This is a genomic window from Lysobacter enzymogenes, assembly GCF_900106525.1.
GTDB classification, from domain to species: Bacteria; Pseudomonadota; Gammaproteobacteria; order Xanthomonadales; family Xanthomonadaceae; genus Lysobacter; species Lysobacter enzymogenes.
In genome coordinates this window covers 285,105-341,886 of the sequence record NZ_FNOG01000002.1, presented here as the reverse complement: position 1 = coordinate 341,886, position 56,782 = coordinate 285,105, and the positions used below count along the sequence as shown (strand labels likewise).

Annotated in this window: 51 protein-coding genes and 1 pseudogene; 33 read left to right on the top strand and 19 right to left on the bottom strand. The window is 69.7% G+C overall.

Annotated elements, in window-relative coordinates:
* The first annotated feature begins 317 nt into the window (after nt 1-317).
* The 7 genes from BLU84_RS05780 (at nt 318) to BLU84_RS05755 (ending at nt 4,816) form a co-directional block, all read left to right on the top strand.
* Nucleotides 318-842, top strand: coding sequence for a hypothetical protein (locus tag BLU84_RS05780; protein WP_074863910.1), 525 nt, complete (start codon nt 318-320; stop codon nt 840-842).
* 86 nt (nt 843-928) lie between these two features.
* Complete coding sequence (locus BLU84_RS28295) at nt 929-1,132, top strand: DUF6053 domain-containing protein (protein WP_425479328.1); 204 nt, start codon at nt 929-931, stop codon at nt 1,130-1,132.
* 78 nt (nt 1,133-1,210) lie between these two features.
* Nucleotides 1,211-1,963: a pseudouridine synthase gene (locus tag BLU84_RS05775; RefSeq protein ID WP_074863907.1), complete on the top strand. Its 753-nt coding sequence runs from the start codon at nt 1,211-1,213 to the stop codon at nt 1,961-1,963.
* A gap of 443 nt (nt 1,964-2,406) precedes the next feature.
* Nucleotides 2,407-2,934 carry a hypothetical protein gene (locus BLU84_RS05770; RefSeq protein ID WP_074863903.1) on the top strand — a complete coding sequence of 176 codons (528 nt, stop codon included), beginning with the start codon at nt 2,407-2,409 and terminating at the stop codon, nt 2,932-2,934.
* Between the two features lie 78 nt (nt 2,935-3,012).
* Entirely contained in the window at nt 3,013-3,549 is a 537-nt protein-coding gene (locus tag BLU84_RS05765; RefSeq protein WP_074863900.1) for a hypothetical protein, read from the top strand.
* Between the two features lie 81 nt (nt 3,550-3,630).
* On the top strand, nt 3,631-4,164 hold the full coding sequence (locus BLU84_RS05760; RefSeq protein WP_074863897.1) for a hypothetical protein: 534 nt from the start codon (nt 3,631-3,633) through the stop codon (nt 4,162-4,164).
* Between the two features lie 121 nt (nt 4,165-4,285).
* Nucleotides 4,286-4,816: a hypothetical protein gene (locus BLU84_RS05755; protein ID WP_074863894.1), complete on the top strand. Its 531-nt coding sequence runs from the start codon at nt 4,286-4,288 to the stop codon at nt 4,814-4,816.
* A 110-nt stretch (nt 4,817-4,926) separates the two neighbouring features.
* Here the strand turns inward: BLU84_RS05755 and BLU84_RS05750 are convergent, their stop codons facing one another.
* The 3 genes from BLU84_RS05750 to tdh form a co-directional block, all read right to left on the bottom strand.
* Nucleotides 4,927-5,316, bottom strand: coding sequence for an HNH endonuclease (locus tag BLU84_RS05750; protein ID WP_074863892.1), 390 nt, complete (start codon nt 5,314-5,316; stop codon nt 4,927-4,929).
* An 81-nt stretch (nt 5,317-5,397) separates the two neighbouring features.
* A complete protein-coding gene (kbl, locus tag BLU84_RS05745) occupies nt 5,398-6,618 on the bottom strand; it encodes a glycine C-acetyltransferase (RefSeq protein ID WP_074863890.1) in 1,221 nt (406 codons plus the stop codon).
* 140 nt (nt 6,619-6,758) lie between these two features.
* Nucleotides 6,759-7,793 (bottom strand): L-threonine 3-dehydrogenase, encoded by a 1,035-nt coding sequence (tdh, locus tag BLU84_RS05740; RefSeq protein WP_170849098.1) that lies wholly within the window; start codon nt 7,791-7,793, stop codon nt 6,759-6,761.
* A gap of 149 nt (nt 7,794-7,942) precedes the next feature.
* On the opposite strand from tdh, the gene BLU84_RS05735 reads away from it, so the two are divergent.
* Nucleotides 7,943-10,099 (top strand): S46 family peptidase, encoded by a 2,157-nt coding sequence (locus BLU84_RS05735; protein ID WP_074863885.1) that lies wholly within the window; start codon nt 7,943-7,945, stop codon nt 10,097-10,099.
* A gap of 122 nt (nt 10,100-10,221) precedes the next feature.
* Nucleotides 10,222-12,399 carry a S46 family peptidase gene (locus BLU84_RS05730; RefSeq protein ID WP_074863883.1) on the top strand — a complete coding sequence of 726 codons (2,178 nt, stop codon included), beginning with the start codon at nt 10,222-10,224 and terminating at the stop codon, nt 12,397-12,399.
* Here the strand turns inward: BLU84_RS05730 and BLU84_RS28290 are convergent.
* The gene (locus BLU84_RS28290) at nt 12,365-12,565 is read right to left on the bottom strand and encodes a DUF6053 domain-containing protein (RefSeq protein WP_484502532.1); all 201 of its coding nucleotides are present in this window, start codon (nt 12,563-12,565) and stop codon (nt 12,365-12,367) included. The two genes, BLU84_RS05730 and BLU84_RS28290, sit on opposite strands and share 35 nt — an antisense overlap.
* A 260-nt stretch (nt 12,566-12,825) precedes the next feature.
* On the opposite strand from BLU84_RS28290, the gene BLU84_RS05725 reads away from it, so the two are divergent.
* Nucleotides 12,826-14,937, top strand: coding sequence for a S46 family peptidase (locus tag BLU84_RS05725; protein ID WP_170849112.1), 2,112 nt, complete (start codon nt 12,826-12,828; stop codon nt 14,935-14,937).
* A gap of 68 nt (nt 14,938-15,005) precedes the next feature.
* Here BLU84_RS05725 and BLU84_RS05720 read toward each other — a convergent pair whose 3' ends face one another.
* From BLU84_RS05720 to BLU84_RS05710, 3 genes are all read right to left on the bottom strand, one after another.
* Nucleotides 15,006-15,239 carry a DUF6289 family protein gene (locus tag BLU84_RS05720; RefSeq protein WP_139174712.1) on the bottom strand — a complete coding sequence of 78 codons (234 nt, stop codon included), beginning with the start codon at nt 15,237-15,239 and terminating at the stop codon, nt 15,006-15,008.
* Nucleotides 15,240-15,464: 225 nt separating this feature from the next.
* A complete protein-coding gene (locus tag BLU84_RS05715) occupies nt 15,465-15,692 on the bottom strand; it encodes a DUF6289 family protein (RefSeq protein ID WP_074863871.1) in 228 nt (75 codons plus the stop codon).
* A 309-nt stretch (nt 15,693-16,001) separates the two neighbouring features.
* Nucleotides 16,002-16,217: a hypothetical protein gene (locus tag BLU84_RS05710; protein WP_074863868.1), complete on the bottom strand. Its 216-nt coding sequence runs from the start codon at nt 16,215-16,217 to the stop codon at nt 16,002-16,004.
* Between the two features lie 580 nt (nt 16,218-16,797).
* On the opposite strand from BLU84_RS05710, the gene serA reads away from it, so the two are divergent.
* The 14 genes and pseudogenes from serA (at nt 16,798) to BLU84_RS05650 (ending at nt 33,907) form a co-directional block, all read left to right on the top strand.
* A complete protein-coding gene (serA, locus tag BLU84_RS05705; protein ID WP_074863863.1) occupies nt 16,798-18,360 on the top strand; it encodes a phosphoglycerate dehydrogenase in 1,563 nt (520 codons plus the stop codon).
* Nucleotides 18,361-18,364: 4 nt separating this feature from the next.
* Nucleotides 18,365-19,009 (top strand): histidine phosphatase family protein, encoded by a 645-nt coding sequence (locus BLU84_RS05700; RefSeq protein WP_074863860.1) that lies wholly within the window; start codon nt 18,365-18,367, stop codon nt 19,007-19,009.
* A gap of 221 nt (nt 19,010-19,230) precedes the next feature.
* Entirely contained in the window at nt 19,231-20,118 is an 888-nt protein-coding gene (locus tag BLU84_RS05695; RefSeq protein WP_170849097.1) for a TonB family protein, read from the top strand.
* 91 nt (nt 20,119-20,209) lie between these two features.
* Complete coding sequence (locus BLU84_RS05690) at nt 20,210-21,214, top strand: energy transducer TonB (RefSeq protein ID WP_170849096.1); 1,005 nt, start codon at nt 20,210-20,212, stop codon at nt 21,212-21,214.
* Nucleotides 21,215-21,419: 205 nt separating this feature from the next.
* Nucleotides 21,420-22,685, top strand: coding sequence for a bifunctional tetrahydrofolate synthase/dihydrofolate synthase (gene folC, locus BLU84_RS05685; RefSeq protein WP_074863854.1), 1,266 nt, complete (start codon nt 21,420-21,422; stop codon nt 22,683-22,685).
* Nucleotides 22,686-22,726: 41 nt separating this feature from the next.
* Nucleotides 22,727-22,957 (top strand): DUF6053 domain-containing protein, encoded by a 231-nt coding sequence (locus BLU84_RS28275; protein ID WP_484502531.1) that lies wholly within the window; start codon nt 22,727-22,729, stop codon nt 22,955-22,957.
* 6 nt (nt 22,958-22,963) lie between these two features.
* Nucleotides 22,964-24,025, top strand: a complete 1,062-nt coding sequence (locus BLU84_RS05680) for an SPOR domain-containing protein (protein ID WP_074863851.1) — start codon at nt 22,964-22,966, stop codon at nt 24,023-24,025.
* Between the two features lie 71 nt (nt 24,026-24,096).
* Nucleotides 24,097-24,987: a CvpA family protein gene (locus tag BLU84_RS05675; RefSeq protein ID WP_074863849.1), complete on the top strand. Its 891-nt coding sequence runs from the start codon at nt 24,097-24,099 to the stop codon at nt 24,985-24,987.
* Between the two features lie 299 nt (nt 24,988-25,286).
* On the top strand, nt 25,287-26,756 hold the full coding sequence (gene purF / locus BLU84_RS05670) for an amidophosphoribosyltransferase (protein WP_074863847.1): 1,470 nt from the start codon (nt 25,287-25,289) through the stop codon (nt 26,754-26,756).
* Between the two features lie 283 nt (nt 26,757-27,039).
* On the top strand, nt 27,040-27,864 hold the full coding sequence (locus tag BLU84_RS05665; RefSeq protein WP_074863845.1) for a ferritin-like domain-containing protein: 825 nt from the start codon (nt 27,040-27,042) through the stop codon (nt 27,862-27,864).
* A 27-nt stretch (nt 27,865-27,891) separates the two neighbouring features.
* A pseudogene (locus BLU84_RS28270) lies at nt 27,892-27,957 on the top strand (DUF6053 domain-containing protein); the annotation flags it as partial.
* Nucleotides 27,958-28,092: 135 nt separating this feature from the next.
* Entirely contained in the window at nt 28,093-30,543 is a 2,451-nt protein-coding gene (locus BLU84_RS05660; RefSeq protein ID WP_074863842.1) for a S9 family peptidase, read from the top strand.
* 139 nt (nt 30,544-30,682) lie between these two features.
* Nucleotides 30,683-31,351 carry a hypothetical protein gene (locus BLU84_RS05655; RefSeq protein WP_074863839.1) on the top strand — a complete coding sequence of 223 codons (669 nt, stop codon included), beginning with the start codon at nt 30,683-30,685 and terminating at the stop codon, nt 31,349-31,351.
* Between the two features lie 297 nt (nt 31,352-31,648).
* Entirely contained in the window at nt 31,649-33,907 is a 2,259-nt protein-coding gene (locus BLU84_RS05650) for a TonB-dependent receptor (protein ID WP_074863836.1), read from the top strand.
* Nucleotides 33,908-34,223: 316 nt separating this feature from the next.
* Here the strand turns inward: BLU84_RS05650 and lpxH are convergent, their stop codons facing one another.
* Complete coding sequence (gene lpxH / locus BLU84_RS05645; RefSeq protein ID WP_074863834.1) at nt 34,224-34,958, bottom strand: UDP-2,3-diacylglucosamine diphosphatase; 735 nt, start codon at nt 34,956-34,958, stop codon at nt 34,224-34,226.
* A gap of 142 nt (nt 34,959-35,100) precedes the next feature.
* Between lpxH and gltX the strand changes: the two genes are divergently transcribed.
* Both gltX and BLU84_RS05635 read left to right on the top strand, forming a co-directional pair.
* Nucleotides 35,101-36,498 (top strand): glutamate--tRNA ligase, encoded by a 1,398-nt coding sequence (gltX, locus tag BLU84_RS05640; RefSeq protein WP_074863832.1) that lies wholly within the window; start codon nt 35,101-35,103, stop codon nt 36,496-36,498.
* 41 nt (nt 36,499-36,539) lie between these two features.
* Complete coding sequence (locus BLU84_RS05635; RefSeq protein ID WP_074863830.1) at nt 36,540-37,037, top strand: transcriptional repressor; 498 nt, start codon at nt 36,540-36,542, stop codon at nt 37,035-37,037.
* Between the two features lie 145 nt (nt 37,038-37,182).
* On the opposite strand, the gene BLU84_RS05630 is transcribed toward BLU84_RS05635, so the two are convergent.
* From BLU84_RS05630 to BLU84_RS05620, 4 genes are all read right to left on the bottom strand, one after another.
* On the bottom strand, nt 37,183-38,439 hold the full coding sequence (locus tag BLU84_RS05630; protein ID WP_074863828.1) for an MFS transporter: 1,257 nt from the start codon (nt 38,437-38,439) through the stop codon (nt 37,183-37,185).
* Between the two features lie 266 nt (nt 38,440-38,705).
* On the bottom strand, nt 38,706-38,927 hold the full coding sequence (locus BLU84_RS28265; protein WP_425479327.1) for a DUF6053 domain-containing protein: 222 nt from the start codon (nt 38,925-38,927) through the stop codon (nt 38,706-38,708).
* On the bottom strand, nt 38,878-39,273 hold the full coding sequence (locus tag BLU84_RS05625) for a MarR family winged helix-turn-helix transcriptional regulator (protein ID WP_233431079.1): 396 nt from the start codon (nt 39,271-39,273) through the stop codon (nt 38,878-38,880). Before BLU84_RS05625 ends, BLU84_RS28265 begins: the two co-directional genes overlap by 50 nt.
* A 305-nt stretch (nt 39,274-39,578) precedes the next feature.
* Complete coding sequence (locus BLU84_RS05620; RefSeq protein WP_074863824.1) at nt 39,579-41,594, bottom strand: TonB-dependent receptor; 2,016 nt, start codon at nt 41,592-41,594, stop codon at nt 39,579-39,581.
* A gap of 84 nt (nt 41,595-41,678) precedes the next feature.
* Here BLU84_RS05620 and BLU84_RS05615 point away from each other — a divergent pair, with 84 nt between their 5' ends.
* The 3 genes from BLU84_RS05615 (at nt 41,679) to BLU84_RS05605 (ending at nt 43,422) form a co-directional block, all read left to right on the top strand.
* Nucleotides 41,679-42,095: a MerC domain-containing protein gene (locus BLU84_RS05615; RefSeq protein WP_074864669.1), complete on the top strand. Its 417-nt coding sequence runs from the start codon at nt 41,679-41,681 to the stop codon at nt 42,093-42,095.
* A gap of 223 nt (nt 42,096-42,318) precedes the next feature.
* Entirely contained in the window at nt 42,319-42,504 is a 186-nt protein-coding gene (locus tag BLU84_RS05610) for a 30S ribosomal protein THX (RefSeq protein WP_057946712.1), read from the top strand.
* 264 nt (nt 42,505-42,768) lie between these two features.
* On the top strand, nt 42,769-43,422 hold the full coding sequence (locus BLU84_RS05605) for a hypothetical protein (RefSeq protein ID WP_074863822.1): 654 nt from the start codon (nt 42,769-42,771) through the stop codon (nt 43,420-43,422).
* Nucleotides 43,423-43,500: 78 nt separating this feature from the next.
* Here the strand turns inward: BLU84_RS05605 and BLU84_RS05600 are convergent, their stop codons facing one another.
* The 3 genes from BLU84_RS05600 to hutI form a co-directional block, all read right to left on the bottom strand.
* Nucleotides 43,501-44,352 carry a DUF6348 family protein gene (locus BLU84_RS05600; protein WP_083382350.1) on the bottom strand — a complete coding sequence of 284 codons (852 nt, stop codon included), beginning with the start codon at nt 44,350-44,352 and terminating at the stop codon, nt 43,501-43,503.
* Complete coding sequence (locus tag BLU84_RS05595) at nt 44,349-45,554, bottom strand: dipeptidase (protein ID WP_074863820.1); 1,206 nt, start codon at nt 45,552-45,554, stop codon at nt 44,349-44,351. The genes BLU84_RS05600 and BLU84_RS05595 overlap by 4 nt, the downstream gene beginning before the upstream one ends.
* Nucleotides 45,555-45,919: 365 nt before the next feature.
* Nucleotides 45,920-47,176: an imidazolonepropionase gene (hutI, locus tag BLU84_RS05590; protein WP_074863818.1), complete on the bottom strand. Its 1,257-nt coding sequence runs from the start codon at nt 47,174-47,176 to the stop codon at nt 45,920-45,922.
* Nucleotides 47,177-47,318: 142 nt separating this feature from the next.
* Between hutI and BLU84_RS05585 the strand changes: the two genes are divergently transcribed.
* Nucleotides 47,319-48,605: a formimidoylglutamate deiminase gene (locus BLU84_RS05585; RefSeq protein ID WP_083382348.1), complete on the top strand. Its 1,287-nt coding sequence runs from the start codon at nt 47,319-47,321 to the stop codon at nt 48,603-48,605.
* Between the two features lie 126 nt (nt 48,606-48,731).
* Here the strand turns inward: BLU84_RS05585 and BLU84_RS05580 are convergent, their stop codons facing one another.
* The 3 genes from BLU84_RS05580 to BLU84_RS05570 form a co-directional block, all read right to left on the bottom strand.
* Nucleotides 48,732-49,274: a methylated-DNA--[protein]-cysteine S-methyltransferase gene (locus BLU84_RS05580; protein ID WP_074863815.1), complete on the bottom strand. Its 543-nt coding sequence runs from the start codon at nt 49,272-49,274 to the stop codon at nt 48,732-48,734.
* On the bottom strand, nt 49,271-50,851 hold the full coding sequence (locus BLU84_RS05575) for a DNA-3-methyladenine glycosylase 2 family protein (RefSeq protein WP_074863813.1): 1,581 nt from the start codon (nt 50,849-50,851) through the stop codon (nt 49,271-49,273). Before BLU84_RS05575 ends, BLU84_RS05580 begins: the two co-directional genes overlap by 4 nt.
* A gap of 565 nt (nt 50,852-51,416) precedes the next feature.
* Entirely contained in the window at nt 51,417-52,694 is a 1,278-nt protein-coding gene (locus BLU84_RS05570) for an alkaline phosphatase family protein (RefSeq protein WP_074864663.1), read from the bottom strand.
* Nucleotides 52,695-52,887: 193 nt separating this feature from the next.
* On the opposite strand from BLU84_RS05570, the gene BLU84_RS05565 reads away from it, so the two are divergent.
* Together BLU84_RS05565 and BLU84_RS05560 are read left to right on the top strand one after the other, a co-directional pair.
* Complete coding sequence (locus BLU84_RS05565; RefSeq protein WP_083382347.1) at nt 52,888-53,448, top strand: YybH family protein; 561 nt, start codon at nt 52,888-52,890, stop codon at nt 53,446-53,448.
* A gap of 262 nt (nt 53,449-53,710) precedes the next feature.
* A complete protein-coding gene (locus BLU84_RS05560) occupies nt 53,711-54,052 on the top strand; it encodes a hypothetical protein (RefSeq protein WP_074863811.1) in 342 nt (113 codons plus the stop codon).
* A 145-nt stretch (nt 54,053-54,197) separates the two neighbouring features.
* Here the strand turns inward: BLU84_RS05560 and BLU84_RS05555 are convergent, their stop codons facing one another.
* Complete coding sequence (locus tag BLU84_RS05555) at nt 54,198-54,779, bottom strand: TetR/AcrR family transcriptional regulator (protein WP_074863809.1); 582 nt, start codon at nt 54,777-54,779, stop codon at nt 54,198-54,200.
* Between the two features lie 145 nt (nt 54,780-54,924).
* On the opposite strand from BLU84_RS05555, the gene hutU reads away from it, so the two are divergent.
* Complete coding sequence (gene hutU / locus BLU84_RS05550) at nt 54,925-56,598, top strand: urocanate hydratase (protein ID WP_074863807.1); 1,674 nt, start codon at nt 54,925-54,927, stop codon at nt 56,596-56,598.
* Nucleotides 56,599-56,782: the final 184 nt, after the last annotated feature.

Below are 56,782 nucleotides of genomic sequence, written 5' to 3'. Positions count from 1 at the left end.
TGATTTTGTGCGGAGCTCTTGGGCTCGGATCGCGGCGATCTGAAACAAGAGCTTCGGGGCTGAAGCCCCTCCCACAAGAGCGCGCGGCTTCGTCGACGCATCGCGACGCTCACGCCGGCGACAGACGGCGATCCAAGCCGCCACACGAGCTTGCGTCCCGCAGTTCGGCCCATTCATAAGAAAAGCCGATAAATGCCTGATTTTGCGGGTTGTCCGATCCGGCACGGCCGCCTACACTGGCGCGCACCGACGACCGCGCGCGCGAGCCATCGCCTTCGCGCCGGTTCCGTCCCGCGCCGACCTGGAGAGAGTCTCTTATGCGCCGACTGCTTGCCGCCACGTCCTTGATCCTGATCGCCGCATCCGCGCAGGCGCAGACCAGCGCCGCCAACTGCGCTGCGCTGACCGCCTCGCGCGCGCAACCGGTGCAGCCGACCCTGATCGCGCCGGTGGCGCCGGAACTGGTCGCGCCCTCGCATCAGCTCGGCGCGCCGACCGGCGTGCTGTCGCAAGCGCTGGACGAAGCGCTGTCGGTCGACCAGGTGTTGCTGCGCATGAAGCTCGACGCCTGCACCGTGGCCAAGGCCACGCCGGCCTCGACCGGCATGCCCTCGGCCAACGACCCGGCCGCCTACAAGCCGCAGACCGAATTCGACAACACCCCGTGGCGCTTCGACATGAGCCAGGGCGGCAAGCGCATGACCGCCGACGAGTTCGCCGCCTGGATGAAGGCCAAGGGCGTGCGCGTGGCCAAGGGCGCGCCGGGCGCCGCCGCCGCGGCTGCCGCGCCGGTCGCCGAGGCCGAGCCGCCGAAGGCCGAGGAAGGCAAGAAAAAGAAGTAAGCCGCGCCCGCGGCGAACGACGACGGCCGCGGCTTCGCCCGCGGCCGTTTCGTTTTCTGGCTGCTGTGGGCGGGGCTTGAGCCCCGATGCTTTCGTGTCGGATCGCCGCGCATGTCGATTCGCAGCGATCCGCGAAAAAGCATCGCTGCGCCAAGCCATCGCGGTCGCGGCAGAGGCCCTGGCTTTTTGTGGGAATGGTTTCAGCCCGGGCGCTTTCCGCTCGGTTCGCGGCGTTGCGCAACAAAAGCGTCGGGACTGAAGTCCCTCCCACAACTGCGGCAGCCGCGTAGCGGGCGCGTGCACACGAACCCGGCCACCACCGCGGCGACGACTGCGATAATGCGCGAGGCCGCTGCGCCGCCCCTGGAATCCCCGGACCCGCCTTGAACAAGACCCCGCCCCGTCACGGCCTCGCCCGCGTGCTGTCCAAGCAGGGCGTGTGCTCGCGCAGCGAGGCGGCGCGCTGGATCGCGCAGGGGCGGGTGTCGGTGGACGGGCGGATCGTGCGCGATCCCGAGTTCGCGATCGTGCAAGGCCGCCAGCGCATCCGCGTCGACGGCGCCGACCTCGGCGATGCGCGCCGGTTCTATCTGATGCTCAACAAGCCGCGCGGGCTGGTCACCACCGCCGCTGATGAGCGCGGCCGCGACACCGTCTACCGCTGCCTCGACGGCGCCGAACTCGACGGCGCGCCGCTGCCGTGGCTGGCGCCGGTCGGGCGGCTGGACAAGGCCAGCGAAGGCCTGCTGCTGTTCTGCAACGACCCGCAATGGGCCGCGCGCATCACCGACCCCGAGCTTGGGCCGGACAAGACCTATCGCGTCCAGGTCGATGCGATTCCCGACGAGGCGCAGCTGCGCGCGCTGGAAGCGGGCGTGGACGACGACGGCGAGCGGCTGCGCGCCAAGTCGGTGCGGCTGCTGCGCAGCGGCGAGAAGAACGCGTGGCTGGAGATCGTGCTCGACGAGGGACGCAACCGGCAGATCCGCCGGCTGTTGGCCGCGTTCGGGCTGGAAACGCTGCGGCTGGTCCGGGTCGCCATCGGCGAGCTGCCGCTGGGCGAGCTGCCCAAGGGCCAGTGGCGCGTGCTGGACGAAGACGATCTGCGCAAGCTGCGTTGAAGCCTGAGGCTGGGGCGCCGGCATTGCGCGTCGCGCGCACGCCATTGCGAAAAATTTGACGCAGTTCGCGCTCGCGCCGCGCCATTGCGCGTGCAGCGCCTCGGAAATCCGACTCCAGTACCAGTCGCCGCGGCTTCCTGCGGCTAGAGTCGAGGCAGGGCGCCGTCAGCGCCGGCGTGTGCGATCCGCCGGCGCGAACAGGAAGACGGTGCGAAAACAAGGAGGTGCCACGCCGGCCCGGGCCTCGCCCCGCGCGCAGGCCGGATGACGACAAGCTCGCTCGACCCCTCGCGGCCCCCCGGCCGCACACACGCCTACGCCCGCGTGCTCGCTTGCGCGCGCTCGTCGCAGCGGCGCGCGCATCCGCGCGACGCGCGCTGCGGCATCGGCTCGCAGGCGAACCCATGCCCCGTTCCCCGTTCCCCGTTCAAGGAGAGAATTCCATGTCGCTGATGTCGATTGCCGTTCCCGCGCGCCAGCGCGCCGGCGCCTTCTTCGCCGCCTTGCGTGCGTTCGCGTTGACTGCGGCGCTGTTGTTCAGCGCCGGCGTTCAGGCCGATCCGGTGCGCGCCGAGCAACTTATGCAAGTGGTGCGCACCCAGCGCGCCGTGCTGGATTCGCACATGGTGTACGTGAACATGTATCTCAACGCCGGCAATGTCGAGGCGGCGCAGTTCAGTCTGTCGATGGCGTACTCGGAAGCGATCGCCATCAACGCCAAGATGGTCCAGCTCGGCAACGAACTGCGCAATTCGCGCGAAGCGGGGCAGTACACCGATCTGCAGGCGCTGGAGCGCGCGATCTCGTACTGCACCGTCGCCCGCCAGCGCATGCAGATGATCCAAAGCTATCTGCTGACGCTGCAGATGGAGCGGCCGCCGTCGCAGATCACCCGGACCCTGCTCGATATGCAGTTCCAGTTGTACGAGGCGAAGATGCGCGAACTGGAACGCGCCATGAGCGAGGCCTGATCCGTGTCCGGGCGGCGAGGCCGTGATGCGGCCTCGCCGCGGTTGCGCAATCGAGCCATCACATTCAAGGAGAACCTCATGTTCCAAATCGCCTCCGCCCTCGCCACATCCGTCCCGCGCAAGCGCGCCGGCGCCCCCCTGATCTCCAGCCTGCGCGCCGCCGCATTGGCGACGGTGCTGTTGTTCAGCGCCGGCGCCCAGGCCGACCCGGTGGTGGCCGCTCAGATCATGCAGAAGATCCACGTCGACCGTCAGGTGTTCGACGTGCACATGCAGCAAGTGAACTTGTATCTCGATATCAGCCCGAACCAGGCCGCGGTCGCCCTGATCACGGCCCGGATCGATACGGTCAAGATCAACCAGAGACTGAAGCAACTGCATCAGGAAAACCTGGCCTCGCGCGACGCCGGGCAATACAACAACCTGCAGGCGCTGGAGCGCGCGATCCAGCATGGCAATCAAGCCAGGCAGCGGATCCAGTCCGTCGAGATCTACCTGTTGACGCTGGAAATGGAGCGGCCGCCGACGGCTGTCACCCGGCAACTGCTGAACATCCATATCGAGTTGTTCAACACGAGCATGCGCGAGCTCGAACAGGCGATGGCCGAAGCCTGAGGCGCGTCCGCGCGGCGGGGCCGCATCACAGCCTCGCCGTAGCGGCCGCCGCGCCACCGTTTCCACTTCAAAGGACTGAACATGTTCGAGACGACCCTCGCCGTTCGCCGGGGCGCGTACCAGCGCGCCGGCGCCCCCATCGCCGCGTTGCGCGCGTTCGCGCTGATGGCCGCGCTGTTGTTCTGCACCGCCGCGCAGGCCGATCCGGTCGAGACCGAGCGGCTGATGCAGCAGGTCCGCGACGAGCGCTCCGCACTGGAGACGAATCTGCAGGAGGCCTATGCGTATATGGACAGCGGCCAGACCGCGGACGCGGTGGCGAGCTTCGCGCTGGCGCGCGCCAATACCACCGCGATCAGCCTGAGTCTGGCCGAGGTGCTGGTGGAGGTGCGCAAATCGCGCGAGCAGGGGCAGTACACCGACGCGCAGGCGTTGGAGCGGGCGCGGGTGAGATGCGGGCGGGTCAAGGACAGCGCCGATTTCATCGATGCTTCGCTGGTGCAGATGACGTTGCAGCCTAGCCCGATCGGGCGCGCATTGATCGACGCCCAGCGCGCCCAGTTCGACCGGCTGCTCGCGCCGTTGGAACTCGACCTGGCCTTGAGCCAAGCCTGACGCGTCCGGCGCCGGCGACTGCGGCCCGCCGGCGCCGGCTCTTTCGATCATCACGGCCGCATCGATGCCGCGCGCTGAGGCGAGCGGTGTACCCGCTCGTTCCAGACCAGGAGAACCTACGATGTCGCACACGATCGCTTTATCCGCCGCCCGCCGCCGCGCGAGCGCGCCGTTCGCCGCGCTGCGCGCCGTCGCGCTGACGCTGCTGATGCTGTTCGCCCACGGCGCCAGCGCCGACCCGGCCGCGGCCGATCAGCGGCTCGCGATCGCCAAGCAGAGCTTCGCCTCGCTCAAGCAGAACTACACCATCGCCAAGATGCAGCTGCAGATGGGGCAGAGCACGCCCGCCGCGGTGTCGTTCACGTTGGCCAAGACGCAGGCGCAGTTGATGTCCTCGCACCTGGTGATGCTGCGCAACGACAACCAGCACACGCTCGACAACGGCCTGTATCTCAACGGCGCGGCGCAGCAGCAGGCGGTGAACTACAGCGACGTGGCCAGGAGCCTGACCCTGCAACTGCAGACGCGGCTGATGATCCTGAGCATACAGCCGACCTCGCAGCTCGACCTGGTGCTCGCCGACCAGAGCCTGGGCCTGCTGACGGCCAGGATGATCCAGCTGGAACAGGAAATGATCGCGGCGCAGCAATAAGCGCCGCTGCGGTTCGGACGGATCGGGTCGATGCGATCGGCCCGGTTCGGCCGGTCCGTCGCAATCGGATGGGTTTCAGTCGGCCCCTCTCAAGGGGCTCGTGATCCGCTTCAATCGCCCGCGTCGGGCTCGCGCCAGCGCATCAGGCGCGCATCGAGCAAGGCCGCGACCACCTCGCGCGCGCGCTCGTCGCCCGGGCCGCGCGCGTCGTGGCTGCAGCCCTTGCCGTGGTTGCACGGCGCGCAGGCGAGGGCGAGGTTGCGCGGGTCGTCGGCGTCGTTGCCCACGCGTGCGGTCAGCTCCGCCGCGGCGCGGCGGCCGAACCAGGCGCTGGGCACGACGTGTTCCAGCGAGGTCGAACCCAGCGCTTCGCCGTCGGCGCGCAGCGCCAGGGCGCGGCGGCAGTGCAGGCAGCGGCTGCGCCAGGTGTCGCCGTCGAGCGCGGCCAGCGCGTCGGTGCGCGCGGCCAGCAGCAGGCGGCGGCGCAGCGCGGAGCGCAACTCAGCGCTCCGCGCCGGCGCGAACGCGGGCCGCGCGGGCCCGCGTCGCGACAGTCGGCGTCCGTGCCGTCATGCGCGCGCTCAGGCCTTGATCACGCCCAGTTCGCGGCCGATCTTGATGAAGGCGTCGATCGCCCGGTCCAGGTGTTCGCGGGTATGCGCCGCCGACATCTGGGTGCGGATGCGCGCCTGGCCCTGCGGCACCACCGGGAAGAAGAAGCCGATCGCGTAGATGCCTTCCTCGAGCAGGCGCTCGGCGAACTTCTGCGCCAGCGGCGCGTCGTACAGCATCACCGGGCTGATCGGATGCACGCCCGGCTTCACGTCGAACCCGGCCGCGGTCATGCGCTCGCGGAAGTAGGCGGTGTTCTGCGCCAACCGGTCGCGCAGCTCGCCGGCCGCCGCCAGCATCTCGAACGCCTTGATCCCCGCGGCCACCACGTGCGGCGGCAGCGAGTTGGAGAACAGGTACGGACGCGAGCGCTGGCGCAGCAGTTCGATCACTTCCTTCTTCGCCGTGGTGAAGCCGCCGAGCGCGCCGCCCATGGCCTTGCCGAGGGTGCCGGTGAAGATGTCGATTTGATCCAGCACGCCCTTCACTTCGGCCGAACCGCGGCCGGTCGCGCCGAGGAAGCCGGTGGCGTGGCATTCGTCGATGTGCACGAGCGCGCCGTACTTTTTCGCCAGGGCGACGATTTCGTCGAGCGGGGCGATGAAGCCGTCCATCGAGAACACGCCGTCGCTGGTGATCAGCTTGGTCTTGCAGCCGGCGGCGTCGGCGGCCTGCAGCTGCTTCTCCAGGTCGGCCATGTCGCAGTTGGCGTAGCGGAAGCGCTTGGCCTTGCACAGGCGCACGCCGTCGATGATCGAGGCGTGGTTGAGCGCGTCGGAGATGATCGCATCGTTCTCGCCCAGCAGCGGCTCGAACAAACCGCCGTTGGCGTCGAAGCAGGCGGCGTAGAGGATCGTATCTTCGGTGCCGAAGAAATCGGCGATGGTCTTTTCCAACTGCTTGTGCAGGTCCTGGGTGCCGCAGATGAAGCGCACCGAGGCCATGCCGAAGCCGTGGGTGTCGAGCGCGTCCTTGGCCGCCTGGATGATGTCCGGATGGTCGGCCAGGCCCAGGTAGTTGTTGGCGCAGAAGTTCAGCACCTTACGCCCGTCGGCGAGCTCGATTTGCGCCGACTGCGGGCTGGTGATGATGCGCTCGGACTTGAACAGGCCGGCGGCGCGGATTTCTTCGAGGGTGTCGGCGTAGTGGCGGGTCAGGGAGGCGTCGGACACGGTGCGGTTTCCGGACAGAGGAAAGCCGCCATTCTAGTCCATCGCGCCTGCGGGCCTGCCGTTCAGCCGGCCGCGGCGCTGGCGGCGCGAAAACGAAAGAAGCGGCCCGCAGGCCGCTTCGTTCGCGCATCGGGTTCGGCGCACGCGCGCCGCGCCGCTCAGTTCCAGCTGAGCACGACCTTGCCGGCCTTGCCCGCTTCCATCAGGTCGAAACCCTTCTGGAACTCGTCGATCGGCAACTGGTGGGTCAGCACCTTGCCGAGCGGGAAGCCCGACAGCACCAGCTGGGTCATCTTGTACCAGGTCTCGTACATCTTGCGGCCGTAGATGCCGTGCAGGGTCAGGCCCTTGAAGATGATCTTGTCCCAGTCCGCGCCGGCGCCCTTGGGCATGATGCCGAGCATGGCGATCTTGCCGCCGTGGTACATGCAGTCGAGCATGTCGTTGAACGCGCGCGGGTTGCCGCTCATCTCCAAGCCGACGTCGAAGCCTTCCATGTGCAGGTCGGCCATCACGTCCTTGAGCGACTGGTTGGCGACGTTGACCACGCGGGTCGCGCCCATGTCGGCGGCGAGCTTGAGGCGGAAGTCGTTGACGTCGGTGACCACCACGTTGCGCGCGCCGATGTGCTTGCAGATGCCGGCGGCGATGATGCCGATCGGGCCGGCGCCGGTGATCAGCACGTCCTCGCCGACCACGTCGAATTCCAGCGCGCAGTGCGCGGCGTTGCCGTAGGGGTCGAAGAACGCGGCCAGCTCGCTGGGGATCTGGTCCGGGATCGGCCACAGGTTGCTGGCCGGCATGACGATGTATTCGGCGAACGCGCCGTTGCGGTTGACGCCGATGCCGGTGGTGTTCGGGCACAGGTGCTGGCGGCCGGCGCGGCAGTTGCGGCAGTGGCCGCAGACGATGTGGCCTTCGGCCGAGACGCGCTGGCCGACCTTGTAGCCGGTCACGCCGGGGCCGAGCTCGGCGACGCGGCCGACGAATTCGTGGCCGATCACCAGGCCGGGCTTGATCGTGCGCTGGCTCCACTCGTCCCACAGGTAGATGTGCAGGTCGGTGCCGCAGATGGCGGTCTTCTCGAGCTTGACCAGCACCTCGTTCGGACCCGGGCTCGGCACCGGCACTTCTTCCATCCAGATGCCCTTGCCGGCTTCGCGCTTGACCAGTGCCTTCATCGTTTGCGTCATGGGATTTCGATACCTAGGGGCCGCGGCCGGGCCGGGCGGGAGTGAAGGCCGAATTATACGCCCCCGTCGCGGCGCGGCCGCCCGGGCGGGTTTGCCCGTGGCGGGCGGCTTGGCCTATCGTCGCGGCTTCCTCGTCGTACGGAATCACCATGCGCCCCCGTGTGTTAGCCCTGTCCCTGGCGCTGTGCGCCACCGCCGCCCAGGCCGATGAAGGCATGTGGATGCCCTCGCAATTGCCCGACATCGCCCGCCAGCTGCGCGCGGCCGGCTACAAGGGCGATCCGGCCGGGCTGGCCGACCTGACCCGGGCGCCGATGAACGCGGTGGTGAAGGTCGGCGGCGCGACCGGTTCGTTCGTGTCCGGCGAAGGCCTGGTGCTGACCAATCACCACGTCGCCTTCGGGGTGATCCAGTACAACGCCAAGCCCGAGCGCGACCTGATCCGCGACGGCTACGTCGCCGCCGACCGCGCCGCCGAGCTGCCGGCCAATCCGGATTTCCGCGTGCTGGTGACCACCGGTTTCGACAAGGTCACCGAGCGCGTGCTCAAGGACGCGCGCGGCAAGCGCGGCCGCGCCTATTACGATGCCGTAGACAGCGCGACCAAGGCGCTGGTGGCCGAATGCGAGCGCGAGCCGGGCTACCGCTGCAGCGTCGCCAACATGTACTACGGCAGCGATTTCTATCTGATCCGCCAGCTCGAACTGCGCGACATCCGCCTGGTCTACGCGCCGCCGGACAGCATCGGCAATTACGGCGAGGAGATCGACAACTTTGTGTGGCCGCGCCACAGCGGCGATTTCACCTTGCTGCGCGCGTACGTCGGTCGCGACGGCAAGCCGGCCGACTACTCGCCCGACAACGTGCCCTACCAGCCGCCGAGCCATCTGCAGATCGCCACCGCGCCCGTGCGCGAGGGCGACTACGCCATGCTCGCCGGCTATCCGGGCGTGACCTTCCGCCACCGCATGGCCTCCGAATTCGCCCAGCAGGTGCAGTGGCAGCTGCCTTCGCGGGTGGCGCTGTACGGCGATCTGATCAAGACCATCGACGCCGCCGCGGCCGGTTCGGCCGATGCGCAGGTCAGCTACGCCGCGCAGGTGAAAGGCTTCAAGAACACGCTCAAGCGCGCCCAGGGCGAGCTCGACGGCCTGCGCCGCAGCGACGCGGTGCGCGTGCGCGGCGAAGACGAGAAGGCGATGCTGGCCTGGCTGGACAAGCAGGCAGACGCGCGCGCGATCCGCGCCGACATCGACGCCGCGCAGAAGATCCTCGACGCCGGCGCGGCCACGCGCGAGCGCGACCAGCTGCTGAGCGCGATCCGCAGCCAGACCCAGTTGCTCAACGCCGCGCTGACCGTGCAGCGGCTGGCGCAGGAGCGCGCCAAGCCCGACGCCGCGCGCGAAACCGGCTATCAGCAGCGCGACGAGGCGCTGATCGAAGGCCGGCTCAAGCAAGTGCAGCGGCGCTATCGCAGCGAAGTGGAAAAAGAAGTGCTGCGCTATCTGCTGGTGCAGTACAAGCGCGCCGCGCAGGGCGCCCAGCGCGTGGCCGAGATCGAGCGCGTCTTCCCCGGCGAGGACGAGGCCGCGCTCAAGCGCAGCATCGACGCGGTCTACGCCCACACCGGTTTCGGCGAGGAAGCCGCGCGCCTGCAGGCGATGAAGGCCGACGCCAAGACCTTGCAGGCGTCCGATGATTCGCTGCTCAAGGCTGCCGCCGCATTGAGCCCGGCGTTCGCGCGGATCGAAGACGAGGGCAAGACGCGCGAAGGCGAGCTGCTGCGCCTGCGCCCGGCCTACATGCGCGCGCTGATCGGCTATCGCAAGTCGCAGGGCCGCGCGGTCTACCCGGACGCCAACTCGACCCTGCGGGTGAGCTTCGGCGCGGTCAGTTCGATGGACCCGCGCGACGGCGTGCGTTATCGCCCGCTGACCACGGTCCAGGGCATCGTGGAAAAGCACACCGGCGCCAAGCCGTTCGACGCGCCCAAGGCGCTGCGCGAGGCCATCGCCCAGGGCGATTTCGGCAGCACCGCCGACCCCGAGCTCAAGACCCAGACGGTCGACTTCCTGACCAACCTGGACACCACCGGCGGCAATTCCGGCTCGCCCGTGCTCGACGCCGACGGGCGCCTGATCGGCCTGAACTTCGACAGCAACTGGGAGGCGGTCAGCGCCAGCTGGATGTTCGACCCGCGCTACAAGCGCGCGATCCACGTCGACATGCGCTATCTGCGCTGGCTGCTGGCCAAGGTGTATCCGGCGCCGCATCTGCTCAAGGAAATGCAGTTGCCGGCAGAATGAACAGGGCAGGGCGCGGCGGCTCCGGCCCGCTGCGCCGACCGCCGCCCCGCGCCATGGCCGCGGGCGGCTTCGCCGGGCTAGACTTCCAAGCCGTTTTTTCCGTACTGAGCAGGGGTATACGCATGCGCTACACGATTTTGGCCGCCGCTGTCGCGGCAGGGACGCTGGGCATGGGGCTGTCGGCCCCGGCCGCGGCGGTGGAGGGCATGTGGGTGCCGCAGCAGTTGCCGGAAATCGCCGCGCCGCTGAAGAAGGCCGGCCTCAAGCTCGACGCCAAGCAACTGGCCAACCTCACCGGCGACCCGATGGGCGCGGTGGTCTCGCTGGGCGGCTGCACCGCCAGCTTCGTGTCGCCGCAGGGCCTGGTGGTGACCAACCACCACTGCGCTTACGGCGCGATCCAGCTCAACTCCACCGCGCAGAAGAACCTGATGCGCGAGGGTTTCAACGCGCCGACCCGCGGCGATGAAGTGTCCGCCGGCCCGTCTTCGCGCATCTTCGCGCTGGATTCGATCCAGGACGTGACCGCGCAGATCAAGGCCGCCATCGACGGCGGCGCCAGCCCGATCGAGCGCACCCAGGCCGCCGAGGCCGAGGCCAAGCGCCTGGTCGCCCAGTGCGAGGCCGAAGCGGGCTATAGCTGCGAGGTCTCCAGCTTCTTCGGCGGCATCACCTACCGCCTGTTCCGCACCGTCGAGATCAAGGACGTGCGCCTGGTCTACGCGCCGCCGAGCAGCATCGGCAACTACGGCGGCGAAGTCGACAACTGGATGTGGCCGCGCCACACCGGCGATTTCTCGTTCTACCGCGCGTATGTCGGCAAGGACGGCAAGCCGGCCGAATATTCCAAGGACAACGTGCCCTACCAGCCCCGGCATTGGCTGAAGATCGCCGACAAGCCGCTGGGCGAGGGCGATTTCGTCATGGTCGCCGGCTACCCGGGCCGCACCAACCGCTACGCGCTGGCCAGCGAGTTCGACGCCACCCGCGAGTGGAGCTATCCGGTGGTCGGTCAGCACTACAAGAACCTGGTCGCCCTGGTCGAGCGCACCGCCAAGCAGGATCCGGAAATCGGCGTGAAGTACGCCAGCACCGTGCGCAGCTGGCAGAACGCGATGAAGAACTACGACGGCCAGCTGGAAGGCTTCAAGCGCGCCGACGCCGGCGCGCGCAAGCACGCCGACGAAGCCGCCGTGCTGGCCTGGCTGCGCAAGCGCGGCGACGCCGGCAAGCCGGCGCTGGACGCGCACGCCAAGCTGGAGGAACTGCAGGCGCGCAACGTCAGCCATCGCCAGCGCGACCTGATCTACGGCCAGCTGCGCCGCGGCGGCGTCATCGGCGCGGCGACCAGCTTGTACCGCCTCGCCGCCGAGCGCGCCAAGCCCGATGCCGATCGCGAGCAGGGCTACCAGCAGCGCGATCTGCCCGAGATCAAGGCGACTCTGGAGCAGATGGAGCGCCGCTACGACCCGCGCATGGATCGCGAACTGCAGGCCTATTGGCTGCGCGAATACGTCAAGCTGCCGGCCGGCGAACGCGTCGCCGAACTCGACCGCTGGCTCGGCGGCAACGACGAGAAGGCGATCAAGCGCGCGCTCGACAAGCTGGCCAAGACCAAGCTGGGTTCGCTCAAGGAACGCATGGCGCTGTTCAACGCCGACCGCGCCAACCTGGACAAGAGCCGCGACCCGGCGATCCAGCTGGCGCAGGCGCTGCTGCCGGCCAACCTGCGCATCGAGCAGGACGCCAAGACCGCGGCGGGCGAGAGCGCGGTCGCGCGGCCGCTGTACCTGCAGGGCGTGATCGACTACCGCAAGAGCCAGAAGCAGTCGGTCTATCCGGATGCCAACTCGACGCTGCGCATCACCTTCGGCAACGTCAAGCCCTACACCAAGCTCGACGGCACCAAGCAGGCGGCGTTCACCAAGTTGGAGGAAGTTGCGGCCAAGGCCACCGGCGCCGATCCGTTCGACGCGCCCGATTCGCTGCTGGAGGCGATCGCCGACAAGCGCTACGGCGGCCTGGAGGACAAGCGCCTGAAGACGGTGCCGGTCAACTTCCTCGCCGACCTGGACATCACTGGCGGCAACTCCGGTTCGCCCGTGCTTGACGGCCAGGGCAAGCTGGTCGGCCTGGCCTTCGACGGCAACTGGGAATCGGTGAGCTCGAACTGGCTGTTCGATCCGGTCATGACCCGCATGATCGCGGTCGACCAGCGCTACATGCGCTGGATCATGCAAGAGGTCTATCCGGCGCCGCAGGTGCTCAGCGAGCTGGGCGTAGCGCCGAAGAAGAAGTAAGCGCAGCGGTTCGCCGCGGTGCGAAAAACGCCGGCCTTCGGGCCGGCGTTTTTCGTTTGCGGCCGCGGCCGAAGAAAACTCTTGTGGGAGGGGCTTCAGCCCCGATGCTTTTGTGCCCGGTCGCTGCGATCTGAAACAAAAGCATCGGGGCTGAAGCCCCTCCCACAAGAGCCTCTCCCACAAAACCGAGCTAACGAAATTTTTAGTTTTCTCGCCGGGAAAAATTAGCGCAGCGTTAATTCGCGCTTCGATCGCAGCGATGTCGCTTTTGGCAATGGCCTTCACAGTTTTCCACAGGCTAGACTCGTCGTCCCTCGAACCCGGGACGTCTTGATGCGATACGCGGTGCTGGCCAGAGCGATGGCGATGACAGGAACGTTGCTCAGCGGCCTGGCCTGGCACGGCGCGGCGCGCGCGGTGGAAGGCATGTGGATGCCCTCGCAACTGGCCGAGCTGACGCCGGCGCTCAAGCAATCGGGCCTGCGCGCGACGCCCAAGCAACTGGCGCAATGGGCCGATCCCAAGGGCGACCCGCTCGGCGCGGTGGTGCCGCTGGGCGGCTGCACCGCCAGCTTCGTCTCGTCCAAGGGCTTGCTGCTGACCAATCACCACTGCGCGCTCGGCGCGATCGCGCTCAATTCCACCGGCCAGCGCAATCTGCTGCGCGACGGCTTCAAGACCGGCACCAACAACGAGGAAGTCTCGGCCGGGCCGAACGCGCGCATCTATGTGCTCGACTCGGTCCAGGACGTGACCGCGAAGGTGCAGTCCGCGCTCGCCGCCGCCGCCGATCCGACCGCGCGCATGGCCGCGCTGGACGCGCTGGAAAAGCAGCTGGTCGGCGAATGCGAGCGCACGCCCGGCTACGGTTGCCGGCTGTACAGCTACTTCGGCGGCAATCGCTTCGAGCTGCAGCGCAGCCTGGAAATCCGCGATCTGCGCCTGGTCTACGCGCCGCCGGAAGGCATCGCCAACTTCGGCGGCGAGAACGACAACTGGATGTGGCCGCGCCACACCGGCGATTTCGCCTTCTACCGCGCCTACGTCGGCAAGGACGGACGGCCGGCGCCGTATGCGATCGACAATATTCCGTATCAGCCCAAGCGCTGGCTCAAGATCGCCGACAGGCCGCTGGGCGCGGGCGATTTCGTCGTGCTCGCCGGCTTCCCGTCGCTGACCAACCGCTACGCCATGGCCGACGATTTCCAGGCCAACGCCGAGTGGACCTATCCGACCGTGGCCGCGCACTACAAGCGCCTGGCCGCGCTGGTCGAGGCCGAGAGCCGCAAGAATCCGCAAACCCAGACCAAGTACGCGGCCACCGTGCGCGGCTGGCTCGGCGCGGCCAAGAACTACGAAAGCCAGATCGAGAGCTTCCGCCGCGCCGGCACTGCGCAGCTCAAGCGCAACGAAGAGAACGAGCTGCTGCAATGGCTGCGCGGCAAGGGCGCGGCCGGGCAGCCGGCGCTGGACGCGCATGCGCGTCTGGTCGAGTTGGGCAACCAGGCGCGCGCCGAGCGCGACCGCGACCTGATCCTCGGCCAGCTCGCCGCCACCGGCGCGTTGTGGAACGCCGCCCAGCTCTATCGCGGCGCGGTCGAGCGGGCCAAGCCCGACGCGCAGCGCGAGAGCGGTTTCCACGACAACGAGCGCACGGTATTCGAAAACGGCTTCAAGCAGTTCGACCGGCGCAGCGATGTGCGCGTGGACCGGCAGATTCTCAATTACTGGCTGCACGAATACGTCAAGCTGAGCAAGGAACACCGCGTCGCCGCGATCGACCAGTGGCTGGACGGCGACGACGAAAAGGCGATCAAGCGCGCGCTCGATCGGGTCGGCAAGTCGCGCATGCTCGGCGTGGAGCAGCGCGCCGGTTGGCTCAACGCCGATCGCGCCTCGTTCGAGAGCAAGGACGCGCTCAAGGACGGCGCACTGGCGTTCGCGGTGGCGGCGATGCCGACGCTGCTGCAGATGGAACAGGAAATCCGCACCCGCGCCGGCGAGACCTTGGCTGCGCGTCCGCTCTACCTCAAAGCGCTGGCGGATTTCCGCAAAAGCGTCGGCCGCGCCGCGTATCCCGACGCCAACGGCTCGCTGCGCCTGAGCTACGGCACGGTGACCGCGTATACCAAGGACAACGGCGCGCGCCAATTGCCGTTCACTCGGGTCGAGGAAATCGCCGCGCGCCACAGCGGCGCCGCGCCGTTCGCCGCGCCGCAGCCGCTGCTCGGCGCGATCTCGGCCAAGCGCTTCGGCGCGCTGGCCGACAAGCGCCTGGAATCGGTGCCGGTCAACTTCCTGTCCGATCTGGACATCACCGGCGGCAATTCCGGCTCGCCGGTGCTCGACGGCCAGGGCAAGCTGGCCGGCATCGCCTTCGACAGCAACTGGGAATCGGTGAGCGCCAGCTGGCTGTTCGATCCGGCCGCGACGCGCACGATCTCGGTCGATCAGCGCTATATCCGCTGGATCATGCAGGAAGCGTTCCCGGCGCCGCGGTTGCTGGCCGAGATGGGCGTGCCGGCGTCGGCCAAGTAACGGCGCGTCTGCGCCGAAAAACTCCGCGGCGCGTGGCGCTGCGCCGCGGAGGGTTCACGACAACGACATCAATCGCGCGGCGGCGGGCAGGTCATATGCCCGCTGCTGTACTTGGCGGTGCGCGCGCCCGACTCGCTGTACACGCCGGCGCAGCTCAGTTCGGCCTGGCCGACCACGTTGCCGGCGGCGTCGTAGTAGAAGTAGAACTCGCCGATTTCGTCCGGGCCCGGCGGGCGGGCGAGGGCGGCGGTAGCGACCAGGGCGGCGGTCAGGCCGAGGCCGAGGGCGAAAGACTTGCGCATGACGAACTCCTGATTGGCAGTGCGGAAGATGGACATCCGCGCGCGAGGCGCGAATGGTGGCGGGATCTTCGACGCGCGGTGCGCGGCTCGCATCGGGACGTCGCTCTCGTCGGAGCGGGTCGTGCGCTGCGTGGGTCGGTTCGATCGCGGTGCGGTGGTGCTGCGATGTGCTTCAGACGATAGCGGTCGCGACGGTTGCGGATGCGCGGTCGCGCGCCGCGACGATCACGGCTCGGGATCGCACAGGTAGTAGCCCACGCCGTAGTTCTTGGTGAACTTGCCCCAGGATTCGGGCGTGCCGTTGCAGTGGATCGACGATTGGCCGACCACCGCGCCGGCGTCGTCGTAGTAGGTGTAGATCTGGCCGGGACCGGTCGGGCCGATCGCCGCCATCGCGGCGCCGGCCACGGCGATCGCCGCCAGGCCCAGCCCCAGAGCGAAATGCTTGCGCATGGTGAGAGTCTCTCTTCGATGTGCCGGCGATGCGCCGGCGCAGCAAAGCTATGCCTCGCGAGCCGTTCGCTCACGTGACAACTAACACCAAAATTTCGGTTTGTGACGCGCATCGTGCGATGCGCGAGGGTGTCATACGGGGTAGTGCCAATTGGTCGTAGCTGCGGCGTTGTCCGATGCGGTGGCGCAGCGCTGCGCATCGACGCAGCGGTTTGTGGGGCGGCGCAATGCGAGGCCGCATCGATCCGCGGCGAAAACAGCAACGGCGGGGTCGCCCCCGCCGTTGCGCCGCCGCGATGCTCGCTGCGATCAGTTCTGGCAGAACCAGAAACCCTTTTCGTAATCGTCGGTGACCTCGCCCCACTGGCTGAGGTTGTTCTCGCAGTCGCGCGATTCCACGCCGACCATTTCGCCGTTGCGGTAGTAAACCGCGTACTCGCCGGGGCCGACGTAAGTCGCCACGGCCGCGCCGGCGAACAGACTCAGGCTCAGGCCGAGGGTCAGAACGAGTTTCTTCTTGCTCATGTGGCTCTCCTTGTCGTGATGAGATCGCCGGATCGAGTCGCGGCGTGGTGCGTCTGCGCGGACACAGGAGAGCGGGGCGATGGCGCGCGCTCGGCGCGATGTCGGACCGGGCGGAGCGTGCGAATGGTGCGCGTGAGGCCTCGCCCTGGCCGGATCGTGTCCCTGGTCTCCGGCGGTCGCGCCGGCGGCGGCGGCCGTGCTTCGGCCGATCGCCAGGCAGCTTAGGAACGCCCGTCGCGGGCGCACAAGGCACCGCGAACTGGCAAATCCGACAGGCCGTTGCGGCCGTCCGTTCGTGCGCGAGCGGCCGCGTTCGTGACCCAGTCGCCGACTGCGCACGCGCCGCTTGCAATGCGCGCGCGGCCTGCCGTAGGCTGCGCGGGCAGTCGCGGATTCCCATGCCAGCCGGCCCCGTCTCCCGACCCGTGTCAGAAAGCCGCCCACAGGCGGCGCCGCCCCAGGCGGTCCCGGTTCCCGGCCCTCGACGGCCCGCGGCCCCGGTGCACCCCAGGCGATCTTTCCCGCAGTGCCGGCTCGCAAGCGTTTCCTCGTCTGATCCCCTCACGACCTGGAGCTTGCGATGAAAGTACTGGCCTGCGATGGCATCCACGAAGACGGTTTGGCCCTGTTCCGCGAAGCGGGCTGGGACGTCGTGGTGTCCGACCCGATCAAGGATCCCGCCGCGCTCGCCGATGCGCTCAAGGGCGTCGACGCGATCCTGGTGCGCTCGGCGACCAAGGTGCCGGCCGAGGCGCTGGCCGACGCCGCGCAACTGCGCGTGATCGGCCGCGCCGGCGCCGGCGTCGACACCATCGACGTGGAAGCCGCGACCGAGCGCGGCATCGCGGTGATGAACGCGCCCGACGGCAACACGCTCGCCGCCGCGGAGCACGCGATCTCGCTGCTGTTCGCGCTGGCCCGCCACATCCCGCGCGCCGACGCCGGCATGAAGGCCGGGCAATGGCCGAAGAACGGCCTCACCGGCTTCGAACTGGAAGGCAAGAAGCTCGGCGTGATCGGCCTGGGCCGGATCGGCGGCACGGTCGCGCGCAAGGCCCAGGGCATCGGCATGGAAGTGGCCGCGCACGACCCGTTCCTGCCCGCGTCCGCCGCCGGCAAGGGCAGCGTGCCGCTGAAGACGCTGGAGGAACTGCTGGCCTGGGCCGACATCGTCACCCTGCACATCCCGCGCACCAAGGAAACCACCAACCTGCTGTCGGAAGCGAGCATGCGCTCGATGAAGAAGGGCGCCTACCTGATCAACGCCGCGCGCGGCGGCCTGGTCGACGAGGCCGCGCTGCTGGCGCTGGTCGAGGAAGGCCATATCGCCGGCGCCGCGCTGGATACCTTCGTCACCGAACCGCTGCCGGCCGATTCGCCGCTGCGCGACAACCCCAAGCTGATCCTGACCCCGCACCTGGGCGCGTCCACCAGCGAAGCGCAGCAGGCGGTGAGCACGATCCTGGCGCGGCAGATCATCGACTTCGTCGCCACCGGCGCGGTCGCCGGCTGCGTCAACCTGCCGCCGCTGACCGCCGAAGCCGCGCGCGAAGTCGGCCCGTGGATGCCGCTGATGTCGGCGCTGGGCCGCCTCGCCGCGCGCCTGGTGCCGGCGCCCACGCGTCTGGAAATCACCTACGCCGGGCGCACCGAAGCGCTCGACACGCGGCCGTTGTCGCGCTTGCTGGTAGCAGCGTTGCTCGGCACCGCGTCGGGCCGGGTCACCCCGGTCAACGCATTGCAGGAAGCCGCCGCGCGCGGGCTCATCGTGTCGGAAACCCTCGGCGGCAACGGCGATGGGTTCGACCGCCTGCTCAAGCTGCGCGTGGTCGGTGAGAACCGCACCCGCGAGATCGAGGCGACCTTGCATCGCGGCCCGCGCGTGGTCCGCCTGGACGGGGTGGAGATCGAATTCGACCCGCAGGCGCACGTGCTGCTGCTGCGCAACGAGGACCGCCCCGGCATGATCGGCGTGGTCGGCTCCACCCTCGGCGCGGCCGGCGTCAACATCGTCAATTTCGCTCTCGGTGCGGCCGGCGACGGCCAGGCGCGCGCGGCGATCACCGTCGACCGTCCGGTCAACGACGAGCAACTGGCGGCGCTGCGCGCGACCCCGGGCATCCTCTCGCTGGCGCAGGTGTAAGCGCATGCGCATCCTGCTCGCCCGTCACGGAGAAACCCCCTGGAACGCCGAAGGCCGCTACCAGGGACAGGAAGACATCGCGCTGTCGCCGGTCGGCGAAGGCCAGGCGCGCGCGTTGGCCGCGCGCCTGCGCGAAGTGCCGATCACCCGCGCGGTGGCCTCGCCGCTGTCGCGCGCGCGCCGCACCGCCGAGCTCGCGCTCGGCGAGGAGCGCGCGTCGATGCTCAAGCTCGACCCGGGCCTGATGGAAATCGCCCACGGCACCTGGGAAGGCCTGCTCGCCAGCGAAATCCGCGAGCGCGACGGCGACCGCCTGCGCGCCTGGCGCGACACCCCGCACGAGGTGCTGATGCCCGGCGGCGAATCGATCGTGCACGTGCTCGACCGCGCCTGGCCCGCGTTCGCGCGCGCCTGCGAAGGCCTGAAAGACGACGACACCTTGCTGGTGGTCGCCCACGACGCGGTCAACCGGGTGCTGCTGTGCAAGATCCTCGGCATCCCGCTGGCGAAGTTGTGGACGTTCCGGCAGGCGCCGACCACGCTCAATCTGCTCGAAGGCGATCACGTGGACCGGCTCGAAGTGGTGCGGCTCAACGATTGCAGCCATCACACCGCGTTGTTCGGCGAGGCGGTGCATCGGGCGTTGTGAACGCGCGCAGCCGCGCCGACTCGGCCGCGCGCCGCACCGCAACGACGCGCGGCGTCGCGGCCGATTCGCGCTGGGGCGTCGATATGCTCCAATAACCCCGCGCGCCGCAGGACGCGGCGCCTTCAGGGGGCAACATGATCGATCCACGCGTTCTCGCGCGCGCCACGGCTGCAGTCGTGGCGTTGGCGCTGTCTGCCGGCGTTTGCGTACAGGCGCAGCCGGTGACCCTGGTACGCGATCCCGGCACGCCGACGGCGAGCCAGCTGTCGCGGATCCAGGCCAATCCGTTTCAAGTCGGCCCGCCCGGATCGCGGCCGTCTTCGTCGCCGTCCGAGCCGTGCGCGCCGCCGCCGGCGACGCCCCGGCAGCCGCCGGTGTATCCGCCAGAGATGAAGGGCCAGCCCGCGCCGCCGGCGCTGGTGCTGGTGCTGTCGCTGGATCACTGCGGCCAGGTCACCCAGGTGCACGTCGAGCACAGCACCGGTGTGGCCGCGTTCGATCAATCCGGCATCGATGCGGCCAAGACCTGGCGGCTGAGTCCCGAAATCAAGGACGGCAAGCCGGTGCCGTCGCGGGTGCGGGTGCCGATCCAGTTCCAGGACGATTCGGCCGCAGCCGCCGCCGCGCCGTCTGCCGCCGCCGCAGGCGGCAAGGGCAAGCTGCCCAGCGTCGAGGCGATGTACGCGGGCTGGAAGCGCATGCAGGTGCCCAAGGCCGCGCTGAACGCCGACGGCACGATGCCCGGCTATCTGCCCGATCCGCAGCCGATGCGCGGCGGTTTCGACGAAATCCTGCGCCAGCTCAAAAGCGAACGGCGGCTGGAATCGCAGGAGGGCGGCGTCGACCGTTACGTCAGCGACGACGTCTTCGATATTTCCAACTGGGACGTATTCGAACGCGGCTTCGTGTTCTCGCCGGCGATCGTGCGCATGCGCCTGGTGAGCGACGGCGAGAAGGCGTTCTGGGTGACCAGTTCGATCTGTGCGGCGCGCGCGCCGGACGGCGATTGCGCCAAGCTCGAAGAGTTCCTGCGCGTGTCGGCCAAACCGCAGACGCCGAAACCGCCGCCGCCGTCGCCGCCGCCGGGTTTGCGCGACGGCAAGCGCTGAGCTTGGCCCGATGGGCGAGCGGCCGATCGATGCCGTATGGCTGTGTTCCAATAGCCGCCGCCGCGGGACGCGGCGCGATTGGCGGGGCATTGTGAAACCACTGCGTATCGTGTTGACCACCTGGCTCGCTACGGCCGCGTGCGCGTTCGCACCGAGCGCCTCGGCGCAGACAGTGCTGCCCGGCGAAGGCGGGGCGATGCCGGCGGACTGCCCGCCCGGCGTCGCCACGCGCGCGGCGCCGGCGTTTCCGCTCGAGATCTACGGCGCGTCCGGCACCGCCACGCTGGTGCTGGACCTCGACCGTTGCGGCGTGGTCCAGCAGATATGGATCGAACGCGATTCGGGCTATACCGCGTTCGATCTCGCCGCGATCGATGCCGCGCGCAGCTGGCGGCTCACGCCGGAATTGCGCGCTGGCGTCGCGGTGCCATCGCGGGCGCGGGTGCCGGTCGATTTCCAGGCGCCGAGCGCGCGCGAGTTCGTCGAATATCAGGCCAAGGCGCAGATCGAATGGGACCAACTGTGGCCCTTGCTGCAAGTGCCCGCGGTCCCCGCCGCGCGCGACGGCAGCCTCGACGGTTATCAGCCCGATCCGTTGTCGATGCAGCCGGGCACAGCGCAGGCCTTGAGTGCGCGCGTGCGCGCCGAAGGCCGGCCGATTCCCGGCGGCGTGCTGGGCTGGCCGGCGTATCAGCTGACTGAGGCGGGGCAGCGTTTCCGCTGGCTGCTGACCATCGCCGGCGACGCCGCCGCACCGGCGCTGGTGCGCCAGCGCCTGGTCAGCGACGGCGAAAAATCGTTCTGGGCCAGCCGCACGCTGTGCGACGGCGACGCGGCGGCCTGCGCCAAGTGGGAGAAGCAACTGCGACGCTGGCCGCGGCAGCAGCCTGGCCAGCCGTTGCCGAAAGAGTTGCCGGTGAACGTGCCGGCGCCGGATCGGCAGCCGCAACTGCGTCCGATCGGCCCGCAGCCGGGCGGCGCCGCGCCGGCGGACGCGGACGATGCGCCCCGGCCGGTGTGGCGACGCACGCCGGCGCCGGCGGATTCCGGGCGTGGCGATTCCGGGCGAAGCCGGAAATCCACCGAACCGGCCTAGCGCCATCGCAGCATTGCGTAGCGACGAAAACGCGATGGTTCGTGTCCGAGTGTAGGAGCGGCGCAAGCCGCGACCGCGAATTCGCAACTACGACGGGCCGACGCAATAGCTGCGTTTTCGCGGTCGCGACTCGCGTCGCTCCTACAGGGGGCGTTCCGCGGCGGCTTGCGTCGCCCGATGCGCCCAGATCGGCGACAATAGCCGCATGCAAACCCGCTCCCTCGCCGACTGGCTCTCCTACATCGAACGCATCCACCCCAAGTCCATCGACATGGGGCTCGAGCGCATCCGCGAAGTCCATCAGCGCCTGGGCTTGACCTGCCCCGGCCGCGAGGTGGTCACCGTCGGCGGCACCAACGGCAAGGGCTCCACGGTCGCCTTCATCGAGGCCATCGCCCGTGCCGACGGGCGCCGGGTCGGCGCCTACACCTCGCCGCACCTGTTGGCCTACAACGAGCGCATCCGCATCGACGGCGCGGATGCGGCCGATGCCGACATCGTCGAAGCGTTCGAGGCCATCGAGGCCGCGCGCGGCGAGACCGCGCTGACCTATTTCGAATACGGCACCCTGGCCGCGCTGTGGCTGTTCGAGCGCGCCGGGCTGGATCTGGCGATCCTGGAAGTGGGCCTGGGCGGGCGGCTGGACGCGACCAACCTCGTCGATGCCGACGTGGCGGTGATCACCACGGTCGACCTCGACCATCAGGACTACCTCGGCGACGACCGCGAGAGCATCGGCTTCGAGAAGGCCGGCATCGCCCGCGGCTTCAAGCCGCTGGTGCTCGGCGACGACGATCCGCCGTCGAGCGTGTTGCGCCATGCGTATCTGATCGGCGCTTCGGCGGTGCGCGCGGGCTGCGATTTCTTCTTCGCCCCGGCGGCGGACGACGCGGCGCGCTGGAGCTGGCGCGAGGTCGGTTACGAGGCCGAACTGCCGCGCCCGGCCCTGGCCGCGCCGGTGCAGATGCGCAACGCCGCGGTGGCGATCGCCGCGCTGCGCGCGCTGGAGACGGCGCCGAGCGAGGCGGCGCTGGCCAAGGGCGTGACGCAGGCGCGCGTGGCCGGCCGCTTGCAGCGGTTCGAACGCGGCGGCGCCGAGATCCTGGTCGACGTCGGCCACAACCCGCAGGCCGCGCGCGAACTGGCCGCATGGCTCGACGCGCAGCCGCCGCGGCCGACCCGTGCGGTGTTCGCCGCGCTCGGCGACAAGGACGCGGCCGGCGTGGTCGCGGCCCTGGGCGAGCGCATCGACGCCTGGCATCTGGCCGGCCTGAGCGGCCCGCGCGGGGTGACGGTGGACGCGTTCGCGCAGCGCTTGAGCGACACCGCCGCCGCAGCCGGGCAGCGCCACGCCAGCGTCGCCGAGGCTCTGGCCGCGGCGCGCGCGGCGGCGGGCGAGGGCGAACGCATTCTGGTGTTCGGCTCGTTCCATACCGCGGCCGAGGCCTTGCAGGCGCTCGCCGACGAGTAAGCCCGTCGCCGGCCTTTCAGCCGCGAAAGCGCGATGCGCTTGTGGGAGGGCCTTCAGGCCCGATGCTTTCCTGTCAGGTCGAGGCGATCGGGCAGGAAAGCATCGGGCCTGAAGGCTCTCCCACCCACATCAGCGGCCTGTTTTCATCCCGCAAACGCACCCGATGCGCAGCGCGTTTTTCTGAACGCCTAACCGGACCGCGCCGCCGGTCCCCGGCCGGGGTGCCGGCCGGAGGTATAATTCGCACGGCACCCCGGCCAGCGAGCGACTGAGTAGCGATGGAACCTGCCCTGAAACAGCGATTGATCGGTGCGTTGGTGTTGATCGCACTGGCGGTGATCTTCCTGCCCATGCTGATCAAGGGCCCGGCGCCCGAAAGCGGCGCCTCCGATGTGCCGCTGACCCTGCCCGACCAGCCGCAGGGCGGTCAGACCGAAACCCGCGAGCTGCCCCTGGTGACCCCGGGCGATGCGCCTTCGAGCGGCATGGTCGGCATGGAACGTCCGCAGCCCGAGCCCAACGGCGCCGCGCCGGCCGGCAACGGCCAGACCCTGCCGACGGTGGACACCGCCGCCGGCCGCCAGGGCATGCAGCCGGCCGCCACCGCCGGCGGCGATTACGCGGTGAGCTTCGGCAGCTACGCCAGCGCCGGCGACGCCGACCGGGTCATCGCCGCGCTGCAGGGCGCGCGCCTGCCGGGCTATCAGGAAACCGCGGCCGGCGCCAACGGCCGCACCGTCTACCGCGTGCGCATCGGCCCGTTCGCGACCCAGGCCGACGCCGAAGCCGCGCGCCTGAATTCGACCAAGGTGCGCAACGACATCAACGCCAAGGTGGTCGTGCTCAACGCCGCCGACCTGGCCTCGGGCCCGGCGCCTGCGCCGGCCAAGCCAACCAAGCCCGCGGCGCTCCCGCCGGAGCTCCCCAAGCCCGCGAAGCCCGAACCAGCCAAACCGGTCGCGGCCAAGCCGGCTGAAACCAAGCCGGCCGAAACCAAGCCCACCGCCAAGCCGGCCGAAACCAAGCCGGTCGCCGCAGCCAAGCCCGAGCCTGCCAAACCCGCTCCCGCCAAGCCCGAACCGGCCAAGCCCGCCGCCGCCGGCACCGGCTTCGCGGTCCAGCTCGGCGCCTTCGGCAACGCCGAGGAAGCCAACAAACTGCGCGACCGCGCCCGCGCGGCCGGTTTCAGCGCATTCGTCGAACAGGTCCGCACCGACAAGGGCACGCTCAACCGCGTGCGCATCGGTCCGGTGGTCAATCGCGCCGACGCCGACAAGCTCAAGGGCCAGGTCGCGGCCAAGCTCGGCATCGGCGACGCGCTGGTCAAGCCGCACCCGTGACCCACGGGCGCGACGCGACCGCAACCGGCTGCCAGGCGACGGCGGCCGCAAACGCTAGGGAGTAAGGCGAAATGACGGCTCTGGACTGGGGCTTGCTGCTGATCGTGGCGCTGTCGGCCCTGTTGGGCATGGCGCGCGGCCTGATCGGCGTGGCGGTATCGCTGGGGGCCTGGCTGCTGGCCGGGCTGGGCGCGTTCCTGTTCGGCGGCGAAGTCGCCCGCGGGCTCAGCGACAGCGGCGTGAGCTGGGGTTCCTACATCGGCGGCTACACCCTGTGCTTCGCCGCGATCTGGCTCACCGTGAGCATCCTGGGCTGGGTGATCCGCACCGTCGCCCACTCCTACGGCCTGTCGGAGATGGACCGGCTGATGGGCCTGGGCCTGGGCACCCTGCGCGGGCTGATCTTCGCCTGCGCGCTGCTGGTGGTGCTGGCCATGAGCACGCTGCCGCGCGAGCGCACCTGGCGCGAGTCGAGCGTGGCCAAGCTGCTGATGCCGGGCGCCCACCTCATGCGCAGCGCGCTGCCCGACGCGATCGCGCGCAAGGTCGACCTGGAAGGCCGCGGCGGCTCGCTGCAGGAGACCGTGCAGGCCGAGGCCGGGCAGGTCGAAAAGAACCTCAAGGGCAAGATGAAGTCGACCGGCAGCGGCCTGACCGGCGGTTTCGGCGGCCTGCCCAATCCGCTGGGCGGGTTGTCCGGCGGGCAGGGTATGGGCGGCGACCCGGCCCAGGTGCAGCCCGAGGCCTTGCCCGAACCGCAGTCGCGCTCGCGCGGCGGCGGCGGCGGTGTCGGCGGGTTCACCGATCTGCTCCCCGGCGCTATGCGCGATCTGTTGCCGCAGCAGGCGCCGCCGGCCCGTCACGGCGACGGCGCACGCGCGCCGCGCGGCGCCGAAGCCGGCCGGATCCGCGACGATGGCCGCCCGGTCGACGCCAACAACGACGACGCCTACGTGCGCTGAGACGCCGGCGCGCGCCCCGGCGGCGCGCGCGGCGGCTTGCAAACCCGCGCCCGCGCCGCCATGTGCGGGCATACCTAACCCGCTGTTTCGCGTCCGCGTTCGCCGCCATCACTGCATTGGCGGCCGCCTCGGGCGATAATCGCCGCCGCGACGCGCGCCCGGTCGCGCGCCGCGATCGTCGTTTCGGCCGGCCTGCGGATCGCAGCCCCGGCCGCGACCCGCCCGGCGCCGCGGCCCACCACGGCGGCTTCACGACTCATCACGCGTCCCCACGCGACACGACAGGCAGGACCAGCGCTATGTGCGGCATTCTCGGAATCGTCGGCAACACGGATGTCGCCGCTCAGCTCTACGACGGACTCACGGTGCTGCAGCATCGCGGCCAGGACGCGGCCGGCATCGCCACCGCCGACGGCGCGCGCCTGCGCGTGCACAAGGGCAACGGCCTGGTCAGCGACGTGTTCGACGAGGCCTCCATGCGCCTGCTCGAAGGCCGCGTCGGCATCGGCCACTGCCGCTATCCCACCGCCGGCAGCGAAGGCTCCGACGAGGCCCAGCCGTTCTACGTCAACTCGCCGTTCGGCATCGCGCTGGCCCACAACGGCAACCTGATCAACACCGACACCTTGCGCCGCGAGGTGTTCGAGCAGGATCGCCGCAACGTCAACACCGAGTCCGACTCGGAAGTGCTGCTCAACGTGTTCGCGCACGAGCTCGACCGCCAGCGCGCGCTGACCCCGGAGGCTGCGTTCGCTGCGATCGAGGGCGTGCACCGCCGCTGCATCGGCGGCTACGCAGTGGTCGCCACCGTGCTCGGCCTGGGCCTGGTCGCGTTCCGCGACCCGCATGGCATCCGCCCGCTGGTGCTGGGCAAGCGCCGCAGCGGCGGCCAGGACGAATACGCCATCGCCTCCGAATCGGTGGCGCTGGACCTGCTCGGCTTCGAGCGCGTGCGCGACGTGCGCCCGGGCGAGGGCATCGTGGTCACCGCGCGCGGCGAGCTGTTCACCAAGCAGTGCGCGGAAGTGCGCACGCACACCCCGTGCATCTTCGAATACGTCTACTTCGCCCGTCCCGACTCGATGATGGACGACGTCTCGGTGCACAAGGCGCGCATGCGCATGGGCCAGACCCTGGGCGAGAAGATCCTGCGCCTGCGTCCGGACCACGACATCGACGTGGTCATCCCGATTCCCGACACCTCGCGCGACTCGGCCCTGGAAATCGCCAACACCCTGGGCGTGAAGTACCGCGAAGGCTTCATCAAGAACCGCTACGTCGGCCGCACCTTCATCATGCCGGGGCAGGGCGAGCGGGCCAAATCGGTACGGCGCAAGCTCAACCCGATTCCGCTGGAGTTCCGCAACCGCGTGGTGCTGCTGGTGGACGACTCGATCGTGCGCGGCACCACCTCGCGCCAGATCGTGCAGATGGCGCGCGACGCCGGCGCGCGCAAGGTTTATCTCGCTTCGGCGGCGCCGGCGGTGCGGCATCCGAACATCTACGGCATCGACATGCCCTCGGCCGAGGAACTGGTCGCGCACGGCCGCACCGACGATCAGGTGCAGGAACTGCTGGGCTGCGACTGGCTGATCTACCAGGATCTGGACGCGCTGGAGCAGGCGGTGTCCGGGCCCAAGCACCGCATCGACCATTTCGATTCGTCCTGCTTCAACGGCGAATACGTGACCGGCGTGGAGCCGGGCTATTTCGAACGTATCCAGCAGATGCGCTCGGACGACGCCAAGAAGACCCGCCGCGCTTCGTGAGCGCGGCGCGGCTTTCGTCTCGGCTTACGCCGCCGCGTCCGCCACATCCGCCGTATCCGCGCTAGATCCCGGGCTTCGGATACCCCCCAACCCCGTCATTCCGGCGAAAGCCGGAATCCATTTTGATCTTGCTGTTGCTGTTGCTGTCGCCAAGCGCAAGCGCAAGCGCACAAGCAAAATCAAAATGGATTCCGGCTTTCGCCGGAATGACGGGGGATGAAGCGAGCGAGGCGATCTCGCGAGCCCGCGTCGTCGCCCTCCGCCCAAGCCCGCCGCTGCCCGCATGATCGCCACCCCAGCCACCCTGTTCGACGCCGCCCGTGCCTGCCTCGACGCCGCCACGCCGCAGGCCAAGGTCGAACTGACCTTCGCCTGCGCGCAGGCGTTCGCGCGCGGCGAACTGGCGACGCCAGCCGATGCGCCGGCGCCCGAGCCGATCCGCATGCCCGGCCGGCCGACCAAGCCGGCATTGGTGCATCCGCGCGAACTGCCCAAGCGCGGCTTCGGCACCGCAGAAGGCCGCGCCGCCTTCGTCCACGCCATCGCCCACATCGAGTTCAACGCCATCGACCTGGGCTGGGACGCGGTCTACCGCTTCCGCGGCCTGCCGGCGCAGTTCTATGCCGACTGGGTCGGCGTGGCCAACGACGAGGCGCGCCATTTCCAGCTGCTGCGCGGCCGCCTGCAGGCGCTGGGTTACGACTACGGCGATTTCGATGCCCACAACGGCCTGTGGGAAATGGCCGAGAAGACCGCCCATGACGGCCTGGCGCGCATGGCGCTGGTGCCGCGGGTGCTGGAAGCGCGCGGGCTCGACGTGACCCCGGGCATGATCGTCAAGCTGCGCTCGATCGGCGACACCGCCACCGTCGCGATCCTGGAAACCATCCTGCGCGAGGAAGTCGGCCACGTCGCCGCCGGCTCGCGCTGGTTCCGCTGGTATTGCGAGCGCGCCGGCGTCGATCCGCATCCGCGCTTCCGCGAGCTGCTGGCCGAGTACGCCCGCGCGGTGTTGTACGGGCCGTTCAATTTCCCGGCGCGCAGCGAGGCCGGCTTCGACGACGAAGAGCTGCGCATGCTCGAGGCTTTCGCCGGCCCGCGCGACTGACCCGCTTTTGCTTTTGTAGGAGGGACTTCAGTCCCGACGCTTTCGGCTCAGATCGCCGCGAGCGGGCACAACAGCATCGGGACTGAAATCCCTCCAACAAAAGCGCCCACAAAAAAACACATCTGCGCGCGCTCGCTGCGCCGCATCACGCCGCCACCCTCGCGCGCAAAGCGCCGCCCCGGCGGATATGCCAAGGTCGCCCTTCCACAGACCAGGAAGGGGGACGCTGTGAGACCGACGATTCCGCTGTTCGCCGCATCGCTGTTGGCCTGCGCGCCGTTGCACGCGCCGGCCGCCGGCCCCGGCGCGGACGATTACGCCCGCGCCGAGAAAGTGCTGGACTACAACCTCAAGGGCAAAGTGCGCAACGCCACGGTCGACCCGAACTGGCTCGCCGACGGCCGCTTCTGGTATCGCCGCGATGGCGCGGCCGGCGCCGAGTATGTGTTGATCGATCCGGCCAAGCGCAGCCGCGAGCCGTTGTTCGATCCGGCGCGTCTGCGCGCGGCGTTGGCCGCCGCTACGAACGCGCCTGCGACCGACGCCGCCTTGGCGCCGGTGTCCGTGCGGATCGAAAACGGCGCGCTGCACGCGCGCTTCGTCGCCGGCGCGACGACGTGGTCGTGCGATCTGTCGGCGTACAACTGCAAAACTTCCACTGTGGCCGCGGCCGATCCGCTGTGGCTGCCGTCGCCCGACGGCGAGCGCGCCTTGCTGGTGCGCGAGCACAACCTGTGGCTGCGCGACCTGCGCAGCGGCGGCGAACGCCAGCTCACCCGCGACGGCGAAGCGCATTACGGCTATGGCGTGCTGCCGGATTTCGCCCTGCACGCGGTGCCGCGGCAGCAGGGCAAATGGAAGACCCCGCCGATGACGGTGAGCTGGTCGCCCGACGGCAAGCGCGTGTTCGGCACCCGCTACGACGAGCGCAAGGTCAAACCCTATCCGATGGTGGCGATGGCGCCGGACGACGGCTGGCGGCCCAAGGTCTACGACATTCGCCTGGGCTTGCTGGGCGAGGCGGATGCCGCGCGCGACGAGTGGTACTCCATCGATGTCGCGGCCGCCAAGGTGCGCCGCATCGCGATCCCGGCCGGTTGGAACCACGCGATCGAATCCGATGTGCTGGGCTGGTCGGCCGACGGCCGCCGCGTGTACGCGCCGATCGCGCGCTACGACCGCCCGGCGCGGATGCAGCTGACCGAGATCGACCTCGACAGCGGCAACACCCGCGCGCTGCTGGAAGAACGCTCCGACACCCGCATCCAGCTCAACGATTTCCTCTACAGCCGCCCGGCGGTAGCGGTGCTCGGCGCGCGCAAGCAGATCGTGTGGTTCTCCGAGCGCGACGGTTGGGGCCATCTCTATCTTTACGGTCTGGACGACGGACGCCTGGTCCGCCGCATCACCTCGGGGCCGTGGCTGGTGCGCGACGTCGTCGGCGTCGACGAAAAACGCGGGGAGCTGTTGTTCACCGCCGGCGGACGCGAGCCCGGCGATCCGTATCAGCGCCGGCTGTACCGGGTGTCGCTCGACGGCGGCGAGCCGACCTTGCTGACGCCGGAAGCGGCCGACCACGCCATCGAGACCGGCGCCAGCGCGATCCTCGGCGGCCCGCCGAACGCTCCGCTCTCGCCCGACAGCGCTTATGTGGTCGACAGCTATTCCACCCTCGACGCCGCGCCGCGCACGGTGCTGCGCTCCACCCGCGACGGCGCGGTGGCGATGGAGCTCGAACGCGCCGACGACAGCGCGGTGCGCGCCGCCGGCTGGGTGCCGCCGCAGCGGCTCAAGTTCACCGCCGCGGACGGCCGCAGCGAGATCTGGGCCACGGCCTATTTCCCGCCGGACTACGCCAAGGACAAGGCCAAGCCCAAGCAGTACCCGGTGATCGACGCGTTCTACGGGGGGCCGCAGATCAACAACGCGCCGGTCGACTTCGTCGACGCCGCGGCCACCACCAATCCGATCTCGCGCTCGGCTCTGGCGCGGCTGGGCTTCGTGGTGATCACCATCGACGCGCGCGGCACGCCGGGCCGCTCGCAGGCGTTCCACGACGTCAGCTTCGGCGACTTCGCCGATCCGCAGATCGACGACCATGTCGCGGCGATCGAGCAACTCGCGCAGCGTTTTCCCGGCATCGACCTCGGCCGCGTCGGCGTCTACGGCCATTCCTTCGGCGGCTACGTCTCCACCCGGGCGATGCTGCACCGGCCGGATGTCTACAAGGTCGCGGTGTCCTCGGCCGGCCCGCACAACTACCAGGGCATGTACGGCGGCGGTGTCAACGGCCTGGAACGGCTGCTCGCCGGGCCGCCGGACTACGGCGACGGCCGCCGCGTCCAGCCTACGCCCGGCGCGGTGCCGAACAACTATCGTCCGCTCGACAACGCGGCGCTGGCCGACAAGCTGCAGGGCAAGCTGATGCTGGTGATCGGCGATCTCGACGAGAACGCGCTGCCGGCGGTGACCCTGCAGTTCTCCGCGGCGCTGATCCGAGCCAACAAGGACTTCGACCTGCTGTACCTGCCGAACCAGAACCACGAGCTGTTCCGCAACGACGCGTATTACACGAGGCGGATGTGGGATTACTTCGTCGAGCATCTGGGCGGGCACAAGCCGCCGGCGGGGTACAAGCTGGCGCCGCCACCGGGCAAGCCGACCGGGCAGGCGTTCTGATGTGCGGGCGCCGGCGTCGCATCCGGGCAGGTGTCCGGGTGCGTCGCCGGCGAGCCGTTCCTGGCATCGCCTGCTTGCGCGATACTGCCGCTGCCGTATCGGCAGCGGCGGCCCCATCAAGGACGAACCGGAACAACGGATGGACGCGCAGCGCAACGAATCGATCGTCGGACCTTCCTTCCTGCGCGAACGCGCCTGGCGCAAGTTCGCGCGCGATGCTCTGTGGGCGCTGGCCTTGATGTGCTGCGTGGCCGGCGCGGCCGTGGCGCGACAGCGGCAGTATGTGGCCGAGAGCTTCGCCAAGGGCGACTTCGTCGCCAGGGTCTATGACCAAAGCAAGAGAGCGACCAAGAGCGACTCCGGCTCCACGGTTTACGATCAAAGCGAACTGGTACGCGCTTACGGCCCAGGCTGGGTCTCGGTGGAAAACGGCATGCAGTACCGCTGGTACCGCGACGCCGGGTCGGATCGCTGGCTGCGGTTGGCCAGCGACATGGATGCGGCGCCGTTCTATCGCATCATCGATGAAATGCTGGTGCTGTCCTTCGGCCCGCCGCGCGCGGTGGCCGGGAGGACCGAATCGCTGGCCGCAGTGGAGTTGTTCGGCGTGACGCTGGGCAGCCCCGCCGACGCTGCGGTCAAGGCGGCGAAAAGCCGGCACTGGCTGCGTCGCGGCCCGATGCGGCTGCTGGGACAGCGAGTCGAGGAAATCGAATTCCTCACGCGTGGGCGGGACGACGGCATGATTTATCGCTACTACTTGCGCGAAGGAAAAGTCGTCGGATTGTCGGTCGGCGTCACCGAGTAGACGCGTCTGCGCGCCGTCAGACGGCTGCATGACGTGTAAACGTATACGCCCGCGCGCCGCCATTTCGCCGGCCAACGACGATAGACAACGTCACACAGCGCCGAATCTTGCGACCGCGCCTGCGCCGGCGATGACACCCCGCGCACACGATCCGCGCCGAATCCATCAAATGACGCCGATCTGAAATACGCCTTTCACACGTCCAGAACAGACTTCCGGCCTTCGCTCCTTGCCGCCCGGAGCGAATGACGCGAGGGATCGCGCCAGTGGCGGTCCCCCATAAAAATCGGAAGTCCCATGACGACGAAGACGACGCTCCTCGCCGCCTCGATCCTGCTGTGCCTGCATGCGGGCCACACCTTCGCCGCCGAAGCGCCTGCGGCCGATGCCGCGCCCGCCGACGCCACCGCCGATGCCGGCCGCGACGCCACCACGCTCGACGCGGTGTCGGTGGTCGGCACCGGCCAGACCCGCCAGGTGCAGGCGCTGGGCCGCGCCGAACTGCAGCGCGAAGCCGCCGGCACCAACCCGCTCAAGGTGATGGCCAAGCTGCCGGGCGTGCACTTCCAGAGCTCCGATCCGTGGGGCAATTACGAGTGGTCGAGCAAGCTCAGCATCCGCGGCTTCTCGCAGCAGCAGCTCGGCTTCACCCTCGACGGCGTGCCGCTGGGCGACATGAGCTACGGCAACCACAACGGCCTGCACATCGGCCGCGCGATCACCTCCGAGAACCTGTCCGGCGCCGAGCTGTCGCAGGGTTCGGGCGCGATCGACACCGCGTCGTCGGGCAACCTCGGCGGCACCTTGCGTTTCTTCAGCTCCGATCCGGCTTCCGAGTTCGGCGTGCGCCTGGCCCAGACCCTGGGCAGCGATTCGACCAGCCGCAGCTTCGTGCGCCTGGACACCGGCGACCACAACGGCTTCAGCGCGTATCTGAGCGGCGTCTACCACACCACCGACAAGTGGAAGGGCGACGGCCCGCAGCGCGGCACCCAGTTCAACGGCAAGTTCGTCTACGCCGGCGAAGACTTCAAGATCACCGGTTACGCCGACTCCTCGCGCCGCCGCGAAACCGACTACGCGGATTTGTCGCTGGAATCGGCCAAGCGTCTGGGCATGGACTGGGACAACTACGCCAAGGACTGGCAGCGCGCCATCGACGCGGCCAACGGCGTGTTCCGCGGCGGCGTCACCAGCCTGGACGATGCCTACTACATCGCCCGCGGCGTGCGCGACGACGATCTGGTGTATCTGAGCGCCGAGTGGAACGCCTCGCCCGACGTGACCCTGGCGGCCACCGTCTACTACCACACCAACGAAGGCCAGGGCCATTGGGCCACGCCGTATTCGAAGTCGCCGACGGTGCCGTTGCGCATGCGCACCACCGAATACGACATCGAGCGCACCGGCTTCATGCCGAGCCTGAGCTGGCAGCTCGGCAACCACCGCCTGCAGGCCGGCCTGTGGCTGGAGAAGAACGACCACGGCGTGCAGCGCAATTTCTACGACCTCAAGGCGACCGAGCCGCCGAACGACATCTTCTTCTACCGCAACCCGTCCGAGCGCGTGTTCCGCCAGCGCTTCGACACCGACACGCGCATGTACTACGTGCTCGACCACATGGAGTTCGCCGACGGCCGCCTGGCCGTGGACGCGGGCTTCAAGGGCCTGCGCGTGGAGACCGACGGCAAGACCCTGATCGGCGGCGCCAGCCGCGCCAGCGGCAAGCTGGTGTCGGAAGACAACTTCCTGCCGCAGCTGGGCGCGCGCTGGCAGCTCAGCGAGCACGAGGAAATCTTCGGCTCCTACAGCGAGAACCTGTCGGCGTTCCGCACCGGCGTCAACGGTCCGCATTCGACCTCGCAGGCGGCGTTCAACGCGGCGGTGGGTTCGCTGGAACCGGAAAGCTCCAAGACCTTCGAAGCCGGCCTGCGCACCAGCCGCGACCAGATCGAAGCCTCGGTGGCGGTGTACCGGGTCAACTTCGAGAACCGCCTGCTGGCGATCGCGCGTTGCGCCGGCATCGTCGGCTGCGCGTCGAGCTTCGCCAACGTCGGCGATGTGGAAAGCCGCGGCGCCGAGATCACCGTGCAGTGGAAGCCGATCGCCGGGCTGACCTGGTATCACTCGTTGGCGTTCAACGATTCGCAGTACGAGTCGGATTATCTCGACGGCACCACCCTGGTGCGCACCCGCGGCAAGCAGGTGGTCGACGCGCCCAAGCGCCTGTACGCGACCGAGCTGCGCTGGGAGCGAGACGGCCTGTCGCTGCAACTGGGCGCCAAGTACACCGACAAGCGCTACCTGACCTACCTCAACGACTCCAAGGTCGACGGGTTCTGGGTGGTCGACGCGTCGGCGTCGTACGAGTGGAAGCAGCTGTCCTGGGCCGATGCGTTCAAGCTGCAGTTGAACGCGACCAATCTGTTCGACAAGGAATACTTCGGCAGCATCGGCACCAACGGCTTCGTCGCCTCGGATCCGAAGGGCCTGAATTACACCTTGCAGTCGGGCGCGCCGCGGCAGCTGTTCGTGACGGCGGAAGTGAAGTTCTGATCGAAGTGGTCCGCGCCCGCGAGGGCGCCGGACAAACGAACGCCCGCGTTGCCGCGGGCGTTCGTTTTTGTGGCGGACGCATCGAACGCGGGGCGTAGCGACTGCAGGAGCGGCGCGAGCCGCGACCGCGACACCGCCGATACGAGGCAACCGGCTACCCCGCGGTCGCGGCTCGCGCCGCTCCTACAGGTAGGCCATGCGGGTTTTTGAGCGAATTGATGCGGCCGTTCGCGAATGCCGGACGCAGCCCCTGTAGGAGCGGCGCAAGCCGCGACCGCGGCACCGCACACACGACGCAACCGGCTATCCCGCCGAATCAGTCCAGCGTCTGCAGGCGCATGCCGTCGCGATCCACTCGCAGCACCGAACCCTGCTCGTACCAATCGCCGAGCACCACGCGCTTGCGCGGGCGGCCGCCGGCGTCGAGCGCGTGGATCGCAGGGCGATGGGTGTGGCCGTGGATCATCGTGTCCACGCCGTAGCGCACGAAGGTTTCCTCGACCGTGACCGGGGCGACGTCGGTGATGGTTTCCATGCGCCCGGCGTCCTTGAGCCCGGCCTGGTGCGCCTTGCTCGCCGCGCGCGCCTGCTGGGCGAAGGCGAGGCGGGCGGCCAGCGGCTGGGCCAGGAACTGGGCCTGCCACAGCGGGTGGCGGGTCTGGGCGCGGAACTGCTGGTAGGCGACATCGTCGGTGCACAGCAGGTCGCCGTGGCCGATCAGCACCGGCTGGCCGTACAGCACGATCACGCTCGGATCCGGCAGCAGGCGCATGCCGGCGCGCGCAGCGTAGTCGCGGCCGAGCAGGAAGTCGCGGTTGCCGCGGATGAAATGCACCGGCACGCCCGAATCGGCCAGCGCCTTGAGTTCGCGCGCGACGAAGGCGCCGGTCTCGGCCGGGTCGTCGTCGCCGACCCAGGCCTCGAACAGGTCGCCCAGGATGTACAGCGCGTCGGCGCCGCGGGCTTCGTCGCGGACGAAACGGCCGAACAGCTCGGTGATCTGCGGGCGTTCGGCGTCCAGGTGCAGGTCGGAGATGAAGAGCGTGGTCATCGGCCTAGTTTATGGCGTTTCGCCCGCAAGGCCCGTGCGGGCTGCGCGGGGCGGCTTTCGGCCCCCGGCCGGGCCCGCAAAACCCGGCGGCCCCGCATCCGTTAAAATCCCCGGTCTCCCTCCGATCCACCCGAGCCCGCGCATGACCCGCACCCGCTTCGCCCCCAGTCCCACCGGCTACCTGCACATCGGCGGCGCCCGCACCGCCCTGTATTGCTGGCTGGAAGCGCGCCGCGCGGGCGGGCAGTTCGTCCTGCGCATCGAGGACACCGACCGCGAGCGCAGCACCCAGGCGGCGATCGACGCGATCCTGGAGGCGATGGACTGGCTCGGCCTGAGCTACGACGAGGGCCCGATCTACCAGACCCAGCGCCTGGACCGTTACCGCGAGGTGGCCGAGCAGATGGTCGCCGCGGGCACTGCGTACTACGCCTACGAGACCAAGGACGAGCTGGAGACCGTGCGCAACGCCGCGCTCGCGGCCAAGGAAAAGCCGCGCTACAACGGCGCCTACCGCGAGCGCAACGAGCCGTATCGCGAGGATCCCAACCGGGTGATCCGCTTCAAGAACCCGCTGGACGGCACGGTGGTGTTCGAGGACAAGGTCAAGGGCCGGATCGAGATCGCCAACAGCGAGCTCGACGATCTGGTGATCTTCCGCGCCGACGGCTACCCGACCTACAACTTCGCGGTCGTGGTCGACGACCTGGACATGGCCATCACCGATGTCGTGCGCGGCGACGACCACGTCAACAACACGCCGCGCCAGATCAACATCTACCGCGCGCTGGGCGCGACGGTGCCGCATTTCGCCCATCTGCCGATGATCCTCGACCCCGAGGGCGCCAAGCTGTCCAAGCGCACCGGTGCGGCCGATGTGATGCAGTACCGCGACGAGGGCTATCTGCCGCACGCGCTGCTGAACTATCTGGTCCGCCTGGGCTGGTCGCACGGCGATCAGGAGATCTTCTCGATCGAGGAGATGACCCGGCTGTTCCAGCTGTCCGACGTCAACTCCAGCGCCTCGCGCCTGGACAAGGCCAAGCTGGGCTGGATGAACCAGCAGTACCTCAAGAGCGACGATCCGGCCGAGGTGGGCAAGCATCTGGAGTGGCACCTGCGCCAGCACGGCTACGACCTCGCCGCCGGCCCGGCGCCGGCCGACATCGTGATCGCGCTGCGCGACCGCGTGCAGACGCTCAAGGACATGGCCGAGCGCGCCGCGGTGTGGTTCGGTCCGCTGACCCAGTACGACGAGGCGGCGGTGGCCAAGCACCTCAACGCCGCCGCGCGCGCGCCGCTGGCCGAGGCGCGCACGCGTCTGGCGCAGCTGCCGGCGTGGACCGCCGACGCGGTCGGTGCGGCCCTGCACGAGGCCGCCGAAGCCCTGGGCCTGGGCATGGGCAAGGTCGCCCAGCCGCTGCGCGTGGCCATCACCGGCACCCAGGTCAGCCCGGACATCTCGCACACGGTCTACCTGGCCGGCCAGGCCGAGGCCTTGCAACGCATCGACGCCGCCCTTACTAAGATTCCTGCGTAATTCGGCCAGCGAAAGCCGCCGCGCCGCCACCGGAGCCCGCCATGAGCACCAGCACCGCCTGCACCGATCCCCAACACCACGTCCACGACGGCGACGGCTTCGTGCACGAGGTGGAGCGGGCCTGCGAGCAGCGCGGGCTGCGGCTCACGCCGATCCGCGCCCACGCGCTGCGCCTGATCGCCGATGCGGGCAGGCCGATGAAGGCCTACGACCTGCTCGACCAGATGAAGGCCACCCACGACGCCGCGGCGCCGCCGACGATCTACCGCGCGCTGGATTTCCTGCTCGAGCACGGCTTCATCCACAAGCTGGCCTCGATCAACGCCTTCGTCGGCTGCCACCATCCCGGCGCGGCCCAGCACGCGGTGCCGTTCCTGATCTGCGACACCTGCCAGTCGGCGACCGAACTGGAAGACGAGCGCATCGTCGACCTGCTCGAAGCCCGCGCGCGCGCGCTGGGCTTCGTGCCGCAGGCGCAGACTCTGGAAGTGCACGGCATGTGCGCGAACTGCGTCGAAGCCAAAGCCGTTAAGGCCTGAAAGCTCCCTGTAGGAGCGGCGCGAGCCGCGACTGCGAATCCGCAACATCGATGGAATCCTCGTCCAGGCGAATAACCTGTTGACGGGGTTGCGTCGTGGTTGCGGTTTCGCGGTCGCAGCTTGCGCCGCTCCTACAGGTAGGCCATCAGGCTTTCGCTGCGGCCGCCAGCGCCGGCGCCATCGGCTTGGCCTCGCGGATCGGCAGGTTCGCCGCCGCGGCCAGCAGCGCGAGCACGATGTCGGCGTACCACATCCAGGTGTAGGCGCCGAACTTCGCCATCGCCAGACCGCCGAGCCAGGCGCCGAAGAAGCCGCCGATCTGGTGCGACAGCAAGGTCAGGCCGAACAACGTGCCCAGGTAGCGCGGGCCGAACAGCTTGCCGACCAGGCCCGCGGTCGGCGGCACCGTCGCCAGCCAGGTCACGCCCAGGCCGGCGGCGAACAGGTAGAAGGTCAGCGGCGTCGGCGGCGAGATCAGATAGATCGCGATCAACGCCGCGCGGCTGGCGTACATGCCGGCCAGCAGGTACTTCATCCGCCAGCGCTGGCCGAGCCAGCCGGCGGCGAGGCTGCCGGCGACGTTGAACAGCCCGATCAGGCCCAGCGCCATCGCCGAGACGTTGTCAGACAGCCCGCACAGCGCGATCTCGCCGGGCAGGTGGGTGACCAGGAAGGCGATGTGGAAGCCGCAGGTGAAAAAGCCCACGTGCAGCATCCAGTAGCTGGGATTGCGCAAGGCGATGCGCAGTTGCTCGCGCAGGCCGATGCCGTCCGCCGCAGCGTTCGCGCTGGTGACCGCGGTCGCGGCTTCGCGCCGGCGCCGCAGCGGCCAGGCCAGCGGCAGCGTCGCCAGCGCGGCCACCGCCAGGGTCCACATCGCCGCCATCCAGCCGGCCGCGGCGATCACCGCCTGGACCAGCGGCGCGAACAGGAACTGGCCCATCGACCCGCCGGCGTTGATCACGCCCGCGGCCATCGAGCGCTTTTCCGCCGGGATGCGCTGGGCGGTGGCCCCGATCAGGATCGAGAAGCTGCCCGCGCCCGCGCCGGCCGCGCCGAGCACGCCGAGGGTCACCATCAGCCCCCACTGCGACGACGCGAACGGCGTCAGCGCCATGCCGGCCATCAACAGCAGGCCGCCGAACACCAACACCCGGCCCGGCCCGCGCTGGTCGGCGAGCGCGCCGAACAGCGGCTGCACCGCGCCCCAGACGAACTGGCCGATGGCCAGGGCGAAGCTGATCTCGGCGATGCCCAGGCCGGTGCTGTGGCCGATCGGCTTGATCAGCAGGCCCTGCGACTGGCGGATGCCCATGGTGATCAGCAGCATCGCGGTGGCGGCGAGCAGCAGCGGCCAGTAGGACGGTGGCTTGGTCGGCGCCGGGAGCGGGGTGGGGGTCATGGCGGGCTCTTGGTGGGAGGGCTTTCGGGCCCGATGCGGCTGGCTCGGAACAGGCCGACCCCGCTGTTGTGGAGGGCCTTCAGGCCCGACGCTGTTGGTTCAAAGCGAGCTGGATCTGCTGCTGTAGGAGGGCCTTCAGGCCCGATGTTTTTGGCTCAAGACAGGCAGGATCTGCGGCTATGGGAGGGCCTTCGGCCCGATGTTTTTGACTCGAGACAGGCCGGACCCGCTGTTGTGGGAGGGCCTTCAGTCCCGATGTTTTTGGCTCAAGACCGGCCGGATCTGCGGCTATGGGAGGGCCTTCGGCCCGATGTTTTTGACTCGAGGCAGGCCGGACCCGCTGTTGTGGGAGGGCCTTCGGGCCCGACGCTTTTCGTTCCGGCCTGAGCGAAAAGCGTCGGGCCTGAAGGCCCTCCCACAAAGGCCGTGCACCGACGCTCATGGCGCTTCGCCCTGCAACTGCGCGATCGCCCGGTCCAACTGCGCATGCAGCGCAGCGATACCGTCCGCGCCCAGGCCTTGGTCGATCTCGTCCTGCGCCCGACGCCACAGCGGCATCGCCCGCTCGACCACCGCGCGCCCCGCGGCGGTGATGCGCAACAGCCGCTGGCGCGCGTCCTCGCCCGGCGCCGATTCGACCCAGCCGGCCGCGCTCAGCGGCTTGAGGTCGCGGCTCAGGGTGCTGCGGTCCATGCCCAGCTCGTGCGCGATCTCGCCCAGCGGCCGGCCGCGGCCGCCGGTGCGGCGCAGGATCGAGTATTGGTTGAGGTTGACGCCGGCCGGCGCCAGCGCCTGGTCGTAGCGCTGGCTCATCAGCCGCGAGAGTTTGCGCATGCGGAAGCAGCTGCAGACGCTGGGGGGCTGGGCGGAGGCGGCGGGTTCAGTCATTGTGTGTATATACACCTAATTCGTCCGCGACCGCAAACGCCGACCGCGAAGGTCGGCGTTCGGGAGGGCATGCATCCGGAGAGCAGGCGTCGGACCGCCAGCGCGGGAGAAGCGCGGAGGCGGGACCGCGATGCCGGTCGGGAACCGGCGATCGGGAGAGAGGACGGCCCCGGCTCCGCGCGCGGAACCCATGCGCGCGCCGGGCTGGCCCGACGCGATTTTCAGCTGGCGCGTTGCTCAGCGCGCGTTCGTCAGAAGAACACCCGCACGCCGAAGTCCACGCCGCGGCCCGGCAGCACCACGGTGTCCTTGAGGAACGAGGTGTGCACGCGCGCGACCTGGTCGGTGAGGTTGTTGCCGTCCAGGAACAGCTCGTAGCCCAGATTGCCGGCGTCCCAGTGATAGGCCACGTGCGCGTCGACCAGGGTGTAGCCGTCGGTCGGGGTCTCGTTCGCCGCCACCTTGTCCTGCTTCATGTAGCGGGTGGCGCCGAGCGAGGCGCGCCAGCTGTCGGCGTTCCAGCGCAGCTCGCCGCCGAAGCGGCCCGGCGCGATGCGCGGCAGGTTGCCGCCGCGGTCGAGCTTGGCGCGCACGGTGTCGCCGAACACGCGCACGTCGAACTTGCCGGCGGCGCCGTCGAACACATGGGCGATGGCTTCGCCCTCGAAGCCGGTGAACTTGGCGTCGGCCTGGCTCCACTGGCGCACCGGATTGTCTTCCTCGACCTCGCCGGTATCGACCAGGTAGATGAAGCCGTCGAAGCGGGTCTGGTAAGCGGCGACCTTGGCCTCGAACTTGGCGCCGTGGTAATGCAGGCCGAGCTCGAACTGATCGGCGCGTTCCTTGCGCAGGTTCGGATCGCCGATCTCGAACGAAGCGGTGGCGGCGTGCAGGCCGTGCGCGAACAGTTCTTCCTCGGCCGGCGCGCGTTCGGCGCGGTCGAGGTTGAGGCTCAGGCGCCAGGCTTCGTTGAACTTCCACAGCAGGCCGGCCGACAGGCTGAGCGGGGTGAAGTCGCGCTTGTCGCCGCCGTCCGGCGTCACCTTGACCTTGTCCACGCGCGCGCCGAGCTCGAGCTTGAGCGCATCCCACTCGCGCTGTTCGGTCAGGAACAGGCCGCCGGCGCGGGTCTTGGTGCGCGGCACGAAGGCCTCTTCGCCGATCGCCTGGAAGGTGCGGTCGTAGCCCTGCAGGCCGATCGCGCCGGTCCAGCCGGCCAGCGGCTTGTGGGTGAGTTCGAAGCGGCCTTCGGTGGCGTCGTTGAGGAAGCGCGTGCCGACCTCGGCGCCTTCGAATTCGGTGTGTTCGTATTCGGTTTTGGCGACGCTGGCGCGCAGGCCGCTGAAGAGGCCGAATTCCTGGTTGATGCCGCCCTTGAGCTCGAAGCGGTTCTGCTTCATGTCGATGTGCACCGGCGACTCGCCTTCCTCGGCGTTGCCCGGCTCGCCCGGGTTGCCGTACTTGTCTTCGTAGCGCGCGGCGGAGAAGCCCAGGAAGCCGGCGTCGCCGACCAAGGACGCGCCGAGCGCGCCGGTCTTGGTGTCGACGAAGCTGTTGCGCTGGCGGCCCAGCGGCGTGTCGTAGTCGTCCTTGTTGCGGTACACGCCGTCGGCGTGCAGCACCAGCGCGCCGTCGGCGCCGGAGGCATCGACGCGGGCCATGCCGGTGACGCCGCTGTCGACCGTGCTGCGGCGGATCTCGGCGCGGCCGGACACGGTTTCGTCGAGCGGCTTTTCGGCGATGCGGCCGTCGACCACGTTGACCACGCCGCCGATCGCGCCGCTGCCGTAGAGCAGGGTGGCCGGGCCCTTGAGCACTTCGATCTGGTCGGCCAGGAACGGTTCGATCGCGACGTTGTGGTCTTGGCTGACGGTGGACACGTCCTGGGTCGCCAGGCCGCCGCTCATGACCGCCACGCGCGCGCCTTCCAGGCCGCGGATGATCGGTCGGCCGACGCCGGCGCCGAAGTTGGAGCTCTGCACGCCGGGCAGCTTGCCGACGGTTTCGCCGAGCGTGTTGCCGCGCGCTTCGTCGAGCTTTTCGCCCGACAGCACTTCGACCGGCTGGGCCAGGTCTTCGGCGCTGCTCTTGAGCGGGCTGGCGGTCACGACCACCGCGTCCAGGCTGGTAGCCTTGTCGTGGCGGGTGTCGCTGGGATTGGAGGCGGCGTCCTGGGCCGCGGCCTGGCCGAACGGCAGGGCCAGGGACAAGGCGAGAGCGAGTGCGCTGCGGCGGGCGCGGGGAGAGGCCACGATGGGGTTGGACATGATGAAAGAGCCGATTCTGAACTGGCGGGGGAGGTTGAAATGTTATAAAGTAACGCAATCTGATTGACAACCATCCCATTAGTCATCCCCCTCATGACGGCATTCCTTCGCGGCCTGCTCGACCGGATCGGCGCCTTCGGCTCGCTGGCCTGCGCGGTGCACTGCGCCGCCCTGCCGCTGCTGATCGCGGTGCTGCCCTCGCTGGGGCTGGCGGCGTGGTTCGGCGACAGCTTCGAGCTGGCGTTCGTGATCTTCGCCACTGCCTTGGGCTGCTTCAGCGTGATTTCCGGCTATCGCCGCCACCACGCCCTGCGCGCCCTGAGCCTGATGGTGCCCGGCCTGGCCCTGCTCTGGGTCGGCGTGCTGTACGCCCCGCTGCACCATTCCCTGGTCCCGCACGCCATCGCCATGACCATCGGCGGCGCCCTGGTCGGCCTGGCCCATCTGGCCAACCTGCGGCTCAACCACGGCCACGTCCACGACGCCAGCTGCGCCCACTGAGCGCCGCCCCGGCCTGCCGTTTCCGGCGCGTCCCCACACCCGCCCGCCGAGCCCTTTGCGGGCCGCGTGGAACCCGAGTTCCGGGCGCTTGTGCTAGGCTTCGCAGCCTCGCGCGCGGGCCTTCTGCGCCGGACACCGGGCTTCGCGACCCGGCCGCGGCGTTCGCGGCCTGCGCGGACCATCATTTCGAAAGACCGCAAATCACGATTACAGGAGCACGACCATGGGTAAGGGCGACCGCAAGACCGCCAAGGGCAAGCGCTACAACTCCAGCTACGGCAACGCCCGCAAGGCCGTGACCAAGGCCACCGGCAGCGCCGCCGCGCCGGCCGCCAAGAAGACCGCCAAGACCGCCGTCGCCAAGGCGCCGGCCAAGAAGGTCGTGGCGAAGAAGGCCACCAAGGAGTAAGTCGCTGCGCGGCCCCGCGGCCGCCGATGCGACGACGAAGCCCCGCTCCGGCGGGGCTTTTGTTTGCCCGCGGCATTTCCGCTGCGGCCTTTATCCGTAGCGCGCGTGGCGCGCGCGCCGGCCCAAGCCGGTACAAACCTCACTTGCGTCGCGCACGAAACGTGCCGGCCCTCGAAAATCCGAGACGGCTTGTAACTTTTTCATTAACATCCCCGCCGTTCCCGAGGAACGGGACGCTTACCACATCAAGGATCAAGGGGACTTATGAAGAAGCAACTCGCGCTGGCCGCCGCGCTGGCCGCCGCCTCCACTTCGGCTTCCGCCTACGAGAAGCTGAGCCACACCTACGTCGAAGCCGGCTTCGCCAGCAACCAGGTCGAGCTGCCGACGCAGCTGCCCGCCGGTTTCTCGGTCGACGACATGACCGCCAACGGCGGCTTCATCAACGGCTCGTTCGCGGTCGGCGAGAAGTTCTACGTGTTCGGTGGCTACAGCCAGGGCAAGGACGACAAGCTCGGCGTCAACGTCGAAGGCTACGGCCGCGTTTTCGAATTCGGTACCGACGTCAAGCAGGTGCATGCCGGCGCCGGTTACGCCCACCAGCTCAGCGACCGGGTCGAGTGGAACGGCGAAGTGGCCTTCCTGCGCACCCGTTTCGAAGTCGACCAGGGCTTCTTCGACAACAACAAGGCCGAAGGCGACGACTACCGCGCCTCGATCGGTCTGCGCGGCCAGCTGGCGCGCAACTTCGAAGGTTGGGTCAAGGCCAGCTACACCGACGGCGACATGTACGACAAGGAGTTCAGCGGCACGCTGGGCGGCCTGATCAAGTTCAACGACAGCTGGGGCATCGTCGGCGAAGCCGAGATGGGCAGCGATCAGAAGCAGTACCGCCTCGGCGTGCGCTGGAGCTTCTGAGCCCGGCGTTCGTGCGGCACCTGCAACGAAAAAGCCCGGCTCGCGCCGGGCTTTTTTTTCGGGCCGCCGCGGCGCGCCTTACTCCGGCGCGTCCTGCACCACCACGTACTGCTTGCGGAATTCCAGCGTCTGCCCCGGCGCGGTCGGCCAGGCGGCGGCGTAGGCGCGCAGCCCGTCCAGACCCTGAGGCCAGTCTTCGCCGTTGACCCGGCAATCGGCCTGGCATTCGCCGTCCTCGTGGTCGCGCGAGGCGAACAGGCGCAGCGCGAACACGCCCTGCGCGTCCAGCAACGGCTGGAACGCGTCGAGCGAATTGGTGAACAGACAGCACGGGCAGAAATCGTGGCCGTCCTCCTCGCCGTCGACCGCGCAGGCGCCGGCCGCTTCGGCCTGCTCGGCGCGGCCGAAATGCGCGACCGGGCCGAACACGACCCGGCGCTTGCGCAGCGGCGCGCCGTTTTCGCCGCCGAACTCCATGCGCATGCTCATGCAGTGCTCCGGCTCCGGCCGCGCCGCGTCCAGCAGCGCCATCAGATCGGTGCGCGCCCATTGGTCGAGGCCGCGCTTGATCGAGGCGTCGAAGTTCTCGCCGGTGGCGTGCTGGTATTCGAACAAGCCCTGCGGGAACAGCTGCGGGTGATTGCACTGGATGGTGCTGGCGGTGCGGATGGTGCCGCCGTCGAGCTCGGTGAACTCGACCAGTTGCGGGAACGCGAACAGGCCGTCGTCGCCGATCTCGATCCAGCCGTTGTCGTAGACGTGCGCGCGCTGGCCGAGCGCGGCCAGGATTTCGGCCAAGGTCTCGACCAGGTCGAACGGCTCCAGATAAGTTTCGCCGTTCTCGTCCTCGAAGCGCAGGTGGCCGGCGGGTGAGCCGCCGGGATTGGCCTCGAGCAGGGCGAACGTGGGGCCGGCGGCGGAAGCGCTCACGAACGCACCGCCTTGGCCTCGACCTCGCTCCACACCCGCAGCAGATTGGCGCCGAGCACCTTGCGGATGGTTTCGTCCGAATGCCCGCGCGCCTTCAGCCCTTCGATCAGGTTGGGATAGTCGGCGACCGACTTGAGCCCTTGCGGCAGCGCGCCGCTGACGCCGTCGAAGTCCGAGCCGATGCCGACGTGGTCGGCGCCGAGCAGCTTCACCGCGTAATCGATCTGATCGAGCACCGCGTCGATCTTGACCGCGCGCGGCGGATGCGCGGCTTCCCATTCCTTGTCGAAGGCCTGCGAGGATTTCGGCGTCTCGCCGCGCTTGCGCGCTGCCGCCTGTTCCTGCTCGAACTTGGCGCTGGCGACGAAATAGGCCTGGGTGTCGGCGGCCGAGGCCGGGTCGACGAAGGCGTTGCCGAACACCACCTGGACTACGCCGCCCTTGGCCGCGATCGCCTTGGCCAGTTCGTCGCTGAGATTGCGCTCGAAGCCGGGGGTGAAATGGCGCAGGCCCGAATGGCTGGCGATCACCGGCGCCTTGCTGCGCGCGAGCACCGCGCGCACCGCATCGTCGGACAAATGCGAGACGTCGACCATGATGCCGAGCCGGTTCATTTCGTCGACGACTTTGCCGCCGAACGGGCTCAGCCCTTTCCAGGTGTGTTTGCGGCTGTAGGACGAATCGCTGATGCGGTTGTCCTCGCTGTGGGCGAGGGTGATGTAGCGCACGCCGCGGTCGAAGAACAGCTTGAGCTTGGACAGGTCGGCGCCGATCGGCGCGCCGTTCTCCATGCCCAGCGCCAGCAGCACGCGCTGGTTGTGCGCGTTCAAGCGTTCGAAATCCTTGGGCGAGCGCAGCACCGCGAACTGCTCGGGGCGGCGGCCGACCATCGCCTCGACCGCGTCGATCTGGGTGTGCGCGGTCTGGGTGGCGGTGCCGGCGGCGTCCTCGCCGGGCGAGGTGTAGATCGACATGAAGGCCACGTCGAGCCCGCCCTGGCGCGCGCGCGGGTAGTCGAACTCGACCTTGGGCGCGTCCAGGCCGAGGTCGGCCCACTCGCGCAGCAGCAGGCTCGGCGCGTCGATGTGGGTGTCGACGATGATCGCGTCCTGGGCGAAGCGCTGGCCGGCGCTGAGGGGTTGATCGGCCTGCGCGGCCGGCGTCGACAGGGCGAGGGCTAAAGCGAGAGCGGCGATCCGCACGGGTCCTCCGGGATGGGCGCGGCGCGCATCGATGCGCGCGGGAGGGCCAGCGTACAACAGCGCCGCGGTGCGGGTTGTGGCGGTGCAGCGACGAAGCGGGGTCGGACGGACTGGGTTACCTGTGGGAGCGGCGCGAGCCGCGACCGCGGCAACGCAACTACGCCGCGACTTTCGTCGTAATCGTGTTGTCGCGGTCGCGGCTCGCGCCGCTCCTACAGGGGGCGATCCGGCGATCCGGCGATCGGGCGGGTACGAGCGAAGCCGGACTGTATGGCCTACCTGTAGGAGCGGCGCAAGCCGCGACCGCGAAACCTCGCATACGTCGCAAGCGCGATGTCGAGGCCGCTGCTACGCGCCAGCAGCGATCAAGCGACCTGCCGCCCCGCGCAGAACACCCGCTGCGCCAGCCGCCCGCCGAGCCAATAACACAGCTCGGCCGGATGACGGATATCCCACAGCACGAAGTCCGCGCTCGCGCCGACCCGCAGCGCGCCGGCGTCGGTCAGCCCCAGCGCGTTGGCCGCGTGCACGGTCGCGCCGCGCAGCGCCTCTTCCGGGGTCAGTTTGAAATGCGTGCACGACAGCTGCATCGCCTGGCGCAGCGACAGCAGCGGCGAGGTGCCCGGGTTGCAGTCGGTCGCCACCGCCATCGCCACGCCGTGTTCGCGGAACGCGTCCAGCGGCGGCAGCTTGGTTTCGCGCAGTACGTGGAACGCGCCGGGCAGCAGGACCGCGACCGTGCCGTGCGCGGCCATCGCGCGCACGCTGTCCAGCGAGGTGTGCTCGACATGGTCGGCCGAGAGCCCGTCGAACGCCGCCGCCAGCGCGCCGCCGCCCAGGTCGCTGAGCTGGTCGGCGTGCAGCTTGACCGGCAGGCCGAGCGCGCGCGCGGCCTCGAACATGCGCGTGGTCTGCGCCGGGCTGAAGCCGATGCCTTCGCAGAACGCATCGACCGCGTCGACCAGGCCTTCGGCGTGCAGCCGCGGCAACCAGGCGCAGGCGGCGTCGATGTACTCGTCGGCGCGGCTCTGGTACTCCGGCGGCAATGCGTGCGCGGCCAGATACGTGGTGCGCACGCGCACGCCGAGCTGTTCGCCCAGGCGCCGCGCCACCCGCAGCATCTTGCGTTCGTTGTCGAAGTCCAGGCCGTAGCCGGATTTGATCTCGAGCGTGGTGGCGCCGTCGCCGATCAGGGCGCGGGCGCGCGGCAGCGACTGGCGCAGCAGTTCGTCCTCGTCGGCTTCGCGCACCGCGCGCACGCTGGAGACGATGCCGCCGCCGGCGCGGGCGATCTCCTCGTAGCTGGCGCCGTTGAGGCGCAGCTCGAACTCGCGCGCGCGGTCGCCGGCGAAGACCAGGTGGGTGTGGCAGTCGATCAGGCCGGGGGTGATCCAGCCCTGGGCCTGGATCACCTGGGCGGCCAAGCCCTCGGGCGGCGCGGGCAACTGCGAGCGCGGGCCCCGCCAGGCGATGCGGCCGTTGCGCCAGGCCAGGGCGGCGTCGGCGATTTCGCCGTAGCCGGCGCCGGCGTCGAGGGTGGCGAGCGAGGCGCCGAGGATCAGGCCGTCGTAGGGCCGGCCGTCGTCGGGCAAGCGGTCGGTGGAGTGCGATGAGGACGTCATGGCCGCGATTCTAGTGGCTGCGGCCGCGGCCGGCTGTGTACGCCGGCGCATCGTGCCGCGGGCGGCGCGCCGGGCGGCCGGCTTCGGCAAAGCGCCGCCGCGACGGTTTTCCTCGGCCGCGGCGCAGGCGAGAATGCCCGCCATGAACGCTACCGCTCCGAATTCCGTGTGGACCCCGCAAGGCTGGCGCGGCGACGCGTCCGGCGAACGCATCGTGCCGGGCATCGCCAACCTGCATTCGCACGCCTTCCAGCGCGCGATGGCGGGCATGGCCGAGCGCCAGACCAACCCCGCCGACAGCTTCTGGACCTGGCGCGAGACGATGTACCGCTTCGCCGCCCGCTTTACCCCCGAGGCGCTATATGCGGTGGCCGCGCAGCTGTACGTCGAGATGCTCGAAGCCGGCTACACCAGCGTCTGCGAATTCCATTATCTGCATCACGCGCCCGATGGCCGGCCTTATGCCGACCGGGCGGCGATGTCGCGCGCGCTGATCGCCGCCGCGCGCGACACCGGCATCCGCATGACCCTGCTGCCGGTGCTGTACATGACCGGCGGCTTCGACGAACGCCCGCTGGGCGAGCGCCAGCGCCGCTTCGGCCACGAGGTCGATGCCTACCTGCGCTTGCTGGACACCCTGCGCGTCGAACAGGATGCGACGCTGCGCGTGGGCTGCTGCCTGCACAGCCTGCGCGCGGTGCCGCCGGCGCCGATGCGCGAGGTGCTGGCGGCGCTGCCGGGCGACAGCCGCGTGCACGTGCACATCGCCGAGCAGGTGGCCGAGGTCGAGGACTGCGTGGCGGTGCGCGGCGCGCGGCCGGTGCGCTGGCTGCTCGACAACGCGGCCGTGGACGAGCGCTGGACCCTGGTGCATGCGACCCATCTCGACGACGGCGAAGTGCAGGGCATCGCGCGCAGCGGCGCGACCGTGGCTATCTGCACCACCACCGAGGCCAACCTCGGCGACGGCCTGTTCCCGCTGCGCGACTACCTCGACGCCGGCGGCCATTGGGGCGTGGGCTCGGATTCGCACATCTCGGTGTCGCCGGTGGAAGAGCTGCGCTGGCTCGAATACGGGCAGCGCTTGGCCACGCGCCGGCGCAACATCGCGGTGAGCGTCGGCGCGGACGGGTCTGACAGCGTCGGCGAGACCTTGCTGCGCGGCGTCGCCGCGAGCGCTGCGCGTTCGACCGGTTTCGCTGCCGCGGAGTTGGCGGGCGACCGTTTGGTGCTGGATCGCGACGCCCCGATCTTCGCCGGCGCGACCGATGGCGACTACGTGGACCGCTGGCTGTTCAGCGGCAACCGCAACCTGGTGCGCGAGGTCTTCGTCGCCGGCGAGCGGGTGGTGGCCGACGGCCGCCATCGCGATGGCGAGGCGATCGCGCGGCGCTACGGCGAGACCTTGCGCGCGCTGCTGACCGACTGAGGCCGAAGCCGGCGATCTCCCTGTAGGAGCGGCGCGAGCCGCGACTGCGACAACGCAACTTCTGCGCAAGTTTCGGCGTAGCTGCGATGTCGCAGTCGCGGCTCGCGCCGCTCCTACAGGGGGAGCTCAACCGCCGAACAAGTCGGCCACTTTCGGCGCTTCGTGCAGCGCACCTTCCAGCATCAGCAGATGCTTTTTCACCGGCAAGCCGCCGCCGAAGCCGGTCAGGCTGCCGTCGGAGCCGATCACGCGGTGGCAGGGCAGCACGATCGGCAGCGGATTGCGCCCGTTCGCCGCGCCGACCGCGCGCGTCGCGGTCGGCTGGCCCAGATGCCGCGCCATCTGCCCGTAGCTCCAGGTCTCGCCGTAGGGAATCAGCGCCAGCGTGCGCCAGCATTGCAGCTGGAACGCGGTGCCGTGCGGCGCCAGCGGCAGCTCGAAGTCGCGGCGCCGGCCGACGAAGTATTCGCCGAGCTGGCGGCGGGTCGCGGCGAGCACTTCGTCGTCGCCTTCGCGCCATTGCTCGTCCATCGCCGCCGGGTGCCAGGGCTCTTCGAATTCGATCAGGCGCAGGCCGTCGCCGCCGCTGACCAGCAGCAGCCGCCCGACCGGGCTGTCGATGTGCTGATAGCGCACCTCGCCGCGCTTGAGGCGGATCGGCGAACTCATGCGGCTTTCCTCGTTTTTTTGTCTTTGCCGACGGCCGCAGCGCGTGCTGGCGTTTTCAACGCCACCGGCGCCGGCATGCTGTCGCGCCAGGTGTGGATCACGCCGTAGGCGCGCCACGGCCGCCACGCTTCGGCGCGCGCGTTCAGCGCTTTGGCGCTCAGGCGCACGCCGTCTTCGGGCAGGGCTTTTTGCAGGACCAGATCGTCGGCCGGGAAGGCGTCGGGATGGCCGAGCGCGCGCATCGCGATGTAGTGCGCGGTCCACGGGCCGATGCCCGGCAGCGCGACCCAGCGCGCGACGAAGTCGTCGAGGGTGCGCTCGGCGCGGAAGTCGACGCGGCCGTCGAGCAGGGCGCGGGCGACGGTGCGCACGGTGTCGGCGCGGGCGCGGGTCAGGCCGATTTCGGCCAGATCGGCCTCGGCCAGCTCAACCGGCGTGGGGAACAGATGGGTCAGCCCCGGCCCGAACGGCTGCGGCAGGGCTTGGCCGAAACGCTGCGCCACGCGCGCGGCCAGCGTGCGCGCGGCGGCGACGCTGACTTGCTGGCCGAGGATCGCGCGCACCGAAATCTCGAAACCGTCCCAGCCGCTGGGCAGGCGCAGGCCGGGGCGCCTGGCCACCAGCTCGCGCAGGCGCGGATCCACCGACAGCGCCGCGCCGATGGCGCTGGGATCGGCGTCGAGGTCGAACATGCGGCGCAGGCGGTTGGTGATTTCCAGCAGCCGCGACGGCGCGGCGCCGTGCAGCTCCAGTTTCAGCGCGTGCTGGCGGCCGCGCTGGTCCGACGGCCACGCGCTCACCCGCAGCCAGCCCGGCGCGTCGATGGGGCCGATCGCGCGGCTGTAGCTGCGCTCGTCGACGTGCTCGACGCCGGGCAGGGCGCGGCCGCGCAGGAAATCGAGCATCGCGCTCAGGTCGTACGGCGGGCGATAACCCAGGCGCAGCACCAGCGCATCGCCGTCGCCTTCGCTCGCGGGCGATTCGTTCGGACGCCGGCGCAGATCGCGCGGAGCCATGCGGTAGGCCTCCAGGAACACCGCGTTGAAGCGGCGCAGGCTGCCGAATCCGGCGGCGAGCGCGACCTGGGTGATCGGCAGCCGGGTTTCGGTCAGCAACTGCTTGGCGAACAACAGCCGGCGCGTGCCGTGCACGCCGATCGGCGGCGCGCCGAGGCGTTCGACGAACAGCCGGCGCAGCTGCCGCTCGCCCAGGCCGACGCGTTCGGCCAGCGCCGACAGCGGGCCGTCGGCGAGCGCGCCTTCGTCGATCAGCTTGAGCGCGCGCGCCACCGCCGCATCGCCGCGCCGCCACGCGCCTTCGGCCGGCGACAGCTCGGGGCGGCAGCGCAGGCACGGACGGAAACCGGCGGCTTCGCAGGCCGCAGCGTGGCCGAAATATTTGACGTTGGCGCTCTTGGCGGTCGGCGCCGGACACACCGGCCGGCAATAGATGCCGGTGCTGGTGACGGCGACGAAGAACAAGCCGTCGAAGCGCGGATCGCGGCTGATGCGCGCCTGCTCGCACACCTGCGGCGGCGGCAGCGAAGGATCGGGAGCGGGGAGGGCGGGGGCGTCCATGCAGGCAGCCTAGCATCGGGCCGGGAGGGGGACTCGCCGGATTCGGACATCAACGCAATCGGCGCGAAACGGGCCGGTTCAGGCGTTCGTCGCGGCAGTTTCTGTCGCTCCCTGTAGGAGCGGCGCGAGCCGCGACTGCGTCGATTCAGCGGCGACGAACCTTAGCTATCGATGCAGCGGCACTACCTGTTGATACAGCGGCAATCGTGCTCATCGGCGACGGCGGAGTAGGCGCGATGCGTCGTTGGCGCAGTGGCGCAGTCGCGGCTTGCGCCGCTCCTACAGGGAGCTACCGCGGCATCGTCGTCGGTTGTCGCGACGGCATGAAAGCAAACGGCCCGGCCGTCGGGGGAGACGGGCCGGGCCGGGTCTTGCTCTGCGGGGCGCGCAGTGGAGGTCCCTGGAGTGCCCGCGTGCAAGTTAGCGCCGTCGCCTGCGCAAGAAGCAGTATCGGCGTCACTGAATCCGCATGCGATGACAAACGTCAACCGTGCAAGCGCTACGCCGATCGGATCGGCAACGCGAGGCGCGACCGACGTCGTTGTCGCGGCAACAGTTGCGCTTGTTACTTTTTCTGCGCCCGCGGGTCTTTCAACGCCGGCAGCAGCGGCGCGATGTCGCCGTCGTTCTTCGCCGGTTTGATGCCGAGCAAGCGCGCCAGCAGCGGATACACGTCGATGTTGTCGAACGCCGGGATCGTCGCGCCCTGGCGGAACGCCGGGCCGCGGGCGATGAAGATCGCGCGCATCGATGGCAGCGCCGGGTCGTAGCCGTGCGAGCCTCGGGTCTGGTTCTTCGGCGACTTCTTCAGCACCTCGCCTTCGATCGCGTCCCAGCCTTCGTCCATCTGGCAGACGATCGCCGGGATCCGCGGATGGGTGCCGTAATGCCAGCGCGCCGGCAGCTCGCCCTTGCGCCAGCATTGGTAGTGGTCGTGGCGGCCGAGCAGGCGTTTTTCCACTTCCGCTTCGAAGCCCGGGTTCGGGGCGACGCCGATCGACTGGCCGACCGAGGTCACCACCGCCTGCTGCGGCGTCACGATGTCTTCCACCGCCATGCGCTGGCCGACCGGAACCTCGGCCATGCCGTGGTCGGACACGACGATCAGGTTGACCCGGTCGAGTTCGCCGCGCGCGGCCAGGGCATCGGTGAGATGGCCCAGCGCGCTGTCGATGCGCTGCATCGCCGCACGCGCTTGCGGCGAGTTCGGGCCGTAGTCGTGGCTTTCCTTGTCGAGCGAGTCGAAGTACAGCGCGGTCACGTGCGGGCGGGTGGTGGCCGGCTCGCCGAGCCACTCCAGCACTTGCTCGACGCGCGCGATTTCGGTGATTTTCGGATCGAACGCGCGCGAGCGGTTCGCGTGCTGGCCGCGGACCGGCGCTTCGCCGCCCGGCCACAGCATGGTCGCGCCGCGCAGGCCGGCGTTCTGCGCGCCGATCCAGATCGGCTCGCCGCCGTCCCACCAGCGCGTTTCGCCGATCGCGTTGGGATCGGACACCCTGAACCGGCCCAGGTCCGGGTCGCGCATGGTGTTGTGGATCACCCCGTGGTGGTCCGGCCGCAGGCCGGTGACCAGGGTGTAGTGGTTGGGGAAGGTCTGGGTCGGGTAGGACGGGTTGATCCACTGCGCGCGCACGCCCTGGTCGGCGATGCGCTGCAGGTTCGGGGTCAGGCCCAGTTCGAGGTAGCTGGCGCGGAAGCTGTCGATGGAGATCAGCAGCAGCGGCGTGTCGGCCCGGGAAGGGGCGTGCGGCGGCGTCTGCGGCGTGCGCGTAGCGCAGGCGGCAAGGGACACGAGGACTGCGAGCAAGGCGGCGCGGGCCGCGGGGGCGATCGAATGCATCGCAAAATGATAGCCGCGGCGCATGTCGAGCCGGTGTCGGCCGTCGCGCGCGCCGGCCGCGCGGCGGGCCGCCAAGGTCGGCACGGCGTTGGGCCGGCGCCGGGTCGGCCGGGGCGCGGCATGACTTCAGTCGCTGGCGTGCGCATCGCCGCGGGCCGATAGTGGCGGCGGGGTTTCTGCCGCGAGGTCCGTCATGCGCCGTGTCGCCGTTGTCGTCGCCGCCTGCCTGGCGGGCTTGTCTGGATTCGCATTCGCCGAAGAGGCCGCCAAGCCCGTGGCCGGCGCCGCCGCGCCGTCGCAACTGAGCGCCGACGAATGCGCGGTGTGGGCGCGCGAACTCGGTTTCGCCCGCGCGCTGGCCGAACACGACGCCGCCGGGTTCGCCGCGTTCCTGCATCCGCAGGCCGCTTTCGGCGCCGGCCGGCCGCAGCCCACGCGCGGGCGCGAGGCGATCGCCGCCGAATGGGCCGGGCTGATCGCCGGCAAGGGCCTGCGCCTGCGCTGGTATCCGCAGCGCGTGACCATCGGCGGGGTCGGCGACGTCGCCTGGTCGACCGGGCCGGCGCTGTACCAGCGGCTGGAGCCGGGCGCGCAGCCGCGTTATCTGATCGGCCAGTACCAATCGGTCTGGCACCGCGACGGCGACGGCGTCTGGCGAATCCTGTTCGACGACGGCATCGCGCCGCGCCCGGCCACCGAGGCCGAGGCGATGGCGTTCGAACGCGGGCGCCGCGAGGACTGCCCGCGACGCTGACGACGGCTTAAACGGCCTGCGCGCCCTCGCCGCCGCGGGGGCGGGGCGGGCGTATGGTGGCCGGGTCCGCTGAAACCGGGGCGAAGGGTTCGCGCGATGGGCCGTTGGCAGGCTGGATCGCTTGGATATCGAGCGATTCGCAAGTCGAACCGTCCGCAATCGCGCCGTTCGCAATCCAGCGATCCCAACCCAGCACCGCTGCGGAAATCGCAGGCCTCGCATATCGGACCGTTCGCCATCGCAGCCCTTCGGGAGGTGTCCCATGCGTAACATCGTTTGCATCGCCGCGTTGGCCGCGGCGCTCGGCGCCGGCGCCGCTTCGGCGCAGACCGTGCAGGCGCAGGCCGACGCGCGCGTCGAAGCTGCGCAGACGGATACACAGGCCGGCGCGCAAGCCGGCGTCCAGGCCGACCCCGCCGCCGCGCAGGCGGCGCGCAACGACCCGCGTTGCCTCACCCAGACCGGTTCGCGCATCCAGGCCAGCTCGCGCGGCAAGCCGGCCTGTGCGGGCTACGGCCGCAGCTACGACCGTAAGGATCTGGAGCGCACCGGCGAGACCGATGTCGGCCAGGCCCTGCGCAAGCTCGATCCGCGTCTGCGCTGAGCGTCCCACCGCATCCCTTCCGGCACGGATTCGCGTCCGCGCCGTCCTCGCGCCCGGCTTCGGCCGGGCGCTTTTTTGTCAGGTTTCGGCGGGTTTCGCCGCCGCGCGCCCGGCTGCGGGGTCGCAGCGACGCGGCGCCGTGCGTTCAAGCCAGCAAGCCGTCGAGCAAGCGCCCCAGCGAAGCCTCGTAGAACTCGCGGAACTGCCGTTCGTCGAAGCTGAAGCGGCCGGCGCGGTACAGCGCGATCAGGCCGTGGGTGTGCGCCCACAGCGTCATCGCGATGTCCCAGGCGTCGCCGCCGCGCAGGCGGCCGGCCTGCTGCGCCTCGGCCACCACGTCGGCGACCACGTTCAAGGTCGGCGAACGGCGCGCGCGGAAGTCTTCGGGATAGCGCCGCGCGCGCTCGCGCCGCAGCGAGAAGGCGTGATCGAACAGGTGCGGATAGGCCAGCGCGTAATCCAGGTAGATGCGCTGAGTGGCGCGCAGCCGCGCGACCACGTCGCCGCCGTGCTTGCGCGCGGTCCAGTGGTGGGCGATCTCGTCGAAGCTGTCGTCGGCCACGCGCTGCAGCAGCGCTTCGCGGTTGGGGAAGTGGCGGTAGATCGCCATCGGCGTCAGCCCGACCGCTTCGCCGACCCGGCGCATGCTCACCGCCTGCGCGCCGCCGCGGGCGAGCAGGGCGCGCGCGGCCTGGACGATGCGCTCGGCGGTGGCGGGCGGGTTCATGTGTACAGCGTAAACATTTCGGCCCTGGCGCGACAGTTTCGTGCGCCGCACCGCCCCGCCGGCGGCCTGCGCGGTCCCGCTGCGCTGGTGGGGGGCGCGAACCCGGCGCGATAATTTCCGCCTCACTCGCATCACGGAAACCGCCATGTCCGCAGCGAACAACCGCAAAGACCCGTCCCGCACGATCCGCGCCCCGCGCGGCAGCGACAAGACCTGCAAGTCCTGGCTCAGCGAAGCCGCCTACCGGATGATCCAGAACAACCTGGACCCGGACGTGGCCGAGAACCCGGCCGAGCTGGTGGTCTACGGCGGCATCGGCCGCGCCGCGCGCGACTGGGACTGCTATGACGCGATCCTCAAGTCGCTGCGCGAACTCGAAGACAACGAAACCCTGCTGATCCAGTCGGGCAAGCCGGTCGGCGTGTTCCCGACCCACGCCGACGCGCCGCGCGTGCTGCTGGCCAATTCCAACCTGGTGCCGCACTGGGCCACCTGGGAGCACTTCAACGAGCTCGATAAGAAGGGCTTGATGATGTACGGCCAGATGACCGCCGGCAGCTGGATCTACATCGGCTCGCAGGGCATCGTCCAGGGCACGTACGAAACCTTCGTCGAGATGGGCCGCCAGCATTACGGCGGCGACCTCAAGGGCAAGTGGATCCTCACCGCGGGCCTGGGCGGCATGGGCGGCGCGCAGCCGCTGGCCGCGTCGCTGGCCGGCGCGTGCTCGCTCAACATCGAATGCCAGCAGAGCCGCATCGACATGCGTCTGCGCACCCGCTACGTCGACGAGCAGGCGACGGACCTCGACGACGCGCTGGCGCGCATCGCCAAGTACACCGCCGCCGGCGAGGCCAAGTCGATCGCGGTGCTGGGCAACGCCGCCGAGATTCTGCCGGAGCTGGTCAAGCGCGGCGTGCGCCCGGACTGCGTGACCGACCAGACCTCGGCGCACGACCCGGTGCACGGCTACCTGCCGATCGGCTGGAGCGTCGAGCGCTGGCTGGACGAGCAGAAGACCGATCCCGAAGGCGTGCGCGACGCGGCCAAGAAGTCGATGCGCGTGCACGTGGAGGCGATGCTGGCGTTCCACGCACAGGGCATCCCGACCGTCGACTACGGCAACAACATCCGCCAGATGGCGTTCGACGAAGGCCTGAAGAACGCGTTCGATTTCCCCGGTTTCGTGCCGGCCTACGTGCGCCCGCTGTTCTGCCGCGGCGTCGGCCCGTTCCGCTGGGTCGCGCTCAGCGGCGATCCGGAAGACATCTACAAGACCGACGCCAAGGTCAAGGAGATCATCGCCGACGATGCGCATCTGCACCGCTGGCTGGACATGGCCAAGGAGCGCATCAGCTTCCAGGGCTTGCCGGCGCGCATCTGCTGGGTCGGCCTGGGTCTGCGCCACAAGCTCGGCCTGGCGTTCAACGAGATGGTGCGCAACGGCGAACTCAAGGCGCCGGTGGTGATCGGCCGCGACCATCTGGACAGCGGCTCGGTGGCCTCGCCCAACCGCGAGACCGAAGCGATGAAGGACGGCAGCGACGCGGTCAGCGACTGGCCGCTGCTCAACGCCATGCTCAACGTCGCCGGCGGCGCGACCTGGGTGTCGCTGCACCACGGCGGCGGCGTCGGCATGGGCTATTCGCAGCATTCCGGCGTGGTGATCGTCTGCGACGGCAGCGAAGAGGCCGACCGCCGCATCGCCCGGGTGCTGTGGAACGACCCGGGCACCGGCGTGATGCGTCACGCCGATGCGGGCTACGAGATCGCCCAGCAGTGCGCGAAGCAGCAGGGCCTGAAGCTGCCGATGCTGTGAAGCATCGATCCCCCGAGTGGCCGCGCTGCTGCGGCCCCTCCCTGTAGGAGCGACGCAAGTCGCGACCGCGGAGTATCCGCTCGCGGCGGCGCTTGCGTCATAGCCGCGTTGTCGCGGTCGCGGCTCGCGCCGCTCCTACAGTCTGGAACGCGACGGCGGCCTCGTCATGGGGCCGCCGTTTTCG

Excerpts from the sequence above, each read along its gene's own strand:
- BLU84_RS05780 (WP_074863910.1), top strand. The coding sequence starts at position 318 with ATGCGCCGACTGCTTGCCGCCACGTCCTTGATCCTGATCGCCGCATCC.
- BLU84_RS28295 (WP_425479328.1), top strand. The coding sequence starts at position 929 with ATGCTTTCGTGTCGGATCGCCGCGCATGTCGATTCGCAGCGATCCGCG.
- BLU84_RS05770 (WP_074863903.1), top strand. The coding sequence starts at position 2,407 with ATGTCGCTGATGTCGATTGCCGTTCCCGCGCGCCAGCGCGCCGGCGCC.
- BLU84_RS05765 (WP_074863900.1), top strand. The coding sequence starts at position 3,013 with ATGTTCCAAATCGCCTCCGCCCTCGCCACATCCGTCCCGCGCAAGCGC.
- BLU84_RS05760 (WP_074863897.1), top strand. The coding sequence starts at position 3,631 with ATGTTCGAGACGACCCTCGCCGTTCGCCGGGGCGCGTACCAGCGCGCC.
- BLU84_RS05755 (WP_074863894.1), top strand. The coding sequence starts at position 4,286 with ATGTCGCACACGATCGCTTTATCCGCCGCCCGCCGCCGCGCGAGCGCG.
- tdh (WP_170849098.1), bottom strand. The coding sequence starts at position 7,793 with ATGACGCAAACGATGAAGGCACTGGTCAAGCGCGAAGCCGGCAAGGGC.
- BLU84_RS05735 (WP_074863885.1), top strand. The coding sequence starts at position 7,943 with ATGCGCCCCCGTGTGTTAGCCCTGTCCCTGGCGCTGTGCGCCACCGCC.
- BLU84_RS05730 (WP_074863883.1), top strand. The coding sequence starts at position 10,222 with ATGCGCTACACGATTTTGGCCGCCGCTGTCGCGGCAGGGACGCTGGGC.
- BLU84_RS05725 (WP_170849112.1), top strand. The coding sequence starts at position 12,826 with ATGTGGATGCCCTCGCAACTGGCCGAGCTGACGCCGGCGCTCAAGCAA.
- BLU84_RS05720 (WP_139174712.1), bottom strand. The coding sequence starts at position 15,239 with ATGCGCAAGTCTTTCGCCCTCGGCCTCGGCCTGACCGCCGCCCTGGTC.
- BLU84_RS05715 (WP_074863871.1), bottom strand. The coding sequence starts at position 15,692 with ATGCGCAAGCATTTCGCTCTGGGGCTGGGCCTGGCGGCGATCGCCGTG.
- BLU84_RS05710 (WP_074863868.1), bottom strand. The coding sequence starts at position 16,217 with ATGAGCAAGAAGAAACTCGTTCTGACCCTCGGCCTGAGCCTGAGTCTG.
- serA (WP_074863863.1), top strand. The coding sequence starts at position 16,798 with ATGAAAGTACTGGCCTGCGATGGCATCCACGAAGACGGTTTGGCCCTG.
- BLU84_RS05700 (WP_074863860.1), top strand. The coding sequence starts at position 18,365 with ATGCGCATCCTGCTCGCCCGTCACGGAGAAACCCCCTGGAACGCCGAA.
- folC (WP_074863854.1), top strand. The coding sequence starts at position 21,420 with ATGCAAACCCGCTCCCTCGCCGACTGGCTCTCCTACATCGAACGCATC.
- BLU84_RS05680 (WP_074863851.1), top strand. The coding sequence starts at position 22,964 with ATGGAACCTGCCCTGAAACAGCGATTGATCGGTGCGTTGGTGTTGATC.
- BLU84_RS05675 (WP_074863849.1), top strand. The coding sequence starts at position 24,097 with ATGACGGCTCTGGACTGGGGCTTGCTGCTGATCGTGGCGCTGTCGGCC.
- purF (WP_074863847.1), top strand. The coding sequence starts at position 25,287 with ATGTGCGGCATTCTCGGAATCGTCGGCAACACGGATGTCGCCGCTCAG.
- BLU84_RS05665 (WP_074863845.1), top strand. The coding sequence starts at position 27,040 with ATGATCGCCACCCCAGCCACCCTGTTCGACGCCGCCCGTGCCTGCCTC.
- BLU84_RS05655 (WP_074863839.1), top strand. The coding sequence starts at position 30,683 with ATGGACGCGCAGCGCAACGAATCGATCGTCGGACCTTCCTTCCTGCGC.
- BLU84_RS05650 (WP_074863836.1), top strand. The coding sequence starts at position 31,649 with ATGACGACGAAGACGACGCTCCTCGCCGCCTCGATCCTGCTGTGCCTG.
- lpxH (WP_074863834.1), bottom strand. The coding sequence starts at position 34,958 with ATGACCACGCTCTTCATCTCCGACCTGCACCTGGACGCCGAACGCCCG.
- gltX (WP_074863832.1), top strand. The coding sequence starts at position 35,101 with ATGACCCGCACCCGCTTCGCCCCCAGTCCCACCGGCTACCTGCACATC.
- BLU84_RS05635 (WP_074863830.1), top strand. The coding sequence starts at position 36,540 with ATGAGCACCAGCACCGCCTGCACCGATCCCCAACACCACGTCCACGAC.
- BLU84_RS05630 (WP_074863828.1), bottom strand. The coding sequence starts at position 38,439 with ATGACCCCCACCCCGCTCCCGGCGCCGACCAAGCCACCGTCCTACTGG.
- BLU84_RS28265 (WP_425479327.1), bottom strand. The coding sequence starts at position 38,927 with ATGCGCAGTTGGACCGGGCGATCGCGCAGTTGCAGGGCGAAGCGCCAT.
- BLU84_RS05625 (WP_233431079.1), bottom strand. The coding sequence starts at position 39,273 with ATGCGCAAACTCTCGCGGCTGATGAGCCAGCGCTACGACCAGGCGCTG.
- BLU84_RS05620 (WP_074863824.1), bottom strand. The coding sequence starts at position 41,594 with ATGTCCAACCCCATCGTGGCCTCTCCCCGCGCCCGCCGCAGCGCACTC.
- BLU84_RS05610 (WP_057946712.1), top strand. The coding sequence starts at position 42,319 with ATGGGTAAGGGCGACCGCAAGACCGCCAAGGGCAAGCGCTACAACTCC.
- BLU84_RS05605 (WP_074863822.1), top strand. The coding sequence starts at position 42,769 with ATGAAGAAGCAACTCGCGCTGGCCGCCGCGCTGGCCGCCGCCTCCACT.
- hutI (WP_074863818.1), bottom strand. The coding sequence starts at position 47,176 with ATGACGTCCTCATCGCACTCCACCGACCGCTTGCCCGACGACGGCCGG.
- BLU84_RS05585 (WP_083382348.1), top strand. The coding sequence starts at position 47,319 with ATGAACGCTACCGCTCCGAATTCCGTGTGGACCCCGCAAGGCTGGCGC.
- BLU84_RS05580 (WP_074863815.1), bottom strand. The coding sequence starts at position 49,274 with ATGAGTTCGCCGATCCGCCTCAAGCGCGGCGAGGTGCGCTATCAGCAC.
- BLU84_RS05575 (WP_074863813.1), bottom strand. The coding sequence starts at position 50,851 with ATGGACGCCCCCGCCCTCCCCGCTCCCGATCCTTCGCTGCCGCCGCCG.
- BLU84_RS05570 (WP_074864663.1), bottom strand. The coding sequence starts at position 52,694 with ATGCATTCGATCGCCCCCGCGGCCCGCGCCGCCTTGCTCGCAGTCCTC.
- BLU84_RS05565 (WP_083382347.1), top strand. The coding sequence starts at position 52,888 with ATGCGCCGTGTCGCCGTTGTCGTCGCCGCCTGCCTGGCGGGCTTGTCT.
- BLU84_RS05560 (WP_074863811.1), top strand. The coding sequence starts at position 53,711 with ATGCGTAACATCGTTTGCATCGCCGCGTTGGCCGCGGCGCTCGGCGCC.
- BLU84_RS05555 (WP_074863809.1), bottom strand. The coding sequence starts at position 54,779 with ATGAACCCGCCCGCCACCGCCGAGCGCATCGTCCAGGCCGCGCGCGCC.
- hutU (WP_074863807.1), top strand. The coding sequence starts at position 54,925 with ATGTCCGCAGCGAACAACCGCAAAGACCCGTCCCGCACGATCCGCGCC.